The sequence below is a fragment of the Actinacidiphila acididurans genome (assembly GCF_016918855.1).
Lineage (GTDB): Bacteria > Actinomycetota > Actinomycetes > Streptomycetales > Streptomycetaceae > Actinacidiphila > Actinacidiphila acididurans.
This window is the reverse complement of the sequence record NZ_JADKYB010000035.1, coordinates 1-57,671: the sequence shown is the minus strand read 5'-3', so window position 1 is coordinate 57,671 and position 57,671 is coordinate 1. Positions and strand designations below refer to the sequence as shown.

Genomic DNA, 57,671 nt, shown 5'->3' with positions numbered 1-57,671 from the left:
ACGGCGCCGCCGCCCGCATCCTGACCGACCTCGGGGTGCGTTCGCTGCGCCTGATGACCAACAACCCCGCCAAGACCCGCGCCCTGATCCGGCACGGCCTCGACGTCCTGGGCCGCGAGCCGATGCCGGTCGCCGCCGGCGAGCACAACCTGCGCTACCTGCGCACCAAGCGGGACCGGATGGGCCACGACCTGCCCTGGCTGGACGCGGCCGGGCAATGACGGCCGTACGACCGTACGACGACACGAACATCCGGCGGCCCGACCGTACGACCGGACCACGCATCGTCCACGTATCGAAACCCGAACCGAGACACGCACAGCACACGCACCGAGGAGAGAAGTGAGCGGTAAAGGCGCCCCCGAGCTGACCGTGAAGAACTGCGGCGACCTGCGGGTCGCGGTCATCGCGGCACAGTGGCACACCCAGGTGATGGACGGCCTGCTGGAAGGCGCCGCGCGCGCCCTGAAGGAGGCCGGCATCGAGGAGCCGACCGTGCTGCGGGTCCCGGGCAGCTTCGAACTGCCCGTCGTCGCCAAGGCGCTGGCCGGCCGCGGCTACGACGCGATCGTCGCCCTCGGGGTGATCATCCGCGGCGGCACGCCCCATTTCGAGTACGTTTCGCAGGGCGTCACCGCCGGGCTGACCCAGGTCGCCGTGGAGAGCGGGGTGCCGGTCGGCTTCGGCATCCTCACCTGCGACACCGAGGAGCAGGCGCTGGACCGGGCCGGGCTGCCGGGCTCCCGCGAGGACAAGGGCCACGAGGCGGTGACGGCCGCGGTGATAACCGCCGCCACCCTGCGCTCGGTATCCGAACCGTGGCGGTGAGCGGCGCGCGGTTCCCCGTACCCTAGGACCACCATGGCCAACAAGACATTCGAGGAGCTCTTCACCGAGCTCCAGCACAAGGCTGCCACCGGCGACCCCAGCACCTCGCGCACCGCCGAACTCGTCGGCAAGGGCGTCCACGCGATCGGCAAGAAGGTGGTGGAGGAGGCCGCCGAGGTGTGGATGGCCGCCGAGTACGAGGGCGCCGCCGCCACCGCCGAGGAGATCTCCCAGCTCCTGTACCACGTCCAGGTGATGATGGTGGCCCGCGGCATCTCGCTGGCCGACGTCTACGCCCACCTGTAATCCGCCCGACCCGACCCGTTCCCGCGACCCCGGTACCGTCCGTACCCGTGCTGCCCCGGCACCACCAGCTCCCGAGAGAAGGAAGCCGTTCCATGCTGCGCATCGCCGTCCCCAACAAGGGCTCCCTGTCCGCACCGGCGGCGGCCATGCTGCATGAGGCCGGCTACCGGCAGCGCAAGGAGTCCAAGGAACTGGTGATGGTGGACAGCGACAACGGCGTGGAGTTCTTCTACCTGCGCCCCCGCGACATCGCCATCTACGTCAGCTCCGGCCGGCTGGACATCGGCATCACCGGGCGCGACCTGCTGCTGGACTCCGGGGCCGGTGCCGAGGAGATCATGCAGCTCGGCTTCGCCCGCTCCACCTTCCGCTACGCCGGCCGGCCCGGAGTCGCGCTGACCGTCGGCGACCTGGCCGGGATGACGGTGGCCACCTCGTACGAGGGCGTGGTCGAGAAGCACCTGGCCGACCACGGCGTGGACGCCTCGGTGGTGCACTTGGACGGCGCGGTGGAGACCGCGGTCAAGCTCGGCGTCGCCCAGGTGATCGCCGACGTGGTGGAGACCGGCACCTCGCTGCGCAACGCCGGCCTGGAGACCTTCGGCGAGCCGATCATGGAGTCCGAGGCCGTGGTGATCCGCCGCACCGGCGCCGACCCCGAGGAGCCCAAGGTCCAGCAGTTCCTGCGCCGCCTTCAGGGCGTCCTGGTCGCCCGGCGGTACGTGATGATGGACTACGACATCCGCGCCGAGCACGTCGAGAAGGCCGTCGCCCTGACCCCCGGCCTGGAGTCGCCCACCGTCTCCCCACTGCACCACGAGGGCTGGGTCGCGGTACGCGCCATGGTCCCCACCAGCGACGCCCAGCGGATCATGGACGAGCTGTACGACCTGGGCGCGCGCGCCATCCTGACCACCGGCATCCACGCCGCCCGCCTGTGATGCCGGACACCGGCGAGGCCCGGCCGCCGGCCGGGCCGCTGCCCGTGACCTTCCGCCCGGCGGTCACCCGCGCGGTGCTGCTCACCATGGCCACCGCGCTGTTCGTTACGCTCACCACGGTCGCCGTCCTCATGCCCGAGGACGGCGCGGCGCCGTGGAGCACCGGCGACCGGGCCACCGTCTCGGTCACCGCCGCGCTGATCTCCGCGGTGCTGGTGCTGCTGGCCCGCCCCAAGGCGGTCGCCGACGCCGACGGCCTCACCGTGGTCAACCTCACCGTCAAGCGGCGGCTGTCCTGGGCACAAGTGGTCCGGGTGAACCTGCGGGTGGGCGACGCCTGGGTGCACCTGGACCTGGCCGACGGCTCCACCCTGGCGGTCATGGCGATCCAGCCGGGCATCGCCCGCCACCGGGCGCTGCGGGACGCCCGACGCCTGCGTGACCTGGCCCAGACCCTGGGCGAGGCACGTGATCCTTCGCCGCTGCGGCCGGAATGACTACCCTGGACCGGAGCGGCGCTCACCGCGCCCGCCCCGCACCAGTTCGGCCGCACGCACCACGCGGCAACCGGAACGCCGCGGGGCCCCGACCGACCGAGGAGTGACACCGACACCCCGATGGGCGAATCGTCCGGTAGTACCTGCGCCGCCCCTCCCCGACATCCGGGAGAGGCGGCATCGTGAGAACCTCCCTGCTGCTCCTCGCAGCCGCCTTCGTACTGATCCTCGCCAACGGCTTCTTCGTCGCCGCCGAATTCGGCCTGGTGACCGTGGAACGCCCCGCCGCCGAACGCGCCGCCGCCGAGGGCGACAAACGCGCCCGCACCGTGGTGGCCGCCCTGCGCAGGCTCTCCTTCCAGCTCTCCGGCACCCAGCTCGGCATCACCATCACCTCGCTGGTGGTGGGCATGCTCGCCGAGCCCGCGCTCGGCAAGGTGCTCACCGGGCCGCTGCGGTCGGCCGGCGTGCCGCACGGCGCCGCCCCCGGCATCGCGGTGGTCGTCGGCATGATGGTGGCCTCCGGCGTGCAGATGGTCGTCGGCGAGCTGGTCCCCAAGAACTGGGCCGTCTCCCGGCCGCTGGCCGTCGCCAAGGTCGTCGCCGGCCCGCAGCACACCTTCTCCCGCGCCTTCGGCCCGGTGATCGACCTGCTCAACCGGACCGCCAACCGGCTGGTCCGGCTGCTGGGCGTGGAGCCCGCCGACGAACTGGCCTCCGCCCGCACCCCCACCGAGCTGGTCTCGCTGGCCCGCCACTCGGCGATGGCCGGCGCCCTGGAACAGGACACCGCCGATCTGTTCGTCCGTACGCTCTCGCTGGGCGACCTCACCGCGGAGAACGTGATGACCCCCCGGGTCCGGGTCAGCGCGCTGGAGGACACCGCCACCGCCGCCGACGTCCTGAACCTCACCCGCGCCACCGGGCTGTCCCGTTTCCCCGTCTACCGGGAGCGGCTGGACGACATCACCGGCATGGTGCACCTCAAGGACGCCCTCGCCGTCCCCGCCGACCAGCGCGACCGCACCCCGGCCGGCCGGATCGCGGTGCCGCCGCTGCTGGTCCCCGAGACACTGCCCGGCCGCCGGCTGCTGGAACTGCTGCGCAGCCAGCAGCCCATAGCCGTCGTGGTCGACGAGTACGGCGGCACGGCCGGCGTGGTCACCCTCGAGGACATCGTCGAGGAACTGGTCGGCGAGGTCCGCGACGAGCACGACGCCGTCGACCTGCCCGAACTGGCCGCCGCCCCGGCCGAGAACGGCCACCCGGCCTGGGACGCCGACGGCGGCAGCCGCGTCGACACCCTGTCCCGGATCGGCCTGATCGTGCCCGAGGGCCCGTACGAGACGGTGGCCGGCCTGGTCGCCGACCTGCTGGCCCGCATCCCCGAGACCGGCGACACCACCGAACTGCCCGGCTGGCTGCTGCGGGTCGAGGAGGTCGGCCACCACCGCGCCGAACGGGTACGGATCGTGCGTACCGGACCGGCGGCGGGGGAGGAGACCCCGCGATGAGCGCACTCCAACTGCTGTTCGCGATCCTGCTGGTGTTCGGCAACGGCTTCTTCGTCGGCGCCGAGTTCGCCCTGGTCTCGGTGCGCCGCAGCCAGATCGAACCGCTCGCCGAAAGCCAGCGCCGGGCCCGTACCGTCCTCCACGGCCTCGAAAACCTGCCGCAGATGATGGCCGCCGCCCAGTTCGGCGTCACCGTCTGCTCACTGACCCTGGGCGCCGTGGCCGAGCCGACCGTGGCGCACCTGCTGGAACCGGTGTTCTCCGCCGCGCACGTCCCCGACGGCCTGGTGCACCCCATCGGGTACGTCATCGCGCTCGCGCTGGTGGTGTCCCTGCACCTGGTGGTCGGCGAGCTGGTGCCGAAGAACCTGGCGATGGCCGACCCGGAGAAGACCGCGCTGTGGCTCAGCCCCGGCCTGGTCGGCTTCGCCCGCATCTTCCGGCCGGTGATCGTGGTGCTGGGCGCCGCCGCCCGGCTGATCCTGCGGGCCTTCCGGGTCGAGCCCAAGGACGAGGTGGACGCGGTGTTCACCAGCGCCGAACTGACCGTCCTGGTCGAGGACGCCCGGCAGGCGGGCCTTCTGGACCTCGACGAGCAGGAACGCCTGGAGGACGCCCTCGAGCTGGGCACCCGCCCGGTCACCGAGGTCCTCCTCACCCCCGGCGAACTCGTCACCCTCGACCCCGGCGCCACCCCGCGCGAGGTCGAGGAGCTCACGGTACGCACCGGCTACTCCCGCTTCCCCGTCGCAGCCCCCGCCCCCGACGGGCCCGGCTACCTCGGCTACCTCCACGTCAAGGACGTCCTCGACGTGGAGGACCTCGACCGCCCGGTGCCCCAGCGCCTGTGGCGGCCCATCACCACCCTGCGGGCCGACCTCCCCCTCGACGACGCCCTCACGGCGATGCGCCGCACCGCCTCCCACCTCGCCGCCGTCGCCGACCCCTCCGGCCGCGTCCTCGGCCTGGTCGCCCTCGAAGACGTCCTCGAAATGCTCGTCGGCGAGGTCAGGGACCCCGCCCACCGGGACCCGGAAGTCCCCGCCCCCGCCTCCGAGGTCGACCCGGGAGAGCTTGTGCGGTGACCTCGCAGGGGCGCGGGGAACTGCGCGCTCAGCCTCATTCCGTGGCGCGGGTCGCCACCGGCCCGAAGGGGCAGTTGCTGTCGCATCCGGACCACCGGCAGTGGGTGGTTGCTCGCGCCCACGCGGCGCCAGCCGCATATCAACTACAGCCCCGCGCCCCTGAGGGGAGCCGTACTTCCTCAAGTCCAAGTCATTCAGAGGGGTCCGGGGCCTGCGGCCCCGGCCCGCGCCCGGAAAGAACCTCTCCGTACGCCTGCATGAGGTCGGGCAACCTCAAGGTCGAGAGTTCGCCGCGGCTCGGAGCGGCGGGGTACTCCGAGAGGCGAAGGTCACGGTAGGCGCAGCTCTTTTCGTAGAGGGTGCGCAGGAGGCGACCGTTGCCGAGCTCGTCGATCCAGCCCTGCTCGACGACGTGACCGCTGATGGCGTGAAGCTCTTCCAGGGCCTCGTCGTCCCAGTGATCACCGTTCTCGGCGGCGAGGACCTGGCCGATGGCGGCGAGTTCGGCCGGGCGGTAGCTGGGGAAGTCGACGCGGGTGGTGAAGCGGGAGCTGAGCCCGGGGTTGGCGGCGAGGAGGCGGTCCATGCCCTCGGGGTAACCCGCGAGGATGACCACGAGGCGGTCCCGGTTGTCCTCGGCCCGCTTCAGGAGGACCTGGAGCGCCTCGTCGCCGTAGGCGTCGCCCTTGCTGTAGCCGGAGTTGGACAGCGCGTACGCCTCGTCCACGAAGAGGACGCCGCCCAGGGCGGAGTCGATCAGTTCGTTGGCCTTGACCGCGGTCTGGCCCAGGAACTCGCCGACCAGGTCGGAGCGCTGGGCCTCCACGAGGTGGTCGCCGCCGAGCAGGCCGAGCGCGTAGAAGACCCGGCCGAGGATGCGGGCCACGGTGGTCTTGCCGGTGCCGGAGGGGCCGGAGAAGACGAAGTGCCGCTTGGGCGGCTGCACCGGAAGGCCCTGGCCGGCGCGCAGCCGGGCCATCCGCAGCTGCGCCGACAGGGCCCGTACCTGCCGCTTGACCGGCTCCAGGCCGACCATCCGGTCGAGTTCGGCCAGTGCCTGGGAGAGCAGGAGCGGGTCGGCGCCGCCCATCGGGAAACGGTCGGCCTGCCCGGCGGACGGCACCGACCGGTCGCGTATGCCGTCGTCCGGCGGACCGCCGGTCAGCAGCGGCTCGTCCGGGTCGGGGCCGCCGGGGCCGGTGACGGGACCGGGGTCGGGCAGCAGTTCGAGGTCGGCGCCGCCCTCGGGGACGGCCAGCCCGGTGCCGGCCATCGGTACGGCCGCCAGGCTCACGCCCTCGTCCAGGCCGTCGTCGGTCTCGTGGATCGCGGCGAGCCGGGCCGCGGTGTCCATGAACGCCGGGTCCACCCGGTGCACCGCGCGGTACAGCGGCACCGCGGCGGCGGTGCGGCCGGTGCCCTCGTACGCGCGGGCCAGCCAGTAGCGCAGCTCCTTGCGCTGCGGCTGCTCGCTGCGACAGCGCATCAGGGCGGCGGCCAGCAGCGGTTCGGCCTGGCCGAACATCTCCAGCCGGACCCGGGCCATGCCGCCGAACAGGCCGGCCTCGATGCCGAGCACGGTGTCGCCCAGCAGCGGCTCGGTGTGCCGGACCAACTGCTCCCAGTCCTTGACCAGATACGCGCGACAGGCGTGCAGGAAACGCACCTGCGGGTCGGTGTCTATGGGCGGGCAGTCGGCCAGCGCCCGGTCCAGCTCGGCGACATGGCGGCCGTCCAGCCAGTGCGAGGCATGCGCCAACAGCAGGTCGCGGGTGGTCTCCAGCACCGGCTGCACCCACCAGCCCAGCCAGTACCAGGAGTTGAGGGTACGGCGGTGGCTGGCACGCTGTTCGCCGAAGCGGTCGCGGTGCCGGTACATCTGGAGCAGCGCGGTGGCGGTGTCCGCGCGCAGCGCGTGCAGGCCCAGCCACGCGTCGGCCATCCCGGGGTCCATCCGCACCGCGGACCGGAACTCCTCCTCGGCCTGCGCGTAGGCGCCCACGGTGTAGGCGTCCACCCCGCGCATCCAGGCGAGATCGGCCGGGGAGCCCGGGCGGTCGGTGCCGAAGTCCATCAAGTCCCCACCCATCCGTCCCCGCCGCACCTGCTCACTCGCTCCAACCCGGTTGTGCCGGGCAGGAGTTGGGACGGCCGGAGGTTTCCCCAGGCCCGCACCGCGCCGCCCTTTCGCATCGTACCCGTGATGTTGGGATCACCGTAGGGTGCCGTGAGATGCGCGATGCCGCAGCGCCTCGGTACGCGCGGGCGGCGTACGCCGGGAGCGCGGGAACGTACGGGCGCGAGCCTGTGACGGTGGGTGATCGCCGGAGTGGTCCTGATCGGGGCATTCCGGTCACCCGGACAGGACGGAGCCCCCGGTCACGGGGGAACAACCGGGGGCTCCGTGTCTGTGCGGCGGCCAGAGCGACCGCTTGGTTGAAAACGTAATTGCTGGATACCCGGCCGGTCAAGCGGTGTTGGCGCACACGGATCGGCCCGGGCGCCCCGACCGCGCCCCGCCGCCGGGCCGTCACTGAGGGTGCTCGAACCGGGCCTTCGCGGTGCGGGCCGCGGGCCCGGGGCCGGCCCGGTAGCCGAGCGGCGTCTGGTGCACCAGCAGATCCGCGTACGGCCGGCTGGGATCCGCGGCGAAGTGCGCGTCCTCGGCGCGGGTCCAGCCGGTCCAGAAGTGCGCCAGCTCCTCCCCGTCCCGGGCCAGCCCCCGGCGGTGCGCGATGGCCGGCTCGACCTCCAGCCACAGCAGCAGCGACAGGTGCGGGCGCACCGCCGCCCGGCCGGTGCCCACCCCCTCCAGCAGGACCACCGGAGCCGGCCGGATCTCCCGGGTGCCGCGGAAACGGCGCTCGGTCCAGTCGTACGTCGCATGCACCGCCGGCTCGCCGCGCGCCAGCGGCGCGAGCACCTGCTCCGCCAGCCGGGTGGTCCAGCCGAACGGCTCCCGGTGCGTGGCCAGGTCGTCCATGTGCACCACCGGCGCGCCCCCCAGCTCCGTGGCCAGACTCGCGGCCAGCGTTGTCTTGCCCGCCCCCGCGTGCCCGTCCACCGCCACCAGCCGCACGCCCCCGCACGTCGGCTCCAGCCCCGGCAGCAGCTCCGCGAGCCGGCTCAGCGTGATCTCGTCCATGCCGGCGAGCGTACGGCGACGAATGGGGGCTCGCCCGGAGCGCCCCCGTAGGGGCGGTGCCCTCGGGGAGCGGGGCGACCCGGGAATACCAAGGGGCGCGGGGAACTGCGCGAGGACCACCCACGACCGTTGATCCGGAGCCGACAGCAACCACTCCTTCGAGTCGGCACCAACCCGTACCCGGGCAGACCCCCAGGCAACGTCAGGTGCGACACCACGGCCGGCCCATTACCGTAAGCGAGGTGACCCACATCAAAGAGCCCGCCGCAGGCGACCTGTTCCCGCCCGAGCGTGTGGAAACGGCCCGGAACGCCGTCGAGGCGGCCGGCCTCGACGCCCTGCTGGTGACCCCGGGCGCGGACCTGCGCTACCTGACGGGCTACCAGGCCATGCCCCTGGAGCGGCTGACCTGCCTGGTCGTGCCGGCAAGGGGCGAACCGTTCCTCGTGGTCCCGGCCCTGGAGAAACCGGCCGCCGAGGCCTCCCCGGCCGGCGCCCTCGGCATCGAGATCACCGCCTTCGCCGAGACCGACGACGCGTACGAGCTGATCGCGCGCCGGCTGCCGCCCGGCACCCGGCGCTTCGCGGTGGACAACCACATGTGGGCCGAGAAGCTGCTGGCCTTCCAGGACGCGCTGCCCGGCGCCCAGGCCGGGCTGGCCGGTGACGTGCTGTCCGTGCTGCGGATGCGCAAGAGCGCGGCGGAGGTGGCCGCGCTGCGCCGGGCGGGCGAGGCCATCGACCGGGTGCACCGCAGGATGGGGGAGTGGCTGCGGCCCGGCCGCACCGAGCGCGAGGTCGCCAGGGACATCGCCGACGCCATCGTCGAGGCCGGCCACGCGCAGGTCGACTTCGTCATCGTCGGCTCCGGCCCGAACGGCGCGAGCCCGCACCACGAGGTGTCCGACCGGGTGATCCGGACCGGCGACCCGGTGGTGGTCGACATCGGCGGCACCACCGCGGAGGGCTACTGCTCGGACTCCACCCGCGTGTACGCGGTGGGCGAGCCGCCGGCCGCCTTCCGCGAGCTGTACGAGGTGCTGCTGCACGCCCAGACCGCGCAGACGGACGCGATCCGGCCCGGGATCACCGCCGAGGAACTGGACGCGGTCGGCCGGGACGTCATCGCGGCCGCCGGCTACGGCGAGCACTTCATCCACCGCACCGGCCACGGCATCGGCCTGGAGTCGCACGAGGAGCCGTACATCGTGGCCGGGAGCAAGCGGGCCCTGGAACCGGGCATGGCGTTCTCGGTGGAGCCGGGGATCTATCTGCCCGGCAGCTTCGGCGCCCGCATCGAGGACATCGCGGTCTGCACCGAAGACGGCGGCGAGCGGCTCAACCTGACAGGGCGTGACCTGGTGGTTCTCCCGGGTTGACCGCCAGTGGACCAGACCAATATTGGTCCGCGGCACGAGCCCGGAAACCCTGGTGGAAACGCCCGGTGAACTGCGATCGTGGTGCGCACCCGCCCGGCCTCACGAGGGCGCGGGCGGGGCTCGACCTGTCCGCGCCCCGTGGCCACGTCCCGTGTTCACATCGAGGGAAAACGAGGGTGACAGCCATGACCAACAACGCGCCCCGGCGTGCCGTGCTCGCCGCCGCGCTCGCCGCGGCGGCAGCCACCGCGACCGCGACGACCGCTTCCGCCCCCGCGTCCGCCGCGGACCGGGCCGCGGCCCCGAACGCCGCGCCGGGCGCCGCCGGTTCCGCCGCCGCCGCGGACGATGCGCCGGTGGACTACCACGCCTGGACGTCGTACCCCGACTGGCTGTTCGGCGAGCACCGCGGCACGGTCCCGGTGCCCGGGCAGCGCCCCGGGCTGCGGATCGCCCGCGCCACCGGCACGCTGGACTACACCGACCCGCACACCGGCATCACCGCCACCTGGGAGTCGGCCTCCTGGACGTCGCCGGAGCACACCCTGCCGCAGCCGGCCACCGAACTGGTGTCGTCCTGGAACGCGCACGCCCCGGCCGGCACCTGGCTCCAGGTGGAACTGCTCGGCACCTACACCGACGGCACCGCCACCCCGGCGTACGTGATGGGCCGCTGGACCGCCGGCGACGGTACGCAGGACATCCGGCGCACCTCGGTGGACGGCCAGAGCGACGGCGTCAGCAGCATCTGGACCGACACCTTCGCCATCGACGACGCCACCGCCGGCCGGCTGCTGGCCTCGTACCGGCTGCGGCTGACCCTCTTCCGGCAGCCGGGCAGCACGCTCACGCCCACCGTGTGGCGGCTGGGCGCGATGGCCTCGCACATCCCGGACCGGTTCACTGTGCCCACCTCGGCGCCGAGCCTGGCCGCGGCGGTCGAACTGCCGGTGCCGCGCTACTCGCAGGACATCCACAAGGGCCAGTACCCGCAGTACGACAACGGCGGCGAGGCGTGGTGCAGCCCCACCTCCTCCACCATGGTCATCGAGTACTGGGGCCGCGGCCCGTCCGCCGCCGACATGGCCTGGGTGGACCCGTCCTACGCCGACCCGCAGGTCGACCAGGGCGCCCGGTACACGTACGACTACCAGTACGAGGGCTGCGGCAACTGGCCCTTCAACGCCGCCTACGCGGCGACCTACCCGGACCTGCAGGGCGTGATCACCCGGCTGCACTCGCTCAACGACGTCGAGCGGCTGATCAAGGCCGGCATCCCGGTGATAACGTCCCAGTCCTTCCTCGCCTCGGAACTCGACGGCGCCGGCTACAGCACCTCCGGGCACCTGATGTGCCTGATCGGCTTCACCGCGGCGGGTGATGTGGTGGCCAACGACCCCGCGAGCCCGACCGACGACGCGGTCCACCACGTCTATTCCCGGGCCCAGTTCGAGACGATCTGGCTGCGCACGAAGCGGATCAACGCCTCCGGCAAGGTCAGCAGCGGTACGGGTGGGGTGTGCTACCTGTACTTCCCGGCCAAGCCGAGCCCCGCTCAGCGGCGCGCCCTCGCCTCGGTCGGCGTGACCGCCTGACCCCTTCGGGGGGCGGTTCGCCGGGGTACCCAAGGGGCGCGGGGCTGTAGTCAATATGCGGCCGGCGCTGCGTGGGCGCGAGCAACCCTCCCCCAGAGCCTTCGGCCTGGGGGTACACCCAGCCGGTTGGTGGTTCTCGCGCAGTTCCCCGCGCCCCTGAGTGCTCCCGGCGAACCGCACGCCGTCGGCGGTACCTCCAAGCACAGCGGTTGACGCAGACGCGGAACGCCCTGCCTGACGGCCCGCCCGGAACCGGTCTGGCGCGGCGTCACATCTGCGGTTCGGCGGGCGGCGGCCGGCGCGACATGCCGAATTCAAAGGGCAGACACCCCAAGGATTGTTGTAGTGGCCATTTATCTGTCACTTGACAGGTGTCGAATGGGCGGCGCACATGCACCATTCAGTGCGCAAATGTAAGGAACTGCACCAATGACAACACGCGGAATGAGAGTCGCGGGGGCCGGCGCACGCCGGACCACCGTGGCCACCGCACTGGCGCTGGCGGTCATCGGCACCATCGGCGGCGGCGGCGCCTGGGCAGCCGCCGCAGGCCAGTCGTCCCCGGGAGATGCCTCGGCCGCCGGGGCCACCAGCCAGACCGGCAACGCCGACTGGCTGCCGCAGACGCCCGCCGACTGGCCGCTGGTGGTGGACCGGACCACCACCACGAAGGAGATCGTCACCAGCGGTCTGCAGCACTACAGCGAGACCCTCGACACCGTCGGCGGCCGCCAGCACATCCAGGTGCTCAACGCCGACCTGGGCAACCCGAACCTGCGGGTCGGCATGGTCGAGGCCGGTGACACCCTCACCAACCCGGCAGACGAGACCACGTCGTCGATGGCCCAGCGCACGAACGCGGTGGCCGGTGTCAACGGCGGCTACTTCGCCATCAACGGCAGCGGCGTGCCCGACGGCGGCATCATGGCCGACGGCAAGCTGCTCAAGAGCCCCCAGCCGGGCTACGCCTCCCAGCTGGGGGTCAAGCCCGACGGCACCATGGTGATGGGCCCGGAGACCTTCTCCGGCACGATCACCGACGGCACCGCCACCCACCCGCTCACGTCGCTGAACACCGTGGGCGACGTGGCTTCCGGCGGCATCACCGAGATCACCCCCGACCTCGGCTCGACCTCGGCCGCGGCGTCCACCCTGGTACTCGGCCACACCGCCGACGGCGGCTTCGTCGTCGACAGCGTGCAGGCGAACGTCACGACCGTGCCGAAGCTGCCCGCGGGCCGGCTCGGCCTGCTCGGCGCCGGCGCCGGCGGCCAGTGGCTGACCGCCGACGTCCACACCGGCGACACGGTGGGCATCGCCTCCAAGCTGTCGCCCGACAACGACCTGACCCAGATGATCAGCGGTGTCGACATCCTGGTGAAGGACGGCAAGGCGTACAAGGACCCGACCGGCACCCCGCCGACCGGCGCCCACCCGGAGACCGCCGTCGGCATCACCAAGGACGGCAAGCACGCCATCGTCGTCACCATCGACGGCGAGCAGGGCGCCACCGTGGCCTTCGGCGTGACGCCCGACCAGGTCGCCGGCTACCTGCTCGCCCACGGCGCCTACACCGCCGAGCTGTTCGACGGCGGCGGCTCCACCACCATGGCCACCCGCGCGCCCGGCGCCGCTCAGGCCAAGGTCGTCAACACGCCCTCCGACCTGCCCGGCAACACCGAGCGCAAGGTCGCCAACGGCATCTTCTTCTACAGCGCCGCCAAGCAGGCCGGACCCGCCACCAAGGTCGTGGTGAACGGCGGCAAGACGGTCACGACCGTCTCCGGCGGCTCCATCCCGCTGCCGGTCTACGCCACCGACACATTCGCCAACCCGGCGGCGGGCCAGGTCAAGGTACGCATCGAGCCCTCGAACCTCGCCACGTACGCGAACGGCCGGCTCACGCCGAAGCGGACCGGTGTCGGCCGGATCATCGCCACCGACGGCCGGGTCACCACCTCGGAGAAGCTCGACGTCGTCAGCAAGCTGGCGAGCCTGAGCGTCTCCCCGGACCAGGCCGACCTCGACAACGGCGCCACCCAGCAGCTCACCCTGACCGGCACGGTCAAGGGCGGCGGCCCGGTGGAGATCCCCGCCGAGGCGGCCACGTGGACGGTCCCGGACGGCCTGGGCACCGTCGACGCGCACGGCCTGTTCGCCGCGAGCACCGACAAGGGCGGTCTGGCCGACGTCACCGCGAAGGTCGGGGGCGCCACGGCGACCACGTCGATCGCCGTCGGAAGGGTCTCCAAGACCATCGACCCGATGGACGACGCCAACGCCTGGCACCTGTCCAACAACACCACGGGCTACGCGGCCACGGTGTCCGACGACCCGGGCGTCGTCCCGCCGGGCTCGACCGACTCCGGCTCGCTGAAGCTCACCTACACGATGCCGGCCGGTTCCGGGGTCAAGCAGCTGGTCATCGCGCCCAGGACCACCATCAGGACCGACACCGACAACGGCCAGGTGCCGACCGGTATCGGCCTGTGGGTCAAGGACGGCGGCCCCGGCAGCCTGGAGCTCGCCGAGTCGTACATCAACATCGACGGCACGGTCAACACGCCGATCTACCTGACCGGCGTCACCTCCAACGGCTGGCGCCTGGCGGTCACCCAGCTGCCGGCGGGCATGAAGTTCCCGCTGACCGTCAACTGGATCGACTTCCTCGGCATCAACTCCAGCAGCTCCTACACCGGCACGCTCAACTTCGCGGGCCTGCAGGCGCTCTACTCGCCGCGACCGGTCACCACGCCCACGTACCAGGCCATCCCGCAGAACCCGGGCTGGCTGTCGTACGAGGAGGACTCGGCCGACTTCGCCCAGCACGGCAGCACCCTCCTTACCGGTGACGACGCGCACATGCTCGCCGGCGACCCGGGCTCGGTCAGCAGCAACGTGATGGACTCCATCGCCAAGCGGCTGCCCACCCTCACCCCGCAGGCCAAGCCGGACGCCGCCCAGTTCCTCGGTGACATGTCCGACGACGGAGCGCCGGCGGACCTGCAGTACGCCCGGTCCAAGATGGACGAACTCGGCATCCCCGAGCGCGACATCGTCGGCAACCACGAGATCACCCAGGGTTCGGACCCGGAGAACGGCAACTACTCCGACACCTTCGGTGCCACCCACTACTCCTACGCCGAGGGCGCCGCGAACGTCATCGTCACCGACAACTCGCACGGCAGCCTGCAGTCCTCCGACCCGTACCAGGACCCGACGGGCGAGCAGTATCCGTGGCTCGTCCAGCAGCTGACGCACACCACCGCCAAGGACGTCCTGGTCACCACCCACATGCCGGCGTACGACCCGCACCCGGCCGCGAACAGCCAGTTCACGGACCGCTGGGAGGCGCAGATGTACATGCGCCTGATCCAGCGCTTCCAGCAGACGCACCCGAAGCAGCACGTGGTCATGGTCTACGGCCACGCCCGCGGCTTCTCCGAGCAGATCCTCGACCCCGAGGGCCGGAGCGTGACCACTGCCCAGGGCGGCATCCCGCAGCTGACCTTCGCCGACCTCGGCATGCCGGCGTACGCCCCGGCCGACCAGGGCGGCTTCTACCACTACGGGCTGCTCCGCATCGGCGACGACGGCAACCTGCAGTTCTCCGTCGAGGCCGCTCTCGCCTCGATCACGGTCCAGGCCCCCGCGGCACCGCTCTCCGCCGGTGACAAGGTGACCATGACCGCGACCGGCGACCAGATCGCCGGCGACAACATCGCACCGCTCACGATCCCGATCCAGGACCCCGCGTCCCATGTCTGGACCTCGAGCAACCCCAAGGTCGCATCGGTGGACCGCTCCACCGGCGTCCTGACCGCCCACAGCTCCGGTACGGTCACCGTCTCGGTGACCGCCGGCGGCGTCACGGGCACCACCCGGATCACCGTCAAGTGACCTGAACCCGTGGAGGGGTGCCCGGATCCGTCCGGGCACCCCTCCTGCGCATGCGGCACCGGCGCCGGCGGTCAGCCCGTCGCCGGGTGGGGGTTGCCCAGGTAGGGGAATTCGGTCAGGACGTCGGTGTGGGGCGACAGTCCGGTGGGCGGGATGTCGCCCTTGGACAGGAACGCCAGGCGGTGGTTGATGACGTCGTCGGTGAAGTTCCGCCCGTTCGGATACCGGGCCGGCTTCGAGGGGTCGAACGTCAGCATGTCCGGCAGCAGGCCGTCGGCGTCGATGGCCGCGATCGCCTCCTCCCGCGAGTAGTCGCCGGTGTGGCCCATGAGATGGACGAACTGGTCGGTCCACCGCTCGCGGTCGTTCACCGGCTCGCCGGCGTTGTACTCCTCCTTCGTCTCGTCGGTGTTGAAGAAGCTGCTGACCGACGGGTGTCCGGCGCGGTCGACGTGCTCCAGCCGGCCGTCCCTGCGCACACTGCACCGGCCCCAGACGCGGATGTCGGGGGCGGCGCCGAGTTCGGCGGTCGGCAGTTCCATGACCGTCGAGAAGACGTTGGCCGACGCGTTGGAGTCCACGCCGGTCCACGGCGACCTGCCCCCGAGGTGCGGGGCGGTGAAGTTCCGGCCGCCGCTGGTGTCGAAGAGCTTCTGGATGCCGTCGAAGTCGAAGAAGAAGGCGTCGCTGCGGCTCCCGGCGAAGAAGGTGCTGGAGCCCGCGCGTACGGCTTTGGCCTGCGTGCCGAACGAGACCTCCGCGTCGGAGACGACCTTCTCGCCGACCGCCTCGGGTGAACGGGCCTCCTGACCCCTGGCGACGAAGACGCTGAAGGTCTGCCGGCCGTCCTGCGGCGGCGCGAAGACGTAGCTGACCGCGATGTCGGTGAGGCCGTCCCCGTCGTTGTCGATGTTCACCCGGTAGATCGCGTCGGGGTGCAAGGCGTCGGCGTTCGGGTTCGCGTTGAGGATGATCACTGTCCGTGCCGGATCGGCGGGAGCCTGGAACGCGTACAGATCGCAGAGGTCGAGTCTCTGGTCCCCGAGCGGCGGACCGAGGCTCAGACCGGTGAAGTGGTTCGACATCCCGCATGTCCTTTCGCTTGTCATCCCCGCTGGACACTGAACCACAAACAGGGGCAAAAAGGCACGAGGCGCGGCGTGATGACGGTCCGTGGGCTGCCTTGACGCGCGCGCCGCCGGCCGCTCCCGATACGGGCGGGCGGGCCCGCGGGGGCCCGCGGGCGTCGCGCTGAGCGAGGACACGACGCCCGCGGGTTCCGGTGGTTGCGTGGGATCTGTCGGCTCGGCGCCCTGGTCCCCGACATTGATCGTGCGCGACGCCGTGACCGGCGCGAGCAACCACCACCGTGGCGCGGGTCGTCACCGGCCGAAGGGGGCTGTTGCTGTCGTGTCCGGACCTCCCCCAGAGCCTTCGGCCTGGGGGTACCCCCGGCCGGCGGCCGGTTGCGCGCGCAGTTCCCCGCGCCCCTAAGCACTTCCGGCGAACCGCACGCCGTCGGCGGTGGCCCGGTCCCGGGGGGTACTCCCGGCGAACCGCCCGCCACCGGGCGGGTGCAGGGGTACTTCGGGCGAACCGGCCCGCCGCCGGGCGGGCCATGTGCCGGGTTCACCTAAAGGTCTGGACCAGCTCCTTGACGGGTCCGCGTCAGCAGCAGCATTCTGCTGCCACGTTCCCCCACAGGAGGTCCGCCGTGAAACGTCTCAAAGCCGTCGGCACCGGCCTGGCCGCCGCAGCCCTGGCCGTTGCCGGACTCGGCACCGCGACGGCGCTGGGCGCCGGGCAGGCCAGCGGCGCCACCGCGTCGGCCGCAGCCCTCAGCAGCCAGTGGTACGCCGCCGCCCCCTATTTGATGCCGCTCGACAACAACCCGCCGAGCGCCACCGACATCATGGACGCCACCGGACTCAAGGCGTTCCAGCTCGCCTTCATCCTCGCCCCCAACGGCGGTGGGTGCAGCCCGACCTGGGGCGGCACCAGCGCGGTGTCCTCGGACACGGCGGTGGGCAACATCATCTCCGCCATCCGTGCCAAGGGCGGAGACGTGTCGGTGTCGATCGGCGGTTACGGCGGCACCAAGCTCGGCCAGGCGTGCTCCGACGCGGCCTCGACCGCCGCCGCGTACCAGCAGGTCATCACCAAGTACCAGCTCAAGGCGATCGACTTCGACCTGGAGGAGCCGGAGTACGAGAACACCACCGCGGTCGCGCACGAAATCGGCGCCGCCAAGATCCTCCAGCAGAACAACCCCGGCATCTACGTCTCGGTGACCACCGCGGGCACCGCGGCCGGCACCGGCTGGTTCGGCCAGCAGATGCTCAACGAGGCCAAGTCGCAGGGCTTCACGCCCAACAACTTCTCCATCATGCCCTTCGACGGCGGCTTCAGCGGCGCGGCCTCGCAGACCAGCGCGCTCACCGCGTTCAACGGCATCCTGCAGTCCACCTTCGGCTGGAACGCGGCCACCGCGTACGCCCACGAGGGCTTCTCCGGGATGAACGGCCGCAGCGACTCGGGCGAGTACTTCTACCAGTCCGACTTCCAGACGGTGCTGGACTACGCGACCAGCCACGGCATGGGCCGGTTCACCTTCTGGTCGCTGAACCGGGACCGCCAGTGCACGCCGCCGGACAACAACGGCACGACCTCCGGCGTGTGCAGCAGCGTGCCGCAGGCCGCCTGGGACTTCGCGAAGTACTCGGTGAAGTTCGCCGGGGCCACCCCGCCCGTCACCACCCCGCCGACCACGCCGCCGCCCACCCAGCCTGGCGGCAACTGCGCGGGCCTGCCGACCTGGACCTCCTCCGCGGTCTACGTCGGTGGCAACGAGGTCCAGTACAACGGCGAGAAGTGGAAGGCCAAGTGGTGGACCACCAATGAGGTCCCCGGAACCACCGGCGAGTGGGGCGTCTGGCAGGACGAGGGAGCCTGCTGACCCACCCTGCTCGAGCTGTGAACCACCCTGCTTCGACCTGTGAACCACCCTGCTCGACCTGTAACGCCTGTGACACCTGAGAAACGGCGGGCCCGTGGCAGATTCACGCCACGGGCCCGCTTTTCACTGCGTCTGCGCACCTTCGCACGTGCGCGTTTTCGCACGTGCACATGCCGGTGGTTGTTGTCCGAAAACGGACTTTCGATCTCCGGTTCGGTGTTTCACTCCGAACACGTGATCAGTAGCCTCGACTTGAGCGAACCTGTTACGTACACCCACCCAACCGCCGCCCCTGACACGTCCGTTGACCCACGGCGTCGAGCACCACGACCTGGAGACACCGACCGTGACCGACCGACCCTCCTGGGCCCCGCCGGGGATCGACCCGACCGTGCCCAGCGTTTCCCGGATCTACGACTACTTCCTCGGCGGATCGCACAACTTCGAGGCGGACCGGGAAGCGGCACGGGTGGCGATCCAGGCGTTCCCGGGCATCCCCAAGATCGGGCAGGCCAACCGGGCGGTGATGCGCCGCGCGGTGCGGTTCGCGGTGGACCGCGGGATCACCCAGTTCCTCGACATCGGCTCGGGCATCCCCACCTTCGGCAACGTCCACGAGGTCGCCCAGGCGGCCAGCCCCGGCGCCAAGGTGGTCTACGTCGACAACGACCCGGTCGCGGTCGCGCACAGCCGGGCGGTGCTGGAGGGCAACGACGAGGCCACCGTCGTCATGGCCGACCTGCGCGACCCGCGGTCCATCCTGGAGGCCCCAGAGACGCGGGCGATGCTCGACCTGCGCCGGCCGATGGCCCTGATGCTGGTCGCGGTGGTGCACTTCCTGTCCGACGAGGAGCGCCCGGCCGAGATCATCGCCACCCTGCGCGACGCGCTCGCGCCCGGCAGCGTCATGGTCGTCACCCACGCCACCATGGACGGCCCGACCCCGCAGGGCCAGCGCGGCGCCCAGCAGGTCTACCAGCGCACCACGACCCCGCTGATCATGCGCACCCGCGAGCAGCTGGAACCTTTCTTCGACGGGTTCGAGCTGGTCGAGCCCGGGGTGGTGCCGCTGCCGTACTGGCGCCCGGACACCCCGCCCGCCGATGACGACGACCCGGCCGTCCTGCACGGACTGGCCGGTGTGGGACTGAAGCGGTGACCCCCGGGCCGGCCACGGCCGGGGACGGGGCGGGAAAGGCGCCGGCGGGGGCGCCGGAGGACAGTCTGCGGCGGTTCGCCGCCATCTGGAGCCGGGCGATCTACCCGCTCACCGCGACGTCGATGACCCGTACCGAGTTCGAGGACCACCTGGTGCCGCTGGCCCGTCTCCTCGACCGGGCGCTGCAGGCCAGTCCGTTCGACCCGCGCGCCGCCGTGCCCGTGGGCACCGCCCTGGTCGCCGCCCACTGCACCGACCCCGAGGCGCTGCCGAGCATCCTCGGCGTCATCGACGCCTATCTCGTGCTGTACTGCGCCCCCGACCTGACCGTGGACGAGGCCCGGGCCCGCTGCGCCCGGCTCCAGCACGCCGTCGCCGTCGGCTTCGCGCAGGCGATGCGTGAGCGCACCCTGCAGGAGCAGGAGGCCATCCTCCACGCCGCCATCAGCGCCCGGGCCGACGCCGAGGCCGCGCTGGCCGGCAGCGAGGCCCGGTTCCGCGCGGTCTTCGAGAGCGCCGCCATCGGCATCGGCATCGCCGACATGGACGGCCGGGTGCTGGAGATCAACGACGCCGTGACCCGCATGTTCGGCAGCGAGGCGCACGTCATGCGGCGCAACGTCGGCGAATGGGTGCACCCCGACAACGGCCCGGAGGTCCGCGGCCTCAACGGCGAGATGCTGCGCGGCGAGCGCGAGGGCTACCACGTCGAGAAGGCGTACCCGCGGGCCGACGGCTCGGTGCTGTGGGCCAACCTGAAGGTGTCGCTGCTGCGCGACGCCGAGGGCCGGCCGCAGTACCAGCTCGCCCTGCTGGAGGACATCACCGAGCGGCGCGGGCTGCTGCGCCGGCTGCGTCACCAGGCCACTCACGACGCGCTCACCGGGCTGCCCAACCGCACGCACTTCTTCGAGAGCCTGGACCGGGCGCTGTCCGCCGGGCCCGGCGGCCGGCTCGGGGTCTGCTACCTCGACCTGGACGGCTTCAAGGCGGTCAACGACAGCCTCGGGCACGCGGTCGGCGACCGGCTGCTGGTGGCCGTCGCCGAGCGGCTGCGCAGCTGCCTGACCTCCCCGGACCAGCTCGTGGCCCGGATCGGCGGCGACGAGTTCGTCGCCCTCTACACCGACCCGCCGGACGCCGCCGAGGTCGTCGCGCTCGCCCAGCGGATCCTGGACGCGCTGTCCACCCCGGTCTCGCTGGACGGCCGCGAGCTGCCCGTGCACGGCAGCATCGGCATCGTGCACGGCCCCACCCGCGGCCGCGCCGCCGCCGACGTGCTGCGCAGCGCCGACATCACCATGTACCGGGCCAAGGAGCTGGGCGGCAACCGGTACGAGGTGGCCGACCCGGAGGCCGACGCCCGCGCCATCACCCGGCACGGGCTGACCAACCGGCTGCCGCTGGCCCTGGAGCGCGGCGAGTTCTTCATCGAGTACCAGCCGCTGATCGCGCTGGAGGACGGCAGCATCCGCGGCGCGGAGGCGCTGGTGCGCTGGTGCCACCCGGTGCACGGCGTCCTCGGCCCCGACCGGTTCATCCCGCTGGCCGAGAGCACCGGGCAGATCGTGCCGCTGGGCCGCTGGGTGCTCCAGGCGGCCGCCCGGCAGGCCCGCTCCTGGCAGTCCCCGGACGGCGGCTGCGCCCCGCACGTCAACGTCAACCTCTCGCCGATGCAGCTGCACCACCCCGATCTGGTCGCCGAGGTGGCCCGGGCGCTGGACGAGTCCGGCCTGCCGCCCGCCTCGCTGTGCCTGGAGGTCACCGAGAGCGCGCTGATCGGCGCCGACGAGGACGCCCTCAAGCCGCTGCGCCGGATCGCCGACCTGGGCGTGGAGATCGCCCTGGACGACTTCGGCACCGGCTACTCCAACCTCTCCTCGCTGCGCTGGCTGCCGGTCAGCGTCCTCAAGCTCGACCGCGCCTTCACCCGCGGCCTGCGGCACAGCCCGCCCGACCCGGTCGACTCCAAGATCGTGGAGGGCATCGTCTCGCTCGCCCACGGCCTCGGCCTGACCGTCACCGTCGAGGGCGTGGAGACCCGGGCGCAGGCCGAGCAGCTGCGCGCGCTCGGTTGCGACACCGGCCAGGGCTGGTACTACGGCCGCCCCGGGCCGCCCGAGGCGCTGCACAAGCTGGCCATGGCCGACGCCTGAACCACCCCCGGAGCCGGGCGCGTCGGCCCTGGCCGACCAGCGGCCACCGGGAGTGACGCGACGGCGCCGATCGGGCATACTCCAAGGCCCGGACCCGTTGATCACAGCACGCCGAGACCCGGCGCAGGACGATGGAATCCGGGCAGTGCCCCATGGACGGCCCCGCCTCACCCGGCGGACGCCGCCGCCACCCCCGACAGGGAGGAGTGCGCAGCCATGTCAACGCAAGCCCCGCCCGGCCCGCAGCCGGTGGTTCGTCAGTTGCCCACCCAGGAGGCCCGGGACCTGCTGGAGCTGACCCGGGACCTGGCCCGGCGGGAGATCGCGCCCGCCGCCGCGGCCGAGGAGGACGCCGGCCGCTTCCCACGGGAGATCTTCACCCTGATCGGCCGGGCCGGCCTGCTGGGACTGCCCTACGACGAGGAGTACGGCGGCGGCGGTCAGCCGTACGAGGTCTACCTCCAGGTGCTGGAGGAGCTCGCCGCGGCCCGGCTCACCGTGGGCCTGGGCGTCAGCGTGCACACCCTGGCCAGCCACGCGCTCGCCGAGTTCGGCAGCAAGCAGCAGCGCGCCGACCACCTGCCGCACATGCTCGGCGGCGAGCAGCTGGGCGCCTACTGCCTGTCCGAGCCCACCGCCGGATCCGACGCGGCCGCGTTGCGCACCCGCGCCGTGCGCGAAGACGAGAACTGGGTGCTCACCGGCACCAAGGCCTGGATCACGCACGGCGGCGTCGCCGACTTCTACACCGTGCTGGCCCGCAGCGGCGGCGAGGGACCGCGCGGCATCACCGCGTACCTCGTACCCGGCGACGCGCCGGGCCTGAGCGCCGCGCCGCCCGAGCGCAAGATGGGCCTGAAGGCGTCACCGACCGCCCAGGTCCACCTCGACGGCGTCACCGTGTCCGACGCCCGCCGGATCGGCGACGAGGGGCAGGGCCTGACCATAGCGCTGGCCGCACTGGACTGCGGCCGGATGGGCATCGCGGCCTGCGCCACCGGGGTCGCCCAGGCGGCACTGGACGCGGCGATCGCCTACATGGGGGAGCGGCGGCAGTTCCACCGCCGGCTCTCCGACTTCCAGGGACTGCGGTTCATGCTGGCCGACATGGCCACCCGGATCGAGGCCGGCCGGGCGCTGTACCTGGCCGCGGCCCGGCTGAAGGACACCGGGCAGCCCTACTCGGCGCAGGCCGCGATGGCCAAGCTGTTCTGCACGGACACCGCGATGCAGGTGACCACCGACGCGGTGCAGCTCCTCGGCGGGTACGGCTACACCGCGGACTTCCCGGTGGAACGCTACATGCGCGAGGCGAAGGTGCTGCAGATCGTCGAGGGCACCAACCAGATCCAGCGGATGGTCATCGCCCGGCACCTCGCCGGCCCCGAAGAACGGGACTGAACAGCGGGACCGCATCCGGGTCCGGCGGGACCCGGCCGGACGGGCTCTAGGCCGCCAGCTTGCGGGCGGGGGCGGGCAGCGGGCGCGAGCCCGGCCCGCCCACGTGCGAGAACGGCTGGGTGCGCCAGTCCAGCCCGGCCGGGAGGGCGAGCAGCACGCCGAACTCCTGCTCCGCGCCCGGCTCGGCGCCGTCCAGCGGCGGGGCCTCGGTCACCGCACGGCCGGAGCCGGCGCAGACCGTCAGGCCGAAGGGGTTCCAGGGCGTGGGGCACAGGGCGTGCTCCGGAAGGTGCTCCTCGCCCTCCAGGACGGCGATCGGCTGCCGGCAGTCCGGGCAGGTCAGCCGCACCACGTCGGTGAATTCCTCGTCGAGGAGTTCGTCCGGGTCGTCGGTCTCCTCGGCCTCGTCCAGCAGCGGGGCGAACGCGTCGCGTTCGTCACCCTCCTCGAAAGCGGGCTGAGTCCGCTCGCTGCGGCTGTTGCGCACATGTTGACGCATGATGCGACTCCCCCTCGGGTGGATTGCCCTTCATCGGGCCGGCCCGGCGTCACGCTCGCGGCCATAGCGAGCACTTCCCGCCGTGCTACGCGTGTAATCGCGCCACCTGAAGCGCTACCGGCGCGTTCGGTGTGGCCTTCGTCACACCGCGTGCGGTGCGCGGCATGTGCGCCCCCGATATGCGCCCGCGCACCCCCCGCGCCCCCCATGAAAGGGCTTGCCACCACGGCGGATACAGTTCCAGAGTGCGCGGCCAGGGCGGCACGCGACAAGGGCGGAGGCACCCACGATGCGTACCAACTGGGCGGGCAACCTCACTTTCTCCGCCGAGCGGGTGGACCGCCCGGCGACCCTGGACGAGCTGCGTGCCGCGGTCGCCGGCGCGACCCGGGCCAAGGTCCTCGGCAGCGGCCACTCCTTCAACGACATCGCGGACACCGACGGCGTCCTGCTGGACCTGACCGCACTGCCCGCCGACATCGAGGTCGACACCGCGGCCGGGACCGTACGCGTCGCCGCCGGAGTGCGGTACGCCGAACTCGCCGCGGCCCTGCACGCCAAGGGCCTGGCACTGCCCAACACCGCCTCCCTGCCGCACATCTCGGTGGCCGGCTCGGTCGCCACCGGCACCCACGGTTCGGGCAACGCCAACGGCGCCCTGGGTACCTCGGTACGTGCCCTCGACCTGGTCGCTTCCGACGGCGAGGTGCGCACCTTCACCCGCGGCGAGCCCGGCTTCGACGGCGCGGTGGTCTCGCTCGGCGCGCTCGGCGCCGTCACCCACCTCGTCCTGGACACCGTCCCCACGTACGACATCGCCCAGCACGTCTTCACCGGCCTCGCCCTCGACGACGCCCTCGCCCACCTCGACGAGATCACCGCGGCCGCCTACAGCGTCAGCCTGTTCACCGACTGGCGCGCCCCCCGCTTCACCCAGGCCTGGTTCAAGCAGCTCGCCGGCCGGCCCGCCCCCGAACTGCCCTGGGCCGAACCCGCCCGCACCCCCCAGCACCCCGTGCCCGGCATGGACCCCGTGCACTGCACCGTCCAGGGCGGCGTACCCGGCCCCTGGCACGAGCGGCTGCCGCACTTCCGGCCCGGCTTCATGCCCAGCAGCGGCGACGAACTCCAGGCCGAATACCTGCTGCCGCGCGCCCACGCGGTGCCCGCGCTGGAAGCGCTTGCCGCCCTCCACGAGACCGTCGCGCCCGTGCTGCGGATCTGCGAGGTGCGCACCGTCGCCGCGGACGACCTGTGGCTGAGTCCCGCCCACGGCCGCGACACCGTCGCCCTGCACTTCACCTGGATCAAGGACCCGGCGGCGGTCCTGCCGGTGCTCACCCGGATCGAGCAGGCCCTCGCCCCCTACGAGGCGCGCCCGCACTGGGGCAAGCTCTACACCACCGCCCCCGAGCAGGTCCGCGCAGCCTACCCGCGGATGCCCGACTTCCTGCGCCTGGTCGCCGACACCGACCCCAGCGGCACCTTCCGCAACGCCCACCTGAGCGCCCTGCTCGACTTCTAGCCGGGACCGGCCGGCTCGAGTCGTCGTCCAGTCATAACAGACATGACAGAAACGCCCCCGCTGCCGGTAAGGTCATCGGCTGTGGAGGAGCTGGACCGGCAGATCGTGGAACTGCTCGTCGCCGACGGGCGGATGAGCTACACCGACCTGGGCAAGGCCACGGGCCTGTCCACCTCGGCGGTGCACCAGCGGGTGCGCAGGCTGGAGCAGCGCGGCGTGATCCGCGGCTACGCGGCCGTGATCGACCCCGAGGCGGTCGGCCTGTCGCTGACCGCCTTCATCTCGGTCAAGCCGTTCGACCCCAGCGCCCCCGACGACATCGCCGACCGCCTCGCCGAGGTCCCCGAGATCGAGGCGTGCCACAGCGTGGCCGGCGACGAGAACTACATCCTCAAGGTCCGGGTCGCCACCCCCATCGAGCTGGAACACCTGCTCGGCCGCATCCGCAGCCTGGCCGGGGTGTCCACCCGCACCACCGTCGTGCTGTCCACGGCGTACGAGTCCAGGGCGCCGCGGCTGTGACCGCCCTCTGACCGTGCCGCCGGCCATCTGACGCCCGCCCGCGGCCGTACGTCCGACCGCGGGCGTACGTGTCCTGCGCGCGCAGGCGCACGTACGCCCCCGCGCGCCCCCACCACCGGCCGAGCGGGAGACTGGTCACCATGCACCGCATCTCCGGGCCCCGCCCCCTCGACACCCTGGACGAATCCGCCGCCGGACCCGCCGGGGGTCCCGCCACCGACGGCACCGTGCTGCTGCGCGGCGGCTTCGTCTACAGCCCCGCCGACCCGTTCGCCACCGCCATGGTGGTGGACGGCACCACCGTCGCCTGGGTCGGCTCGGAGGGCGCCGCGGACTCCTTCGCCGAGGGCGTGGACACCGTCGTGGACCTCGACGGCGCCCTGGTCACCCCCGCCTTCACCGACGCCCACGTGCACACCACCGCCACCGGCCTGGCGCTCACCGGCCTGGACCTGACCGGCGCCGGCTCGCTCGCCGAGGTGCTGGCCCGCGTCGCCGCCCACGTCGCCGCCCGGCCCGGCGACCGGGTGCTGCTCGGCCACGGCTGGGACGAGACACGCTGGCCCGAGCACCGCCCGCCGACCCGCGCGGAGCTGGACCGGGCCGCCGGCGGCCGACCCCTCTACCTGACCCGTACCGACGTGCACTCCGCCGCCGTCACCACCGCCCTGCTCGACCTCGTGCCCGGCGTCACCGGCCTGCCCGGCTACGACCCGCAGGCCCCGCTCACCACGGACGCCCACCACGCGGTACGCGAGGCCGCGCACGGCTCGATCACCGCGCAGCAGCGCGCCGAGGCCCAGCGCGCCGCCCTCGCGCACGCCGCCTCCCGCGGCATCGCCCTCCTGCACGAATGCGCCGGCCCCGACATCTCCTCCGAGCAGGACCTGACCGCGCTGCTGGCGCTGGCCGCCGAGGAGGCCGGCCCGCGCGTGCTGGCGTACTGGGCGCAGGCCGTCGAGACCGCCGCCGACCTGGACCGGCTGCGGGACCTCGGGGCGATCGGGGCCGGCGGCGACCTGTTCGTCGACGGCTCCTTCGGCTCGCACACCGCCCGCCTGCACGCCCCCTACGCCGACGCCCCGCACACCGGCCTCGCCCACCTCGACGCCGCCACCGTCGCCCGCCACCTGATCGTGTGCACGCAGGCCGGCGTCCAGGCCGGCTTCCACGCCATCGGCGACGCCGCGATCTCGACGGTCGTCGAGGGCGTACGCGCCGCCGCCGAGCAGACCGGGACCGACCGGGTCCGGTCCCTGCGGCACCGGGTCGAGCACGCCGAGATGATGACCGCCGAAACCATCGCCGCCTTCGCCGAGCACGGCCTCGTCGCCTCCGTGCAGCCCGCCTTCGACGCGGCCTGGGGCGGCGCGGAGGGCATGTACGCGCGGCGGCTGGGCGCCGACCGGGCCCGTACCCTCAACCCCTTCGCCGCCATGACCCGCGCCGGAGTGCCGCTGGCCCTGGGCTCGGACAGCCCGGTCACCCCGCTCGACCCGTGGGGCGCGGTCCGGGCCGCCGCCTTCCACCGCACGCCCGAGCACCGCATCTCCGCCCGGGCCGCCTTCAACGCCCACACCCGCGGCGGCCGCCGGGCCGTCGGCCGCGACGACGCCGGGGTGCTGGTGCCCGGCGCGCCCGCCGACTACGCGATCTGGCAGGTGGGCGACCTCGTGGTGCAGGCCCCCGACGAACGCGTCGCCAACTGGTCCACCGACCCCCGCTCCGGCACCCCCGGCCTGCCCGACCTCACCCCGGGCCACGACCTGCCGGTGGCACTGCGCACCGTCGTCGCCGGCCGTACGGTCTTCGCGCGGCCGAACGGGTGAGAGGGGGTTGCGGCATGCGGCTGAACCGTGTGCCCCCGGCTTGTCGCGGCGCCCGCGAGTGCCCCGCACTGACCTGCTGATTTGGTGAAACCCCGCAGGTCAAAGGGGTGTTGACAGTTGCTGGTCGAAGGCGAGTAGGTTCGGCCACGTCCACCACAGGACGTCGGACCGGGGGCTCTCCGCGCCCGCGTCGTCAGCGCTGGGCCATGGGGCGTCGCGCCGTACGAGCACGCCGCCACTGGCAGCCAGGTCCAGCTCCGCGACGCGCAACGCGGCTCGCCAGTGGGCCTCTCCGCCCGTGAGGGTACGGAGGGCGAGGGCCGCCCGATCGGCAGGTGTGACCCGGGAAGGGCCCGGACGCCCAGTAGACAACGGCCTTGGTGCCGACCCGAAGCCATCGGGTCCCAGGTCGGCCCGAAGGGCTCCGGGCCCGTTCCGTGGGCCACGTATGTGCTGCGGCTCGCCCGGATTACCCAGGGGCGCGGGGAACTGCGCGAGCAACCACCCACTGCCGGTGGTCCGGATGCGACAGCAACTGCCCCTTGGGCCGGTGGCGACCTGCGCCACGGTGGGGGTACCTCCCAGGCCGAAGGCTCTGGGGGAGGGCTTGTCGCGCAGTTCCCCGCGCCCCTTCGGGGCGCTCCCGGCGAACCGCCCTGTTGCGCCGCCGGGCTCCCCGGCACAAGCTGAGCGGGTGAGCCTCGCACAGGGCTTGCCCGTACTTTGCCGACCCGCGACCCATTCCACGGCCATCACAAGGTACGGTCGCCTTCACCACCTCTCCACCTGCAGGAAGGCCGCGACTGTGCGCCTGCACCCCGACACCGCCGAGCCCTCCCGGGCTGCCGGAGCCGTCGAGACCACGCCTGTCGAGCAGCCGCAGGCCGATGTCGAGGCGCCGCAGGCGCAGGCGGAAATCCTCGCGGAAGGCGTACCCGCACCCGTCCAGGAGGCACCCGAAAAGCGGCTGAGCCGCCGCAAACGGTTCGCGGCGACCGCGCGCAAGGCCGCGCCCAGCAGTGCGGTGGCCGCGGCAGCCGGCTTGGCGCTGGCCGCGGCGTTCCCGCCGTACGGGGTGTGGCCGCTGTCCCTGGTCGCGGTGGCCGTGCTGTCGCTGGTGGTGCGCGGCCGGACCGTCAAGCAGGGCGCATGGCTGGGGTACGCCTTCGGGCTGCCCTTCTTCGTGTGGCTGCTGGACTGGCTGCGCACGGTGGGCTGGGACGCCGTGGTGGGCCTGTCGGTCATCGAGGCGGCGTTCCTGGCCGCGCTCGGCGCGCTGCTCGTGCTGGCCCAGCGGCTGCCGCTGTGGCCGGTGTGGGCCGCCTGCCTGTGGGTCACCGAGGAGCTGGCCCGCGACCGGCTGCCCTTCGGCGGCTTCCCCTGGGGCCGGCTGGCGTTCGCCAACACCGGCTCGCCGTACACCCCGCTGGCGGCCCTGGGCGGCGCGCCCCTGGTGACCTTCGGCGTGGCGCTCAGCGGCACCCTGCTGGCCGCCGCGCTGCTCGCCGCGTGGCGGCTGCGTACCCGGCCCCGCCCGCTGCGTACCGCCCTGGTCGGTGGCGGCGCCCTGGCGGTGTCGGCCGCCGTGCTGCTGTCCGGACTGCTGGTGCCGGTGCCGACCGGCGCCAAGGACCACGTACGGATAGCCGTCGTCCAGGGCAACGTCCAGCAGCCGGGCCTGCACTTCCTGGGCCGGCCGATGATGATCCTGAACAACCACGTCAACGCCACGCTCAAGCTCGCGGCCGACATCAAGGCGGGCCGCACGCCCAAGCCCGACATCGTGCTGTGGCCGGAGAACTCCTCCGACCTGGACCCGTTCTCCAATCCCGCGGCCTACGACAAGATCACCGAGGCCGTGCAGGCGGTGGGCGTGCCCATCCTGGTCGGCGCCCTGGTGGACGGCCCGGACAAGAACCACGTGCAGAACGAGGGCATCGTGTGGGACCCGGTCCGCGGCCCGGGCGCCCACTACACCAAGCAGCATCCGGTGCCCTTCGGCGAGTACGTCCCGTTCCGCAAGGAACTCACCAAGGTCATCAAGCAGCTCAACCAGATCCCGCGGGACTTCTACCCCGGAAAGACCAACGGCGTGATGCAGATCGGGCCCGCGCGGCTCGGCGACGTCATCTGCTTCGAGGTCGCCTACGACGGTATCGTGCGGGACACCGTCAACGCCGGGGCGCGGGCCATCGTCGTCCAGACGAACAACGCCACGTATGGCCTCACCGGCCAGCCCGAACAGCAGCTCGCGATGTCCAGGTTGCGCGCCATCGAGCACGGCCGGGCCGTCGTCACCGCCGCGACCAGCGGAATCAGCGCGATCGTGGCACCCAATGGCAAGATCGAACAGCGCAGCAAGGAATTCACCCAGACGGTGCTCAGCGCCGACCTGCCGCTGCGCGATCAGATCACCGTCGCCGATCGCGTCGGAGCGGTTCCGGAGTGGACTCTCGCTATGGTGGGGCTCCTGTCCTGTGCGGCCGCCATCGCTCTCGGCAGGCGCGACCTCGTACGCATGGCGAAAGGGCAACAGCAGCAGTGAACGACGGCGAGCAGCGGAGCTTCGGCCCGCTCGGCAAGGTCCTGGTCATCATTCCGACCTACAACGAGGCCGAGAACATCCAGCCGATCGTCAAGCGCGTCAGAGCCTCCGTGCCCGACGCCCACGTCCTGATCGCCGACGACAACAGCCCGGACGGCACGGGCAAGCTCGCCGACGAACTCGCCATCTCCGACGATCACATCCATGTGATGCACCGCAAGGGCAAGGAGGGCCTGGGCGCCGCCTACCTCGCGGGGTTCCGGTACGGCCTGGACGAGGGCTACGGGGTACTGGTCGAGATGGACGCCGACGGATCGCACCAGCCGGAGGAACTGCCCCGGCTGCTGACCGCGCTGAAGAGCGCCGACCTGGTGCTCGGCTCGCGCTGGATCCCCGGCGGCCGGGTGGTCAACTGGCCCACCTCGCGGCGGCTGCTCTCCCGCGGCGGCAGCACGTACTCCCGGCTCATGCTCAGCGTGCCGATCCGTGACGTCACCGGCGGCTACCGGGCCTTCCGGCGCGAGACGCTCGAGGGCATCGGCATGGAGGAGGTGGCCTCGGCCGGTTACTGCTTCCAGGTCGACCTGGCCTGGCGCGCGGTGAAGGCCGGCTTCCACGTGATCGAGGTGCCCATCACCTTCGTCGAGCGGGAGCTCGGCAACAGCAAGATGAGCCGCGCCATCGTGGGCGAGGCGCTGCTGCGGGTCACCGTCTGGGGTGTGGGTTCGCGCGCCGACCGGATTCTCGGCCGCGGCAAGTGAGGCCCGGCGGGCGGGCCGTCAGGCGAGGATGTTGACGGCCCGTGCCACCACCAGGACCACGGTGACCAGCGACACCGCGGACTGCGCCAGCATCAGCATCTTCGCCCACCGGGTGATCGGCATCACGTCGGTGGGGCTGAAGGCGGTGGAGTTGGTGAACGACAGGTAGAAGTAGTCCAGGAAGGCCGGCTCCCAGTGCGGGGGCGCGAGTTCCGGCGACTGCATCTGCACGAACAGGAAGTCGGGTACGTCGTGTTCGCCGGCGGCGCGGGCGACCGGGCCGCCGCGGTCGTACTCCCAGTACCACAGGGCGAAGGCGATCATGTTGGCCAGCCAGATCGCCCCGCCGGTGGTCAGCAGCGGCCCGGCATGCTTGCCCTCGGTGCCGCGGACCAGGCCGTGCACCAAGTTCCACAGCGCCACCACGTTGGTGGTGGTCAGCAGGGCGGTCAGGCCGACGGCCGTCCAGCGGTAGGGCCGGGAGCGGTGCTCGATGCGGTGCGGGTTGATCGCCACCAGGACGGCCAGCAGCACCAGCTCGACGGTCGGCAGCACCCACTGCGGCCGCAGCACCAGCCGGTCCGGCAGGGCCAGCTGAATGCCCACTGCGGCCAGTACGGCCACGGTGGCGGCCCAGCGCGGCTCGCCCCGGGTCGCCCGCCGCCAGGCCGGCACCAGCCGCCGCCCGGCCCGGTCGAACTCGCCGCGGGCCGGTGCGAGCAGCGCCTCGATCCGGGCCAGCCGCTCGGCCAGCACGTCCGGCCGCCCGGCGCCCTGGGGCTCGGACCCCTCCTCCGGCTCCGGCCCGCCGCCGCTGTCGCTCTGCGTCACGCCGGACATCCTCGCGTCCGGCCCGGCACACGTCCACCGGACCGGGCCGCGGGGTGCGCCGCCTCACATCGGCGGCGCGTCCAGGCGGATCAGGACCGGCTTCCTGCGGGCCGCGGCCACGACAGGTCGTCCCGGGTACGGTCCCCGGCTTTACCTGGTCTTTGGCACACTTGACGGTATGACGACGAGTTCACCGCCGCCCGTCCGTCCGCACCCTCAGGGGCAGCGGCCGAGGCGGTCGCGGGTCCGTACCGTCCTGCCCCTGGTGATAGCGGCCTGGGCGGTGCTGGAGATCTGGCTGATGACGGTGGTGGCGGACGCGACCAACGGGTTCGTGGTCCTGCTGGCCATCCTGGCCGGGTTCGTGCTGGGGGCGGCGGCGGTCAAACGGGCCGGACGCAGTGCCTGGCAGAACCTCGCGGCGTCCGTGCAGCAGCAGAACGCGCAGGGCGCGCCCGAAGGGGCCGGGGCCGGCCCCGGGACCAGGCTGGCCGGTGGCGGCCGGACCGGGCTCCAGATGCTCGGCGGCATCCTGCTGATCATCCCCGGGTTCCTGTCCGACGCGGTCGCCCTGCTGCTGCTCTTTCCGCCGACCCGCAAGCTCGTGGGTGCGGTGGCGGACCGCGCCGCCGCGCGTGCGCTGCGGAACCAGCCCGCGCCCGAGCCGGGCAGCCTCGGCGACCTCTTCCAGCAGGCCCGCCAAGCGGAAGACCAGGCCCGTATGCGCAGGCCCGACGGCAAGGTCATCCAGGGCGAGGTCGTCGACAAGGACCACCGTTCCTGACCCCCGCCTGACGGCGGCCGGCCGGCCGGGGGTACGTAGGGGCGCGGGGAACTGCGCGCTCAGCCACCACCGTGGCGCGGGTCGTCACCGGCCCGAAGGGGCAGTTGCTGTCGTGTCCGGGCCACCGGCCGGTTGCTCGCGCAGTTCCCCGCGCCCCTGCGGGGCGCTCCCGGCGAGCCCCCCCGCCGCCAGGCGGGCCCTCAGCCACTCCGGGCGAACCCGAAAAGCGAACCCGGACACACAACACCCGGCGCGGGAGCGTATCGCTCCGCGCCGGGCGGAAGGTCAAGGGCTCGCTCGCTCGGTGCGGCGAGCCCAGCGGCTCAAGCGTTATGCGGATTTACGGTTGTCCCGCGGATGCACCGCGATGTTCATGGCTCCGGAGCGGAGTACGGCCAGCCGCTCGGCCAGCACCTCCTCCAGCTCCTCCAGCGTGCGCCGCTCCATGAGCATGTCCCAGTGCGTGCGCGCCGGCTTGCTGGTCTTCTCCTCCGGACCCTCTCCGTCCACCAGCTGAGCGGTCTGGCCGCAGGCGCGGCACTCCCACTCCGGCGGAATCTCGGCCTCGACCGAGAACGGCATCTCGAAGCGATGGCCGTTCCGGCATGCGTACTCAACGGTCTGGCGCGGGGCCAGATCGATACCGCGGTCCGTCTCGTAGCTGGTGGCCCCGAGTCGCGTGCCGCGGAGAGCTCGCTCACTCATGAATCGTGCCTCCCGGGCTTGGTCGCCCACAGGACAGGTGTCGCTGTCGTCGTCATCCGGTCAACGTCCGGTCGGCGGTGAAGATTCCCGTTTCGGGACATGCGTCGCCCGTCGTGTCGCCCCTTTTTGTACCCACCACCGCCCGCTTTGTCACGTCCAGGGCTTTTTGTCACCCACCGTTGTCGTATCTTTTGCGTGCAGTAACGGTCAGGCAGTCGGGCCAACCGCGTACACTACCCGGCCACACTCGTGCAGGCTAAACGGATTTCATCCGAGCCGATTCGGGCGTGTCCGGACGTATTGTGCCGGAACGGTCGGAACCGGCGACGATTCGGCCATGGCCGGATCCATGGGGAGATGTTCCCGCTGCCTCGGGCAGGGTCAGCAGGCGCAGGAAGAACTGTGCCAGCGGGCCGATGGTGACCGCGTAAAGGACCGTGCCCACGCCCACCTGGCCGCCCAGGACGAAGCCGGCCGCCAGTACGGACACCTCGATGCCGGTACGGATCAGCCGCAGCGAGCGGCCCGTGCGGCGGTGCAGCCCGGTCATCAGGCCGTCCCGGGGGCCCGCGCCGAACCGGGCGGTGATGTAGAGGCCGGTGGCCGCACCGTTGAGGAACACGCCGGTCACCAGCAGCGGGATCCGCCAGGCGAGGGCGGAGTGCGCGGGCAGCACGGCCATGGTGGCGTCGATCGTGGCCCCGACGACCACCACATTGGACACGGTCCCCAGCCCGGGCCGCTGCCGCAGCGGCCACCACAGCAGCAGGACGGCCGCGCCGACGACAATGGAGACGGTGCCTATGCCGATCCCGGTGTGCCGGGCCAGGCCCTGGTGGAACACGTCCCACGGGTCCAGGCCCAGCCCCGCGCGGATCACCAGGGCGTCCGTCGCGCCGTACAGCACCAGGCCCGCGTACAACCGGGCCGGCCTGCCGTACGGAAGGCGCTGCGGGCGGTGGTGCGTGCCGCGGTGGTACGGGACCGGCCGGCGCCGGAAGGTGCGCCGGGCCGGCCGCAGGATCGCCCGGACGGGTGAGCGGAAGGACGGGCGGAGCGGCGCGCGGCGGAACGGGAACACGGGACCCCCTGGCGGTCGGTGGAGCGCGCATGACACTCTGTGGCCTGCATCCGGATCCGTGCAACGGCCAATCAAGGGAAGGTGGACCGATTTTTATGGCCCAGTGGACCGCGTCGGTGAGTGCGGCGCATCTGGCCCGGCTCCTCGAACCGCGCCCGCACGGCGGCGGCCGCCGCAAGCTGCCCGCCTACCGCGGGCTCGCCGACGGGGTACGGCTGCTGGTGCTCGAAGGCCGGGTCCAGGTGGCCGCCCGGCTGCCGGCCGAACGTGAACTCGCGCTCGCCCTCGGGGTGAGCCGGACCACGGTCGCGGCGGCGTACGAGGCCCTGCGCGCCGAGGGGTTCGCCCGCTCCCGGCGCGGCTCGGGAAGCTGGACCGCGATCCCCGAGGGCCACGTGCTGCCCTCGCGCAGCCTGGAGCCGCTGCCGCCGGACGCCGCCGGCACCGTGATCGACCTCGGCACCGCCTCCCTGCCCGCCCCCGAGCCGTGGCTGACCCGCGCCATGGAGAGCGCGCTGGCCGACCTGCCCGCCTACGCCGCCACCCACGGCGACTTCCCGGCCGGGCTGCCGGTGCTGCGCGAGGCCATCGCCGACCGCTACACCGCGCGCGGGGTGCCCACCATGCCCGAGCAGATCATGGTGACCACCGGCGCGATGGGCGCGATCGGCGCCGCGGCCCGGCGCACGGTCGGCTACGGCGAGCGGGTCGCGGTGGAGGCCCCCTCGTACGCCAACGTCCTGGAACTGTTCCGGGAGACCGGCGCCCGGCTGGTCCCGGTCGCGCTGCGGGAGAACCTGGCCGGCTGGGACATGGACGCCTGGCGCCGGGTGCTGCGGGACGCCGCGCCCCGGATGGCGTACGTCATGCCCGACTTCCACAACCCGACCGGCACCCTGGTCGGCGACGACCAGCGGCGCGAGCTCGTCGAGGCCGCACGGGTGGCCGGCACCGTGCTGGTCGCCGACGAGACCATGGCCGAACTCGTCCTGGACGGTCCCGAGGCGGGGGTGCGGCCGATGGCCGCCTTCGACCGCGGCGGCACCGTGATGACGGTCGGCTCGGCCAGCAAGACGGTGTGGGCGGGACTGCGCATCGGCTGGGTGCGCAGCACCCCCGACGTGGTGCGCCGCCTGGTCTCCGCCCGCGCCTACCTCGACCTCGGCTCGCCCGTGGTGGACCAGCTCGCCGTCGCCTGGCTGCTGCGCGGTGAGGTCTTCGAACAGGCCCTGGCCGCGCGCCGCCTGCGGGCCCGCGAGTGCCGCGACGACCTGGCCGCGGCCCTGCGCGCACACACCCCCGGCTGGGAGTTCACCGTGCCGCGCGGCGGCATGACCATGTGGGTGCGCACCGGCGACGTCTCCGGCTCCCGCCTGGCCGTGGCCGGCGAACGCCTCGGCGTCCGTGTCCCCTCCGGCCCCCGCTTCGGCGTGGACGGCGCCTTCGAGTCCTTCATCCGCGTCCCGTTCACCGTCAGCGGCCAGGTCGCCAAGGAGGCGGGTGCCCGGCTCGCCGAGGCCGCCGACGTCGTCCGCTCCGGCGGCGGCGCGGACGGCGAGGGGTCGGGGCTGTTCGTGGCGTAGGAATCCGGCGCCGGTTGCGGCTGGGGTGTCCCCGGCCCGCGGCCTTGTACGTACTGGTCCCACGGCTTCGGGCGGCCCTGGCTGCGCTGTCGGTCGTGGAAAGTCACCCCGGGCCGACGCGATGCCCGGGGGAACACCGGACGCCGCGGGGCCGTCCCGGCGGGCGAACGGCACTCTCCGTCAGACCCGTCCGCGCGACCGCCGCGTCGCGGACGACCGGCCTCAGCCCAGTTCCAGGTCGGCCACCGGGCGCAGGACCGCGTCGTTGCCCAGCGCGACAGGGCCCAGAGCGACGGGGCCCAGCGCCATGGGCCCGGCAAGCGGCTCAGGCGCCTCGGCGAGCCCGTCCATGCCGAGGTGCTTGACCAGGCTGACCGGGGGAGTGCCGGGGAGCAGGGCGAGGACGGCCTCGCGTTCGGCCGCCGGGGTCTCCTCGTCGTAGGGGTCGGGGGTGGCCGGGACCTGGAGCCGCAGTACCGGTCCGGTGCCCAGGCGGGCGTAGCCGCGGCCCGGCGGCACTTCCGCGGCGGGGGTGGTGCGCTGCGGGGCGCCGAGGACCGCGGCCACGTGTTCAGGGGCGAGCGCGCCGAGGACCACCCGGGCCCGGGTCTGCGCGATGACCACCGGCGCCAGCGTCTCGGTGACGTCGAGTTGGTCGGCGACCGCCACGGCCACTCCGGCGGTCCGCCCGTGCCGCAGCGGCACGTCCAGCAGCGCCTGCGGATCCGGCCGGCCCTCCGCCGCCGCGAGCTGGGTCAGCGCGGTCGGCCGGTCCACCACGATGCACAGCGGGCGGCGTACGTCCTCGGCCACCGGATGACCGGACTGCCGGGCCCGGTTGACCGCGATCAGCCGTCGCTCGGTCTCGTGCGCCGCCCACTCCAGGGTGGCCGAGGCGCCGAGCAGGCCGTCCTCGACCGCGAGCACCCCGGGCCGGCCCGCGAGGCACGCGTACTCGCCGCTGCCGCCGCCGTCCACGACCACCACGTCGCCGTGCTCCAGCGCCTGGAGCGCGATCGACCGCAGCAGGGTGGTGGTGCCGGTGCCGGGCTGGCCGAGCGCCAGCAGGTGCGGCTCGGTGGAGCGCGGGCCGGTGCGCCATACGACCGGGGGAGCGTCCCTGATCCGCGGCCCCTCGCCGAAACCCGGGCCGGCGACCGTGGCCGCGCCCGCCGCCACCGGCATCGTCCGTCCGACCGCGTCCTCGTCGGTGAATCCCAGCACGGTCTCGCCCGGAGCGGTGACGAAGCGCTGCGCGGCGACGTCGGTGGGCAGCGGCGCCAGTGCGGTGAGGGTGAGGTGGTTCTCCTCCTCGTTCCAGTCGAAGCGGTACTCCCGGCCGCGCCCGGCCTTCGCGTGCAGCAACTGCTCGACCCGGGTCCGCGAGTCGGCCTCGCCGTCGGTGAAGTACGCCGGATAGCGCAGCCGCAGCCGGGTCAGCCGGCCGTCCCGGAAGGCGTACGAGCCGAAGGCCCGCTCCCAGCTTCCGTCGTGGGCGTACAGCGGCGCCGGGTCGCCCGGGTCGGACAGGTACGGCACCAGCGCCTCGTACAGCGACTGCAGCCGCACCCCCTCGGCCTCGGTCGGGCCGCAGGTCGCCGGGCCGCGGCGCTCCCGGCCCGTCCAGGCCGCCGAGACCACCAGCGCGATCACCGCGAGGACCGGCCCGTACGGCATCACCAGCACCGCGACCAGCGCCGCCGCGGCCAGCAGCAGGGCCGGCCCGCGCCGGTCGCTCGGGGTGCGGGCCCACCACTCGGCGGCCCACGCGACCTGCCGGCGCATGCCCCTGACGACGGTGACCACCGGGTGCAGCACGTCGGAGGCGCCGTCGGCGGCGGTACGCGCGAGCTCGCGGCCGCGGACCAGCGCCGGGCGGCGCTCGAGAACGGGGGGAAGGGGACGCCTGGCCACGGATGCTCCACGGGTCGTTCGGGCGGGGTCTCGTGCGTACGTGGGGGAGGGGCGCGCGGCGGTACGGGACCGGGCCCGGCGCGGGCGGACGGCGCCGGGCCCGTGACGCCCCCCGCGCCGGCGCTAGATCCGCAGCCCGCCGATCAGGTTGGCCAGGCTCGCGCCGCCCGCCCGGATGCTCGGGGCGATGGCGGACCCGGCGAGGTAGAAGCCGAAGAGGGCGCAGACCAGGCCGTGGGACGCCTTCAGGCCGTCCTTGCGGAAGAACAGGAACACGATGACGCCGAGCAGCACGACGCCGGAGATGGACAGGATCATGGGCTCTTCTCCTGGGTGATGGGGACGGTCACCATGAGTTCTTCCAGGGTCACAAAAAGTAAAAGGCCGCGCTCGGTGGCAAATGGGTGATTCATCACGAAGTTGCACCAAGGGGGTGAGGTGGCGGGCGCTGCCGTACGGCCCGGCGCCGCGCCACGGCCGGACCGCCGCCCCTGCCGCGGCTTTACGCCCAGCCACACGCCGCCACCGGCCGAACGGGTGAGGGGCCCGATGCGGTGTTGACGGGCCGCCGGGGTGACCCGGGGCGCCCGGTGGGCGGTGGGGGAGGATGGCCGGGTGCAGTTGACCCCGATCACCTGGCCCAAGCTGGCCGAGGCGCTCGCCGAGCGGGTGGCCACGACCGATCCGCCCGGACCCTGGTGGCGCCTCGCCGTGGACGGCGCCCCCGCCGCCGGCACCGCCGACCTCGCCGACGCGGTGGCCGCGGCCCTGCCGGCCCTCGGCCGGCCCGCACTGCGCGTGCGCGCCGCCGACTTCTGGCGCCCCGCCTCCATCCGGCTGGAGTACGGCCACGAGGACGTCGACGCGTATTACCAGTTGTGGCTGGACACGGGTTCGCTGCGCCGCGAAGTCCTCGACCCGCTCGGCCCCGGCGGCACCGGCAGCGCCCTTCCCTCCCTGCGCGACCCGGTGACCGACCGCTCCGTCCGCGCCTACCGCGTCCAACTTCCCCCCGGCGGCGTCCTCGTCCTCGACGGCCCCCTCCTCCTCGGCCAGGGCCTCCCCCTCGACCTCACGGTCCACCTGCGTCTGTCGCGCCCCGCCCTGACCCGCCGCACCGCCCCCGCCGATCACTGGACCCTCCCCGCGTACGACCGCTACGCCCGCGAGGTCCTTCCGGAGGAGACCGCGGATGTGCTGGTCCACGCGGATGATGCGCGGCATCCGGCGTGGACGGGGTGACCCTTCCCCCACGTGGCGCGGGTCGCCACCGGTCCAACGGGGCAGTTGCTGTCGCATCCGGGCCACCGGCCGTATGTGGTTGCTCGCGCCCACGCGGCGCCGGCCGCATATCAAACACAGCCCCGCGCCCCTGCGGGGCGCTCCCGGCGAACCGCCCGCCGCCAGGCGGGCCTTGGGGGCACTTCCGGCGAACCGATCACCCGTCACCGTGCCCCCGGTAGGGGGCGGTAGAGGGTCACCTTGCCCTGGAGGAGGGGGCCCCGCTAGCGTCCGGGAATACCATGACTGTCGCCATCGCGCCGCTGACTGCCGAACACATACCTCTGGCCGTACAGCGGTACGACCGCTGGTTCGCCCGGGCCCGTCGGCCGCCTTCGCAGCGGTCCTGGTTGGCGGACGGGCCGGTGCGGGGCGAGGAGTTGCTCGGCAAGCTGCATTCGGTGCCCGGGCTGGAGGCGTGCCGGGCGATGGACGCCGACGGGGTGATGATCGGGCACTTGGCCGCGGTGCCGGTGGATCTGGGGCCCGGGGACCCCGCGGCACTGCGCACGCACCCGCGTTCGGCCCTGATCCCGCACGGCGGGCACGCGCTGCCGTCGGGCCGGGAGAGCGAAGTGCTGCGCTCGCTGTACGCACGGGTCGCGGAGCGGTTGGTCGCCGACCGGCGCCTGGTGCACTACGTGGACGTGCCGGCCGGAGAGGGCGCCACCACGCCCTGGTCGGACCTGGGGTTCGGCCGGGAGCTGGTGTACGGCCTGATGGCGGTCAAGGCCCGCGGCCGGCAGCCGCGCGGCGTGGAGGGCCTGGGCATCCGCCGGGCCGGCCCCGGCGACCTGCCGCAGATCGGCAGGATGGCCGCCGACTCCGCCCGCCGCCAGCGCGGCGCGGCGATGTTCCAGCCGCAGCCCGAGGAAGCGCTCGCCGCCCTGCGGCTGCACTACACCGACGCCCTCGCCGACCCGCGCTGCGGAGCCTGGATCGCCTCCCGCCGCGGCGAGGAGATCGGCATGGTCGTCGTGGTCCCGGCCACCGCCGACCCGGTGGTCCCGGACTCCTGCGTGGAACTGGCCGAGGCGTACGTCGAGCCCGCCGCGCGCGGCGAGGGCATCAGCCGGGTGCTGCTGGCCACCGCGCTGGCCTGGGCGTACGACAACGGGCACCGCTACATCTCCGCGCGCTGGCACTCCGCCTCGCCGCTGGCCGCCGGGCACTGGCCGGCCGTCGGCTTCCGGCCGGTCGCCTACCGGCTCAGCCGCACGCTGGACGCCCGTATCGGCGGCCGGCCCGGGACCTGGTGACCCGCTGTCCGACAGCGTTCCGGCAAATCCCCAAGTAGGGGCTTAATTCGGACATTTGATGGTGATGCCGCTCACGTTCCGTTCGGCGCGTGAGCGGCATCACGGGGTCGAAGCGGTGTGTCCCCGCGCCCTCGCCCGCTGTGACGGCAAAGGGCCGTTTCTCACCCGGCGCCCACCGGTCGTATGCGCACGGTGAGGACACCGGCCACGCAAAGGATCCCGTGGTACGACGGCCGGTCACGACGAGGCAGCCGGAAAAAACGGGTCATGTCCCGATTGGTTGCCCCCCGATCAGGCATTCGTCTAGCTTCCTGTGCGGCGGGCCGGATGCCCGCTCTCCCTCTGCCGGGCGGATCGCCGAATCCTGCCGCCGTCCGGGCACGGATCAACGGATCATTCGACCAACCGCACGGCAGGAGCGGGGGACCCAGGTAAGCCGCCGTCCCGGGACATCACCGGACGGCTCGGGGTGAAGCCATGGCCGGCGCGCGCCGCGCACGGCCACCGGACCGCCGGTACCGCCGGACCACCGACCATGGCCGGGCATCTCCTGCCCGAATCCGACAGCTCACCTCGCAGGCGCAGGAGAGGACACATCCATGCCCGCAAAGGGACAGCATCGCAAGCCCCGCAGCCTGAGCAGCCGCCTCACCCGTATCTTCCTGGTCGCCGGCACCGGCGCCGCCGCGATAGCCGTGCCGCTGACCGTCACCGGCCACGCCTCCGCCGCCGAACCCGCCGCGGCCCGCGCCACGGCCCCGGCCGCCGCCACCGCGAAGCCCGCCGCCGAGTACGTCGCCAACCCGGCCGTACTTCAGACCACCGCCGGCGCCGCCGCCAAGCCCGTCGTCAAGCCGGTCGCGGCCACCACCGACACCGGCTGGACCAAGCCGGTCGACAGCGCCGCCATCGGCACCCCCTACCACCAGGCCGGCAGCCACTGGTCCAGCGGCTACCACACCGGCGTGGACTTCCTGGTGTGGACCGGCACCCCGGTGCACTCGGTCGCCGCCGGCACCGTGATCCACGCCGGCTGGGACGGCGCGTACGGCAACGACGTGATCGTCCAGCACGCCGACGGCAAGTACACCCTGTACGGCCACCTGTCCCAGGCGGAGGTGTCGGCCGGCCAGACCGTCACCGAGGGCCAGCAGATCGGCGTGTCCGGCGCCACCGGCAACGTGACCGGCCCGCACCTGCACTTCGAGGTCCGCACCACGCCGTACTACGGCTCGGACGTCGACCCGGTCGCCTACCTGGCCTCGCACGGCGTCACCGTCTGACCCGTCGGTCCGCTACGGATCCCCGCACCCCGCCGCCCCCTCACTGCCAGGAGGGGGCGGCGGCCGTGCGCCTGCTACCCGAACAGCGCGGCCAGCTCGCCCCGGGAGACCACGCCCAGCTTCGGATACGCCTTGTACAGGTGGTAGCCGACGGTCCGCGGGCTGAGGAAGAGCTGCGCCGCGATGTCCCGGTTGGACAGGCCCCGCGCGGCCAGCCGTACGATCCGGTACTCCTGCGGGGTCAGCCCGGCCTCCTCCGCGACCGGCCGCGACGCCTGATGTTCCGTCACCGGGCCTCCGGCCGCGGCCAGTTCGGTTCGGGCCCGGTCCGCCCACGGCGGCGCGCCCAGCCGTTCGAAGACCTCCAGGGCGCCGCGCAGCTGCTCGCGTGCCTCGCTCTTGCGCCGCGCCCGGCGCAGCCACTCGCCGTACAGCAGCGCGGTGCGCGCCGTCTCCATCGCCCGGCCGTGCGGGTCGTGCGCCGCCAGCGCCTCGGTGAAGTACGCCTCCGCGTCCGCCTCGCCGGCCAGCAGCGCCCGGCAGCGCGCCAGCAACGCCCGGGCCCAGCCCTGCCCGCACCACGTCGTCCACCGTTCGAACCGGGCGAACGCCTCGCCCGCCCGCTCCGGCGCACCGAGCCGCACCGCGGCCTCCACCAGGTCCGGTACACCGCGGGTGGCCGAGACGTGGTGGCGTACCGACGGCTCGGACAGCACGGCCAGCCGGTCCAGCGCGGCCTGGGCGCGGCCCAGGCCCAGGTCCAGCAGCGCCTGCGACCAGTGCGCCCAGGGCGCGCCCGGCGCCATCGCGCCGCCGGCCCCGGCCGACAGCGCCAGGTCCACGTACCGGCGGCACTCCTCCTGCTCGCCGCGGACGGCCGCCACGTACGCCAGCGCCCCGGCGAGCTGGCTCACCCACTGCCCCTGCCCGGTGTCCCGGGAGATCCGCAGCCCCTCGCCGGCCGTCGCGCGCGCGTCGTCGAAGCGTGCCTGGAAGATCTCCGCCTCGGCGTGGAAGAACAGCAGCGTGGCCAGCCGCCCGATGCCGCCGCTGTCCCGGCTCTCCGCGATCAGCGCGGTGGTCAGTTCGTACGCCGGGACGTCCTGGCCGAGCGCCAGGCCCACCCCGCACAGCATCATCAGGTCCCGCGGGGCCGGCCGCCGGTCCGGTACGGCCACCGCGCCCAGCTCCGGCGGCGGCTTCGCGGCGGCCCCGGGCCCGAGCGCGCCCACCAGGAACTCCGCGACCGGCCGGATCGGCGCGTCGCCCGGCAGCCGCAGCGCCGCCAGCCGGCCCACCGTCCCGGCCACCTCCTCGGCCCCCACGTACCAGGCCGTGTGCGTCGCCTGCACCAGCATCCGCGCGGCCCGCTGCGGATCCGCTTCCGCCGCCAGGCCGGCGCCCTCCGTCAGCAGCCGGTGCGCGGCCGGGAACGCCCCTTCCCAGAAGTCCGCGAGCCCGCGCACCTGGAGGGCACGGGCCCGCTGCACGTCCCGCCACGCGGGGCCTTCGCCGGGTACCGACCCGGCCGCGGCGGACAGCGCGTCGGCCGCCTGGCCGGCGAAGCCGCGGGCGCGCGGGAGCTGGCCGGCCTCGGAGGCGGACTCGGCGGCCAGCAGCAGGCGTTCGACGCGGGCGGCGGGATCGGTGCTCAGGCGGGCGGCCCGTTCGTACGCGGCCATCGCCGCCGCCTGTCCGCTCCGGAGCCGGGCGCGTTCGGCGGTGTGCTGGAGGGCGGCGGCCACCGCCTCGTCGGGGCCGGTGGCCGCCGCCGCGAAGTGCCAGGCGCGATGGTCCGGGTCGGTGGCCGGGTCGGCCGCCTCGGCCAGGGCCCGGTGGGCGGCGAGCCGTGCGGGCAGCGGGGCGCGCTGGTAGATCGCGGCCCGCATCAGCGGATGCCGGAACCGCAGCCGGTCCTCCTCGTCCACGAACACCAGCCCCGCCTCCTCGGCCGGCGGCAGGTCCGCCACCTCCACCCCGAGGGAGCCCGCGGCCCGGACCAGGATGTCCGGGTCCCCGGTGTGATCGGCCGCGGCGATCAGCAGCAGCGTCCGCGTGGCCGGCGGCAACGTGCCGGCCCGGCCGTGGAAGGCGTCCCGCAGCGTGCTGGTCAGCGGCAGCGCTCCCGGCCCGGCGAGCGTGTCCGGGGTGCCCTCCGGCCCGGTACCCAGCACCCGCGGCAGCTCCAGCAGGGCCAGCGGATTGCCCTGCGCCTCGGCGAGCACCCGGCTCCGTACGGCATCGGGCAGCGCGCCGCCGTGCTCGGTGAGCAGGGCCGCGGCGTCGGGGTCCGCCAGCGGCCCGAGGCGCAGCTCCGGCAGGCCCGGGGCCGGGAAGGCGCCCGGCTCGTCGCGGGCGGCGACCAGCAGCGCGATGCCCTCCGCGTCCAGCCGGCGGGCCGCGAAGACCAGCGCGTCCGCGGAGGCCCGGTCCAGCCATTGCGCGTCGTCCACCACGCACAGCAGCGGGCCGTCGCCCGCGTGGTCCGCCAGCAGCGACAGCACCGCCAGCCCCACGAACATCGGCTCCCCCGCGGCACTTGGGCCCAGCCCGAACGCCCCCTCCAGCGCCCGCCGCTGCGGCTCCGGCAGCGCGGGAAGCGAGCCCATCGCCCTGCGCAGCAGCAACTGCAACCCCGCGTAAGGGAGTTCCGCCTCGAACTCCACCCCCGAGCCGCGCAGCACCCGCACTTCTTCGGCGGCCGCCGCCACGGCCTGCTCGAGCAGGGCGCTCTTGCCGATCCCGGCGTCGCCGCGCACCACCAGCACGCCGCTCCGCCCTTCCCGGGCGCCGGTCAGCAGCGCGGTGATCTTTTGGGTTGCCGCCTCGCGTCCGTACAACATGCTCATCGTTTTACCGGGCTCGCCTTGCGGGGGTTGAGCTTGAGGGCGGGTATGGGGCGTGCGGGGCTTCCCGCGCCCCTGGGTATTCCGGGCGTGACCTGCTTCCGATACGGCTGACGCCGCGTCGGCGCGCCCGGCCGGGTGGGCCCGACGGGCAGCACGCATACGGAGCGGGCCGTGCCCGGAGTACCCAAGGGGCGCGGGGAACTGCGCGACAAGCCCACCACCACCTGCAGATCGCCACCCACCGACAGGGGCAGACGCTGCCGCCCCGGCCCCACACACCTGCCCCGACCCTGCCAAGGGTCAGGACTGGCCCAACCCGAGCCGGATCGCGGCCTCCACCGAGGAATACGCGCCGTCAGGGCGGTCCAAGGACAGGGGCGCGGCCGGGTACAGGGGAGGCTGGGCGAGAAAGCGGGGGCGGGTGCCGTGGTGGGGTTGGGCGGCGTGGACCAGGAAGGGATGGCAGAGATAGACATCGCCGGGGTGGCCGGTGGCGAGAGCGAGGGGGCGGTGGGCGGAGGCCGCCGTGAGCGCGGGGGCCAGGGCGAGGCCGGAGACGCCGTCCTCGCCGTAGGGGGCGAGCAGGGGCGGGATGTCCAGGTGGGAGCCGACCCGGATGCGGGTCGGGGCGTCGTCCTCGGTCACCTCGGTGAACAGGAACAGCATGAGCAGCGCCCGGCCGCGTGAGTGCAGATTGGTGAAGTACCAGGTGGCACCCTCGGGAAGATAGCTGCCCTCGACGTGCCAGCCCGCGTCGTCCGGCTCCACCGGGTGCGGGAAACGCAGCGGGAAGGAGCCCAGCGACGGTCTCGGCACCCACCGGCCCGGACCCACCAGAAGGTCGAACGCGGCATGCAGCGCAGGAGTGTTGGCGGCGGCCACGAACGGCGGCTGCGCCATGTCGAAAACCCACCGCACCGGTTCGGTCCAGGTGCCCGGATCCTCCGGGTCGCACCCAATCTCCCGCCACAGCAACTCCGCGCACTCCCGCGCGATCTCCGCCGGAAAGGCCCCCGCCACCTTCACGAACCCGTCCCGCAGGAAGGCATCCACCATCGCCCGCTCGTCCGCAGTCGTCACCGGGGGATCATGACCCGCCACAGTGGCGGAGGCGAACGAATTTCCGTCCGCGGCCCGGCCGTAGGCGGCAAGGCGGCCCCGAAGCTCAGCTCTCGCCCGGGAGGGTGCCGTGCACCGTGCGGAGGAAGGTGGCGTTGTCCGGGGTGTGGCGGAGGCGGTCCAGGAGGACGTCGGCGGCGGAGTGGGGGTCGCGGGCGGCGAGGGCTCGGCGCAGGCCGCGGGTGACGGTCAGTTCGGGGGCGGGGAGGAGAAGTTCTTCGCGGCGGGTGCCGGAGCGGGTGAGGTCGGCGGCGGGGAAGACGCGGCGTTGGGCGAGGGCACGGTCGAGGTGGAGTTCCATGTTGCCGGTGCTCTTGAGCTCTTCGTAGTAGTAGTCGTCGGCCCGGGAGCCGGTGTCGATCAGGGCGGTGGCGAGGATGGTGAGGGAGCCGCCCTCCTCGGCGGCTCGGGCCGCGCCGAAGAACCGCTTGGGGCCGAGCAGCGCGGCCGCGTCGACGCCGCCGCTGAGGGTACGGCCGCTGCCGCCCGCGGTGTTGTGGGCCCGGCACAGGCGGGTGAGGGAGTCGAGCAGGATCACCACGTCCTGGCCCCGCTCCACCAGCCGCTTGGCGCGTTCCACGGCGAGTTCGGCGAGCGCGATGTGCTGCTTGGCCGGCCGGTCGAAGGTGGAGGCGATCACCTCGCCGCGCACCCCGCGACTCATGTCGGTGACCTCCTCGGGGCGTTCGTCGAGCAGCAGCACCATCAGGTGGACCTCGGGATGGTTGGCGGCGATCGCCGCGGCGATGTGCTGCAGCAGGACGGTCTTGCCGGCCTTGGGCGGTGCCACGATCAGCCCGCGCTGGCCCTTGCCGACCGGCGTCATCAGGTCGATCAGCCGGCCGGCCAGTGCGCCGGAGCCGGTCAGCGCCGGGCTCTCCAGCCGGAGCCGGCGGGTGGGGTGCAGCGGTGTCAGGTCCGCGAAGTGCGGGCGGCGCTCGCCGGGCGGCCGGCCGCCCACCGCGAGGACGTCCCCGAGGGCGCCGGATGCGGTGACCAGGCCGGTCACTTCGTCGCCCGGGCGCAGCCCGTGCGCCCGGATCCGCGCCTGCGGTACGGCGACGTCGTCGGGCGCGGGCAGCAGCCCGGGGCCCCGCAGCCGGCCCTGGCCGCCGGTGATGTCCAGCACGCCGCTCACCTGCCGGGCGGGCGCGCCGTCCCGGCCGGCGGAACGCGTCGGACGGTCGAGTGTTTCGGTCATGAACGAGTCCTTTCCCGGCGGGGTGTCCCGAGGGGGAGTCCGGCCGGAAGGGGAGAGGCGCGGCAGAGGGCCGCGCGGGAGAACGCGCCCGGACACAGCGCCCGGGAACACGGGGAAGGGATGTGCGGCGCGAGCGGAAGAGTCACGCTCCGCGTACCGCGGACAGCACCGCCAACCGCGGTGCGGGTGAATCCGGCGGTCCCGGTGGCCGACAGAGCCGGACCGGACGCCGGTGACGAGGGTGCTTTCGTACGACACCACGGCCCGTGCCGCCGACAGGACGTACCCATCCGTCAACGGCAGGACATACGGAAAGCCGGGCGGAATTCAGCCGATTCGAGCCGTACGAGAAAGGCCCGCAGACAGGGACTCAGGTGCCGAGTAGAGGCACAGACTTATGCGTCCCTGACTTTAGTGTAGCACACCCGGCCCGGACAGTCGGGCCGACAAGGGCGCACACCCCGCCCACCGCGGGTCCGCCCGGTGCGAACCCGCGGCAAACGGGCTCGCTCATTCCACCTCGATGCCGTGCTCCTGCACGAGTTCCACCAGGCCGCCCGGGCCCTGGTAGCCCTTCCCACCGGGCACGAAGTTCCAGTCGCCGCCAGGGCGTTTGCGGAACGAACCGAGGATCAGGGCGGTCTCGCCGGGCCGGCCGTCGGAGACCTCCAGCCGGTCGATCTCGGCGCCGGAGGGGTCGGTGAGCCGGATCCGGGCGCCGGTGAAGCCGGACAGGTCGGCGTCCGGGTTCACCGCCGGGTCGATCGCGGCAAGGAGCACCAGCCGGTCCGCCCGGTCCGGCAGCCGCTCGAAGTCCACCCAGAGCGCGGCCTTGTCCTCGCCGAGCGCCGGCATCATCCGTACGCTCCCGTCGGGCGTGCGCGGATTGTTGAAGAACACGAAGTGGTCGTCGCCCAGCGCCCGGCCGCCGCGGCACACCAGCGCGCACACGTCCAGCCGTACCGGCCCCTGCCACCACAGGCCCAGCACGCTCGCGTCGGGCTCGTCGTCCGGGCTTGCGGTGGCGGGCCGCGCCGCCGCGTCCGCGCCGGCCGGGGCCGGCCCCAGCCGTCCGGCCAGCCCGTGCTGGTGCAGGAGTTCCACCAGTTCGGTGCCGGACACCAGGGTCAGCGGCTTGCCGTTGGCGAAGGCGTAGGAGGTCGGGCCGAAGCCGGAGGTGGTGATCAGCACGCCTTTGTTGGCGCCGGTGCTCTGCACGGTCCCGAACAGGTCCCTTACGTATCCGGGATTCACCGTATTTCGGTAACGCTTGACCTGCACCGCTATCTTCCCGCCCCGGATCGGGTCGGGGTCGAGCGCGTCCACGTCCACCCCGCCGTCGCCGGACCGCACGGTGGTGACCGCCTGCATCCCCATCGCCCGGAACAGCTCGGCGACCAGCTCCTCGAACTCCAGCGGGTCCATGGCCAGCAGGTCCGGTTCCTCGCCGCCGCCGTGCGAGACCGCCGTCCGCCCGCTCTCGCCGGGCAGCCGCACCGGGGCGACCCCCACCCGCTTGTCCGGCCGCGCCGACAGCTCGCCGCCCAGCCCCTCGACCAGGCAGTCCACCGGATTGACCCGGGACAGGTTCACCGCGGTGAAGACCTCCCGCGAGGTCAGCACCGAGGCGAGGAAGACCGGGCTGCGGTGGCCGGTGGCCGGGTCGGTGTCGTTCACGAAGCCGCTGAGCAGCACCGAGTCCAGCAGCTCGAAGTGGTCGGCGGCGAACAGGTCGCGCAGCACCAGCAGCATGCACTGGGCCACCAGGTCGCGGTAGGCGGTACGGCGCTCGGCGGCCGGCCGCGGCACCTCCTTGTCCCGGTCGGCGGTCGGCATGTAGCGCACCTCGGCCGCCTCCGGCACCGCCGCGTACGCCGGCAGCTCCCAGGTGAGCACCAGCCGCCGCTCCGGCGGCTCGAAGGACGCCGACACCTGCCGGGGCAGGCCCTCCGGCCAGGCCGGCGATGCGTAGAGCGCCGCCGTCAGGTACTCCTCCACCGCCTCCGGGTCCCGCCGCTCCAGCGCGGCCAGCGTCTGCCGAACCCCCGCGTTGTGCCGGCGTATGTCGGCCAGCCGCTGCTCGGCCCAGCGCCGGTATTCCTCACGGTAGGCGGCGAGCTGTTCCTGGCGCCGGCGCTCGGCCGCGCCGGCCGCGGCCAGATCGCGCTCGTACGCGGCCCGGGCCTGGCGCTCCTCGGGCCGGCCCCAGCCGGACTGCCGGCCGAGCCCGTACATCTCCGGTCGCGGCATGACGACCGGCTCGGCGAGCCGGCCCGGTGCGAAGGGCGCCAGTTCCTCGGACGCGTACATCGCCTCCGGCGCGAACGCCGGCGCCCGCACCCCGGCCCGCAGCAGCCCGGTCAACTCGCTGAAGCGCTCGTCCAGTTCGGCGGTGCGCCGACGGGCGTCCTCCTCCCGGCGGGCCCGGTAGGCGGCCTTCTCCTCCTGCCGGCTGCGGGCCTGCGCCCGTTCGGCGGCCCGCCGCTGCCGCTGCTGCTCCCGCTCGGCCTGCGCCCTGGCCCTGCGCTGCGCCTCCGTCTGCCGTTGCTGCTGGCGCTGGATCTCGGCCCAGGTGGACACAAGTCCGGGAGGACGACGGCTCATGCGGGAACGGCTTCCTTTCGGCGAGGCCTCGGCGCACGGCCGGCGTCAACTGCCGGACGGCCGAGGGTACTGCCGACAATACGGCCACGTCACCGCCTGTGTCCCGGCGCATCCGCAGCCCGCTCCCGCCGGCGGCTCAACCGGCCTTCGCCGAGTGCCTGCGCCGCAGCACCACCACCGACACCACCGCCGCCAGCACCAGGGCGCCGCCCACGTACCAGGCGGTCGGCGACGTGCCGCTCGCCGACCCGGTCGGCGCGGGGGCCGGCGCCGGTGAGGACGGCGCCCGTCGCGGCGCGGCCGGCGCATGCCGCGGCGCGGGCGGCAGCTGCACGGCGGCCGGCACCGCGTTCAGCGTGCCGACCGGCTCGGTGCTGCCCGCCGCGTCGAACCCCCAGTCCAGCAACGCGCTCGCCTCCCGGTACACCGCCTGCCTGATCCCCGACTGCGGGTTCATCACCGTCACGATCAGCGTCCGCCCGCCCCGCCGCGCCGCCGCGATCAGCGTGTTGCCCGCGTTCGTGGTGTAACCGTTCTTCACCCCGATGAGCCCCGGATACGGCGTCACCCCCTGCGCCCCGGTGAGCAGCCGGTTGGTGTTCTGGATGTTGTACGACGGCACGCACGTCCCCTGCCCGTCGCACCCCCCGGGGAAGTCCGCCGTCGCCGTCGACACGTACCGCGCGAAGTCCGGGTTCGCCAGCCCCGCCCGCGCGAACAGCGCCAGGTCGTACGCCGAGGTCACCTGCCCCGGCATGTCGTACCCGTCCGGCGAGACCACATGCGTGTCCAACGCGCCCAGCGTCCGCGCCTTGGCCTGCATCTGCTCGACCGTCTTCGCCACCGAACCGTTCATGTGCGCCAGCACATGCACCGCGTCGTTCCCCGAGCTCAGAAAGACCCCGCGCCACAGGTCGGCCACCGTATAGCTCTGCCCGGGCTGCACCCCCACCATGCTGCTCCCCTCGCCGACCCCCACCAGGTCCGCGTCGGTCACCACATGTCTCGTCCCCCCGGGAAACCGCGGCAGCACCGTGTCCGCGAACAGCGTCTTCAGCGTCGACGCCGGCGGCAGCGCCCGATGCGCGTCCTTCGCTGCCAGCACCTCACCCGTCCGCGCGTCCGAGACCAGCCACGACAACGCCGACAACCCGTCGGGCAACTCCGGCGTCCCGTCCCGCGGCAACACCTGCACCCCTTCCTCGCCCAGCAACTCCCCCCCGACCGCCCCCTGCGCCACCGCCGGGGCCGCACCCCCACCCTGCCCCGACCCGCTGTCCCCGTCCGCCGCCACCGCGACCACGGGCAGCGCGGCCAGACAGCACCCTGCCGCCACCACGGCAACACCACTCACACGACCACGTTTCCGCGAGGAAGTCATGCGGCCCACGCTAAGAACGCCACCGGCACCCGGCACGAGATCCCCACCCATCCCGGTGACGGCCCCATTTCCGGGGCTGGAGCAAGGATCTGACCCGGCATTCGCAAGTGCCGACCGGACAGAGACAGACACCGTTCGGACGGAGCGACCCGGCGGGACCGGCACCGTTCGGATGAAGTCACCTGGCAGGGACCCGGCACGTCCGGATGAAGTCACCTGGCAGGGACGGCCACCGTTCGGATGGCAGGAGGGGCCGGAGGGGTGGGGGTCCGAAATGGTGACTTATATTTGTGGGCCGCCAGGCCCGTAAATATGAGATTTCGGACCCCCACCCCGCAGGCCCCGACCCTGGCCCCGGCACCCCCGGGCACCACACGGAAGACCCGAACCTACCCCCCGCCCGGCAAGTGCAGCACAAACTCGTCGTGGGCATGCTCCCCGCCCACCCCGTCCGCCTCGCTCAACGCCTTCCGCAGCGCCCGCAAGTGCCCCACGTTCATCTCCAGCGGCACCTCGTCCGGCTGATACGTCGCCCCCGCCGGGTACGCCACACCCTCCACCGCGCTCATCTCGACGTGACAGCCCAGCAGGTGCGTGACCGGATGCCGCTCGCAGAACGCCAGCAACCGGTCCACCGTCGCCGTATAGGAAGGCAGATCCCGTACGTAGAGGTGCCCCGGATAAAGGGTGTCGCCGGTGAACAGCAACCCGGTCCGCCGGTCGTGGAAGACCGCCGCCGCGTCCTCGTGCCCGGGCCCGGGAATGACGTCCACCACCCGCCGCCCCAGATCCAGCGCGGCGCCGCCCTCGGGCCAGTCCGGCAGCCCGAAGAAGTCCGCCACCGCGTCCGGCCCGGCCCCGACCACGACCGTGCCGGGCCGCCCGGTGAACTGCCCGTCGGCCGCCACATGATCCCCGTGACCGTGCGTGTGCGCGACGACCAGGCCGTACGAGGGATGCGGATGCAGGTCCAGCCAGTCGGCCACGGCCCGGTCCACCACCTGCCGCAGCGGGAAGTACGCCGGGTCCGCGGTGGCCCCGGTGTCCAGCAGCAGCGCCCGTTCGGCCCCGAGCAGCAGGAACATGAAGGGCGCCTCGAAGTGCACCGACATGTTCTGCCGCAGGATCAGCGTGCTCTCGTCGTACGCGTGCACCTGGATCGGCGGCGCCGGATCGTGCCGGGCCGACGGCCACCCGGCGTGCCAGCGCACCCCCAGCCGCCCGCGCCCCGGCCACCCCTTGGTCCCGTCCATCCCCGCACACTACGCCGCGCGCCCGCGTCGCGACCGCACCGCCTCCGCGGGGGTCACCGCCCTGTCGCCGGGCCCGCGCTCACCCCGCGTGCGGCTCCCCGAACCCGGCCACCGAGGCGAGCAGCCGGTAGGACTCCAGCAGCTCCTCGCGGTCGTACGTACTGGTCGTCACCAGGTATTCGTCCGCCGCGCTGCGGGTCAGCAGCGACTCCAGCGTCTTGGCCACGTCCTCCGGGGCGCCGTGCACGTGCCCGGTCAGCGCCTCCTCGTACCGCTGCCGTTCCGGGCCGGTCATGGCGCGGGCCGCGATGGCCGGGTAGGGGGCCAGCGGCGGGAAGGCGCCGTGGGTGCGGGAGTACGCGAGGGACCAGGCCTCGCCCGCGAGCAGCCGCCGGGCCCGCTCGCCGTCGGCGGCCACCGCGACCGTGCCGGAAAGCACGACGTACGGCTGGGCCGCCCAGGGGGAGGGGCGGAAGGCGGCGCGGTAGCGGTCGACCGCCCGAAGCATCGCGTCCTCGCCGCGCACCGCGCCGACCACCAGCGGCAGCCCGAGCCGCGCGGCGAGGTCCGCGCCGCTGCCGGTGGCCAGCAGGAAGGGCGCCGGGCGCAGCCCCTCGGCGGGCCAGGCGTGCACCTGGAGGTGGACCCGCTGGCTGCCGGTGAACCAGCCGAGCAGCTCCGCGACCTGGTCGCCGAATTCGCCGGCCGCGTCCTTGCCGCGGCCCAGCGCCTTGCGGATGCCGTCGGTGAAGCCCACCGAGCGGCCCAGTCCCATGTCGATCCGCCCGGGGAACAGCGACTCCAGCACCCCGAACTGCTCGGCCACCACGAGTGGCTGATGGTTGGGCAGCATCACCCCGCCGGTGCCGACCCGGATCCGCGAGGTGGCCGCGGCGACGGCGGCGGCCAGCACGGTCGGGGCGGAGCCGGCCACCCCGGGCACGCTGTGGTGCTCAGAGACCCAGAACCGGTGGTAGCCCAGCGCCTCGATGCGGCGGGCGAAGTCCACGGTGTCCCGCAGCGCCTCCGGCCCGTCCCGCCCCTCCCGGGTCCGGGACCGGTCGAGCACGGAGAACGGCGTGTCGCGCAGTACGGAACTCACCTTCGTTCCAACACCGGCCCGCCGCCCTGATTCCCGGCTGCGCACGGTGACCGCTCGGGCACTCTTGTGGTACGGGTTGCCGCGGGCCTACGCTTTGGCCCGCCCGGGCAATCGGGCGGCAGGCAGGCCCCGCGCGGCCCGGCAGGGCGGCGGGCGGTCCCGGAGAGGACTCTTGTCATGGCCTTACGCGGACGCCACCGCCGATACCGCCCGAGCCGTGTCTCGCAGGCTTCGCTGACCGTCACCGCGTCGGGCGCCGGGCTGGCGCTGCCGCTGGTCGGCCTGAGCACCGCCCACGCGGCCGGCGCCGGGGTCTGGGACAAGGTCGCCAAGTGCGAGTCCTCCGGCAACTGGAGCACCAACACCGGCAACGGCTACTACGGCGGGCTCCAGTTCACCTCCAGCACCTGGAAGTCCTTCGGCGGCACGGCCTACGCGGTGCGCGCCGATCTGGCCAGCAAGAACCAGCAGATCGCGGTGGCCGCGAAGGTGCTGCGCAGCCAGGGCCCGGGCGCCTGGCCGGTGTGCTCGGTGCGCGCCGGGCTCACCCGGGAGGCGGCGAGCGCCTCGCACATCGTGGCCGTCCCCGCCGAGAAGCTACGCCCGGCCGCCCACCGCACCGCCGCGAAGACCACCACGCACACGGCGCACCCCGCCGCCCACCACACCGCGCACCCCGCGCCCGCCCACCCCGGCTCCGGGCACGCGCCGGTGGGGGAGCGGTACACGGTCGCCAAGGGAGACACGCTCTCCGGCATCGCCGCCGACCACAAGGTGCACGGCGGCTGGCCCCGGCTCTACGCCGACAATCGCGCCGTGGTCGGTGACGACCCCGACCTGATCATGCCCGGCGAGCGGCTCGCGCTCGCCGCCCCGAAGGCACCGGCCAAGCCCGGCACCGCCGGGGCCGAGACCGCCGTGCGGACCGCGCCCAGGACCAGGCCCGCCGCCCGGCCCGCGGCGAAGCCCGCCGCGAAACCGTCGGGCGGCACCCGCACCCTGGAGAAGCACACCGCGCACACCGCCGCCCCGGTGCGCACCGGATACTCACTGCCCGTCGAGCACGCGCCCATAGGGACGCCGTACCGCGAGGCCGGCAGTAGCTGGGCCAGCGGCTACCACACCGGGGTGGACTTCCTGGTCTCCACCGGCACCGCCGTCCACGCGGTCGCCGACGGCACAGTGGTCACCGCCGGCTGGGGCGGCAGCTACGGCTACCAGGTGGTGATCCGGCACGCCGACGGGCACTTCAGCCAGTACGGGCACCTGTCGCAGATCTCGGTGAAGGCCGGCCAGCGGGTCAACGAGGGCCAGCGGATAGGGCGTTCCGGCGCGACCGGCAACGCGACCGGGCCGCACCTGCACTTCGAGATCCGTACCGGGCCGGTCTACGGCGACGACATCGACCCGCTGCGGTACCTGCGGGCTCACGGCGTGTCGGTCTGATCCGACCCCTCGGGCCGCTCTTTTCGGGCCGGCCGGGCTGTTCGTTCGGGCCGGCCTGTCCGTTCCGGCCGGGCTTCGTCGCCGGACGGTCCGGGTCCGGCGGGCGCCGACGCGTCCGGGGCGCCGTCCGTGCGCCGGCGGCCGTTTTCCCGGCGGGCCGCCACGTACGCCATGAACGGCAGGGTCGCGCTCAGCCAGAAGCCGGCGAACAGCCAGCCGCCGAGCACGTCGGTCGGCCAGTGCACGCCCAGGTACACGCGGGTGCAGGCGACGGCGAGCGCGACCAGCCACCACGCCCCGGCCAGCAGCCGCCCGCGCCGGCCGGGCAGGAACCGCAGCAGACCCCAGGTCAGCAGCCCGGCGGCGATCGCGCTGGAGGAGGTGTGGCCGGAGGGGAAGGCGTGGCCCGAGGCCTGCGCCGCCCAGTCCGCCATCGGCGGCCTGGACCGGTGCAAAGCCGTCATCAACCCGGTGCGCACCAACTGCCCGACGAGCAGCACGACGACGGCCAGCAGGGCGAGCGGGACACCGCGCCGGAACCGGGCGCCCGCGCCGCCACCGCTCCCGGCCGCCGCGTCGCCCGTACGCCCGCGGTCCGTGCCGTACGTGCTCGCGCCCGGCCTGCCGATCGCAGCCGCCCCCGCGAGCCAGCCGCCGAGCACGGCCACGATCGGGGGGAACACGCCGGTGCCCAGGTGGGTGATCACCCGGGCGGCGGTCGCGGCGGCGTGCGGACGGTGGGCGACCGACCAGTGGTGCGGGCCGGTGTCGATGCCGTACGGGGAGCCGTGCCGGGCCAGCACGATCCAGGCCAGCACCGCGAAGGCCACGGCGAAACCGGCCGGGAGCAGCAGTCGCGGCCAGGGCGCGCGGACGGTCATCCGGCCACCTTCCCCCGGGGGACGCGGGTCCGCCCGGCACATGATCTGTCTACAACTCTGTAGTCAGACTACGCCGGACGGACCCTTCGCCGTGGGACGCCGTTGCGGCGGCGCCGCTGGTGCGGTGTTACGGGCGGGGTGTTACGGGCGCTGCACCGGCACGTTGTCGTGCACGCGCTTGGGGTCGGTCACCGCGAACGGCGCGAGCACCTCCTCGATCCGGGCGAGCAGGCCGGCGTCGAGCTTGACGCCGGACGCCTTGACGTTCTCCGCGACCTGCTCGGGCCGGGAGGCGCCCACGATCGCCGCGGACACGTTGGGGTTCTGCAGCACCCAGGCGACGGCGAGCTGCGCCATGCTCAGTCCCGCCTCGGCGGCGAGCGGCTGGAGGGACTGCACGCCCGCCAGCAGGTCGTCGCGCATCCAGCGGCTGATCATGTTGGCGCCGCCCTTGTCGTCGGTGGCGCGCGAGCCGGCCGGCGGCTGCTGGCCCGGCAGGTACTTGCCGGTCAGCACGCCCTGCGCGATCGGCGAGAACACGATCTGGCCCAGGCCCAGTTCCTCGCTGGTGGGGACGACCTCGCCCTCGATGATCCGCCACAGCGCGGAGTACTGCGGCTGGTTGGACACCAGCGGGATGTGCAGTTCGCGGGCGAGCGCGTGGGCCCGGCGGATCTGGTCGGCGGTCCACTCCGAGACGCCGATGTAGTGCGCCTTGCCCGAGTGCACGACGTCGGCGAACGCCTCCATCGTCTCCTCGAGCGGGGTGAACCGGTCGTAGCGGTGGGCCTGGTACAGGTCGACGTAGTCCGTCTGCAGCCGGCGCAGCGAGTTGTCGATGGACTCCCTGATGTGCTTGCGGGACAGGCCGCGGTCGTTGTGCCCGGGGCCGGTGGGCCAGAACACCTTGGTGAAGATCTCCAGGCCCTCGCGGCGCTCGCCCTTCAGGGCGTTGCCGAGCACCGACTCGGCCCGGGTCTGGGCGTAGACGTCGGCCGTGTCGAAGGTGGTGATGCCCGCGTCGAGGGCGGCGCGCACGCAGGCGGTCGCGGCGTCCTCCTCGACCTGGGAGCCGTGGGTGAGCCAGTTGCCGTAAGCGATTTCGCTGATGATCAGGCCGCTGCGGCCGAGGTGACGGTATTCCATGGTGATCGACTCTAATCGCGGCCCGTGCCGCTGCCGAGAGCAGGTGCGAGGTGGGTACGGGGCAAGTGCGGGCAGGTCAGCGGCGCGGGCTGATCAGGAGGAAGGGCTCGCCGTCGCGGGTGCGGTGGTCGGTGGCCTGCCAGCCGCGGTCGGCCAGCAGGGCGGCCATCCGCAGCAGCGGGCCGGTGCCGTCCGGCCCGGTCCAGCCGGCCCGGGCCGTGTCCGGTTCCGGCCCCTCGGTGACCGTGTAGCCGGCCCGCTCCGGCCGGGCCGGCGGGCACCCGGTGGCCTCCAGCGCCAGGCACACCGCGTGCACGCAGCGGTCCTTCTCCCAGGGCGCCGGGCGGTCGGCCGCGCCGTCCATCAGCACCCGCCGGATCTGCAGCAGCCCTTCCCAGGCCGCGGCCACCTCGGCCGCCCGGCGCGGCGAGGGCGCGACCTTCCCGCTCCCGTCGTCCGCGACGAACCCCCCGCCCTGCTCCCGCACCGGCTCCTGCGCCGGCTCCCGGTCCTTCCCGGCCCCCTTCGCCGCGAGCTCGGCCCTGACCCGCCGCCCCTCCGACGTCAAGTAATACGCATGGTGCCCCCCGCGCCCGTGCGGCACCGCCAGCCCCGCCGCCACCAGCCGCAGACACACCTCCACCCGAGCCCCCAATCGCCCGGTCCCCTCATCCGCCCCCACCACCGCGGCCCGCTGCGCCCCCGTCAACCCCTTCCCCATACCCGCACCCTACCTATCCCCTCCGACAGCCCCGCCCTGATGCCCCGCCCGCGAGGCCCGGGCGAACAGGTCGATGGTGACCGCAAGCGGATGAGGTGGCCGGTGTCTACGGGGGGCAAGCCGTCGGCAGTGCGAAGCCCGCCCCGGCCTCCGCCTTGCCCGCCCCGACGCAAGCACGCACCCCCTGCCCCGCAGCCAGCCGTGCCGATTTCCCGGGCCTGCCCCCTGGGCCCACGGCGCCGTAGGCCAAGGGCAAGGGCACCCCGTCCCCCAACTCAAGCTCCAGCCTCCCCGCGCGCCGCAGGCAAAGCGCTCGCCGCGACCTCCCCCGGCCCACTCGCCCGAGCTTGACCCCTTCCCCAGCCGCGCCGCAGGCGAAGGGCACACTCCCCGGCTAACCGCCGGATGCCCTGCCCGTGCCGCAGGCAAAGCCTCCCTGTCCCCCTGGCCCACCCCCTCGGGCCCGAGCTCTTCCCCAGCCGCGCCGCAGGCGAAGGGCACACTCCCCGGCGTACCGCCGGATGCCCCGTCCGCGCCGCAGGCAAAGCCTCCCTGTCCCCCCCGCTCACCCGCTCGAGCCCAAGCTCTTGCAGGGCGGCGCCGCAGGCGAAGGGCACACTCCCCGGCTAACCGCCGGAGGCAGGAGTCTGGGAAAAGGCGGGGAGTGGGGCGGGCGGAGGCGGGGGGAGGGGGAGGGGGCCTTT

Annotated in this window: 44 protein-coding genes (1 of these 44 running past the window's edge); 25 read left to right on the top strand and 19 right to left on the bottom strand. The window is 73.5% G+C overall.

The genetic code is table 11. The features are described 5' to 3' along the window. The 7 genes from ITX44_RS38550 to ITX44_RS38520 form a co-directional block, all read left to right on the top strand. On the top strand, positions 1-221 hold the final stretch of the coding sequence (locus ITX44_RS38550; protein ID WP_372441097.1) for a bifunctional 3,4-dihydroxy-2-butanone-4-phosphate synthase/GTP cyclohydrolase II. 1,054 nt of this gene lie to the left of the window's left edge; the window shows 221 of its 1,275 coding nt (coding positions 1,055-1,275); the start codon falls outside the window, past its left edge; the stop codon is at positions 219-221. A gap of 121 nt (positions 222-342) precedes the next feature. Continuing rightward, a complete protein-coding gene (gene ribH, locus ITX44_RS38545; RefSeq protein WP_205364261.1) occupies positions 343-828 on the top strand; it encodes a 6,7-dimethyl-8-ribityllumazine synthase in 486 nt (161 codons plus the stop codon). A 33-nt stretch (positions 829-861) separates the two neighbouring features. After that, the gene (locus ITX44_RS38540; RefSeq protein ID WP_205364259.1) at positions 862-1,134 is read left to right on the top strand and encodes a phosphoribosyl-ATP diphosphatase; all 273 of its coding nucleotides are present in this window, start codon (positions 862-864) and stop codon (positions 1,132-1,134) included. A gap of 92 nt (positions 1,135-1,226) precedes the next feature. Continuing rightward, complete coding sequence (gene hisG / locus ITX44_RS38535; RefSeq protein WP_205364257.1) at positions 1,227-2,075, top strand: ATP phosphoribosyltransferase; 849 nt, start codon at positions 1,227-1,229, stop codon at positions 2,073-2,075. Then, positions 2,075-2,572: a PH domain-containing protein gene (locus ITX44_RS38530; protein ID WP_205364256.1), complete on the top strand. Its 498-nt coding sequence runs from the start codon at positions 2,075-2,077 to the stop codon at positions 2,570-2,572. The genes hisG and ITX44_RS38530 overlap by 1 nt, the downstream gene beginning before the upstream one ends. 182 nt (positions 2,573-2,754) lie before the next feature. After that, positions 2,755-4,086: a hemolysin family protein gene (locus tag ITX44_RS38525; RefSeq protein ID WP_205364254.1), complete on the top strand. Its 1,332-nt coding sequence runs from the start codon at positions 2,755-2,757 to the stop codon at positions 4,084-4,086. After that, positions 4,083-5,171 carry a hemolysin family protein gene (locus ITX44_RS38520; RefSeq protein WP_205364251.1) on the top strand — a complete coding sequence of 363 codons (1,089 nt, stop codon included), beginning with the start codon at positions 4,083-4,085 and terminating at the stop codon, positions 5,169-5,171. The genes ITX44_RS38525 and ITX44_RS38520 overlap by 4 nt, the downstream gene beginning before the upstream one ends. Before the next feature lie 190 nt (positions 5,172-5,361). Here the strand turns inward: ITX44_RS38520 and ITX44_RS38515 are convergent, their stop codons facing one another. Beyond that, entirely contained in the window at positions 5,362-7,245 is a 1,884-nt protein-coding gene (locus tag ITX44_RS38515) for an AAA family ATPase (protein ID WP_205364284.1), read from the bottom strand. 456 nt (positions 7,246-7,701) lie between these two features. After that, positions 7,702-8,316, bottom strand: a complete 615-nt coding sequence (locus tag ITX44_RS38510) for a uridine kinase family protein (RefSeq protein WP_205364249.1) — start codon at positions 8,314-8,316, stop codon at positions 7,702-7,704. A gap of 242 nt (positions 8,317-8,558) precedes the next feature. On the opposite strand from ITX44_RS38510, the gene ITX44_RS38505 reads away from it, so the two are divergent. From ITX44_RS38505 to ITX44_RS38495, 3 genes are all read left to right on the top strand, one after another. Continuing rightward, positions 8,559-9,695 (top strand): M24 family metallopeptidase, encoded by a 1,137-nt coding sequence (locus ITX44_RS38505; RefSeq protein ID WP_205364248.1) that lies wholly within the window; start codon positions 8,559-8,561, stop codon positions 9,693-9,695. Positions 9,696-9,880: 185 nt separating this feature from the next. After that, complete coding sequence (locus tag ITX44_RS38500; protein WP_205364246.1) at positions 9,881-11,290, top strand: C39 family peptidase; 1,410 nt, start codon at positions 9,881-9,883, stop codon at positions 11,288-11,290. Between the two features lie 444 nt (positions 11,291-11,734). Beyond that, positions 11,735-15,190 carry a phosphodiester glycosidase family protein gene (locus ITX44_RS38495; RefSeq protein ID WP_205364244.1) on the top strand — a complete coding sequence of 1,152 codons (3,456 nt, stop codon included), beginning with the start codon at positions 11,735-11,737 and terminating at the stop codon, positions 15,188-15,190. A 71-nt stretch (positions 15,191-15,261) separates the two neighbouring features. On the opposite strand, the gene ITX44_RS38490 is transcribed toward ITX44_RS38495, so the two are convergent. Beyond that, positions 15,262-16,275 carry a DUF4331 family protein gene (locus ITX44_RS38490; protein ID WP_205364235.1) on the bottom strand — a complete coding sequence of 338 codons (1,014 nt, stop codon included), beginning with the start codon at positions 16,273-16,275 and terminating at the stop codon, positions 15,262-15,264. A gap of 629 nt (positions 16,276-16,904) precedes the next feature. Here ITX44_RS38490 and ITX44_RS38485 point away from each other — a divergent pair. The 4 genes from ITX44_RS38485 to ITX44_RS38470 all read left to right on the top strand — a co-directional run bounded on the left by ITX44_RS38485 (position 16,905) and on the right by ITX44_RS38470 (position 22,862). Continuing rightward, entirely contained in the window at positions 16,905-18,146 is a 1,242-nt protein-coding gene (locus tag ITX44_RS38485; protein ID WP_205364233.1) for a carbohydrate-binding protein, read from the top strand. A 346-nt stretch (positions 18,147-18,492) separates the two neighbouring features. Beyond that, positions 18,493-19,305 carry an SAM-dependent methyltransferase gene (locus ITX44_RS38480; protein ID WP_205364230.1) on the top strand — a complete coding sequence of 271 codons (813 nt, stop codon included), beginning with the start codon at positions 18,493-18,495 and terminating at the stop codon, positions 19,303-19,305. Continuing rightward, on the top strand, positions 19,302-21,461 hold the full coding sequence (locus ITX44_RS38475; RefSeq protein ID WP_307795683.1) for a putative bifunctional diguanylate cyclase/phosphodiesterase: 2,160 nt from the start codon (positions 19,302-19,304) through the stop codon (positions 21,459-21,461). The genes ITX44_RS38480 and ITX44_RS38475 overlap by 4 nt, the downstream gene beginning before the upstream one ends. Positions 21,462-21,677: 216 nt before the next feature. Continuing rightward, positions 21,678-22,862, top strand: coding sequence for an acyl-CoA dehydrogenase family protein (locus ITX44_RS38470; RefSeq protein WP_205364228.1), 1,185 nt, complete (start codon positions 21,678-21,680; stop codon positions 22,860-22,862). A gap of 46 nt (positions 22,863-22,908) precedes the next feature. Here ITX44_RS38470 and ITX44_RS38465 read toward each other — a convergent pair whose 3' ends face one another. Beyond that, a complete protein-coding gene (locus ITX44_RS38465; protein ID WP_236062419.1) occupies positions 22,909-23,361 on the bottom strand; it encodes a hypothetical protein in 453 nt (150 codons plus the stop codon). A gap of 289 nt (positions 23,362-23,650) precedes the next feature. On the opposite strand from ITX44_RS38465, the gene ITX44_RS38460 reads away from it, so the two are divergent. The 5 genes from ITX44_RS38460 to ITX44_RS38440 all read left to right on the top strand — a co-directional run bounded on the left by ITX44_RS38460 (position 23,651) and on the right by ITX44_RS38440 (position 30,543). Then, positions 23,651-24,886: an FAD-binding protein gene (locus tag ITX44_RS38460; RefSeq protein ID WP_205364220.1), complete on the top strand. Its 1,236-nt coding sequence runs from the start codon at positions 23,651-23,653 to the stop codon at positions 24,884-24,886. Between the two features lie 81 nt (positions 24,887-24,967). After that, on the top strand, positions 24,968-25,408 hold the full coding sequence (locus ITX44_RS38455; RefSeq protein ID WP_205364211.1) for an Lrp/AsnC family transcriptional regulator: 441 nt from the start codon (positions 24,968-24,970) through the stop codon (positions 25,406-25,408). A gap of 281 nt (positions 25,409-25,689) precedes the next feature. Beyond that, the gene (locus ITX44_RS38450) at positions 25,690-27,237 is read left to right on the top strand and encodes an amidohydrolase (RefSeq protein ID WP_236062427.1); all 1,548 of its coding nucleotides are present in this window, start codon (positions 25,690-25,692) and stop codon (positions 27,235-27,237) included. Positions 27,238-28,048: 811 nt separating this feature from the next. Next, positions 28,049-29,782 (top strand): apolipoprotein N-acyltransferase, encoded by a 1,734-nt coding sequence (gene lnt / locus ITX44_RS38445; RefSeq protein WP_372441096.1) that lies wholly within the window; start codon positions 28,049-28,051, stop codon positions 29,780-29,782. Further along, complete coding sequence (locus ITX44_RS38440) at positions 29,779-30,543, top strand: polyprenol monophosphomannose synthase (protein WP_205364198.1); 765 nt, start codon at positions 29,779-29,781, stop codon at positions 30,541-30,543. Before lnt ends, ITX44_RS38440 begins: the two co-directional genes overlap by 4 nt. An 18-nt stretch (positions 30,544-30,561) precedes the next feature. Here ITX44_RS38440 and ITX44_RS38435 read toward each other — a convergent pair whose 3' ends face one another. Then, positions 30,562-31,374 (bottom strand): hypothetical protein, encoded by an 813-nt coding sequence (locus tag ITX44_RS38435; protein WP_307795682.1) that lies wholly within the window; start codon positions 31,372-31,374, stop codon positions 30,562-30,564. Positions 31,375-31,552: 178 nt separating this feature from the next. On the opposite strand from ITX44_RS38435, the gene fxsA reads away from it, so the two are divergent. Further along, positions 31,553-32,158, top strand: coding sequence for an FxsA family membrane protein (fxsA, locus tag ITX44_RS38430; protein WP_205364194.1), 606 nt, complete (start codon positions 31,553-31,555; stop codon positions 32,156-32,158). Between the two features lie 330 nt (positions 32,159-32,488). Here fxsA and ITX44_RS38425 read toward each other — a convergent pair whose 3' ends face one another. Together ITX44_RS38425 and yczE are read right to left on the bottom strand one after the other, a co-directional pair. Beyond that, positions 32,489-32,863 carry an RNA polymerase-binding protein RbpA gene (locus ITX44_RS38425; protein WP_205364192.1) on the bottom strand — a complete coding sequence of 125 codons (375 nt, stop codon included), beginning with the start codon at positions 32,861-32,863 and terminating at the stop codon, positions 32,489-32,491. A gap of 256 nt (positions 32,864-33,119) precedes the next feature. After that, positions 33,120-33,785, bottom strand: coding sequence for a membrane protein YczE (yczE, locus tag ITX44_RS38420; RefSeq protein WP_236062423.1), 666 nt, complete (start codon positions 33,783-33,785; stop codon positions 33,120-33,122). 254 nt (positions 33,786-34,039) lie between these two features. Here yczE and yczR point away from each other — a divergent pair, with 254 nt between their 5' ends. Beyond that, positions 34,040-35,527, top strand: a complete 1,488-nt coding sequence (yczR, locus tag ITX44_RS38415) for a MocR-like transcription factor YczR (RefSeq protein WP_205364190.1) — start codon at positions 34,040-34,042, stop codon at positions 35,525-35,527. A 222-nt stretch (positions 35,528-35,749) separates the two neighbouring features. On the opposite strand, the gene ITX44_RS38410 is transcribed toward yczR, so the two are convergent. Both ITX44_RS38410 and ITX44_RS38405 read right to left on the bottom strand, forming a co-directional pair. Next, positions 35,750-37,441 (bottom strand): hypothetical protein, encoded by a 1,692-nt coding sequence (locus ITX44_RS38410; RefSeq protein WP_307795681.1) that lies wholly within the window; start codon positions 37,439-37,441, stop codon positions 35,750-35,752. A 123-nt stretch (positions 37,442-37,564) separates the two neighbouring features. Further along, positions 37,565-37,759 carry a hypothetical protein gene (locus tag ITX44_RS38405; protein ID WP_205364188.1) on the bottom strand — a complete coding sequence of 65 codons (195 nt, stop codon included), beginning with the start codon at positions 37,757-37,759 and terminating at the stop codon, positions 37,565-37,567. 297 nt (positions 37,760-38,056) lie between these two features. Here ITX44_RS38405 and ITX44_RS38400 point away from each other — a divergent pair, with 297 nt between their 5' ends. From ITX44_RS38400 to ITX44_RS38390, 3 genes are all read left to right on the top strand, one after another. Next, complete coding sequence (locus ITX44_RS38400) at positions 38,057-38,683, top strand: nucleoside/nucleotide kinase family protein (protein WP_205364186.1); 627 nt, start codon at positions 38,057-38,059, stop codon at positions 38,681-38,683. 281 nt (positions 38,684-38,964) lie between these two features. Continuing rightward, the gene (locus tag ITX44_RS38395; protein WP_205364184.1) at positions 38,965-39,981 is read left to right on the top strand and encodes a GNAT family N-acetyltransferase; all 1,017 of its coding nucleotides are present in this window, start codon (positions 38,965-38,967) and stop codon (positions 39,979-39,981) included. A gap of 599 nt (positions 39,982-40,580) precedes the next feature. Next, on the top strand, positions 40,581-41,264 hold the full coding sequence (locus tag ITX44_RS38390) for a M23 family metallopeptidase (protein WP_205364182.1): 684 nt from the start codon (positions 40,581-40,583) through the stop codon (positions 41,262-41,264). A gap of 74 nt (positions 41,265-41,338) precedes the next feature. Here the strand turns inward: ITX44_RS38390 and ITX44_RS38385 are convergent, their stop codons facing one another. From ITX44_RS38385 to ITX44_RS38355, 7 genes are all read right to left on the bottom strand, one after another. After that, positions 41,339-44,107 carry an ATP-binding protein gene (locus ITX44_RS38385; protein WP_205364181.1) on the bottom strand — a complete coding sequence of 923 codons (2,769 nt, stop codon included), beginning with the start codon at positions 44,105-44,107 and terminating at the stop codon, positions 41,339-41,341. A gap of 306 nt (positions 44,108-44,413) precedes the next feature. Further along, positions 44,414-45,169, bottom strand: coding sequence for a phytanoyl-CoA dioxygenase family protein (locus tag ITX44_RS38380; RefSeq protein WP_205364278.1), 756 nt, complete (start codon positions 45,167-45,169; stop codon positions 44,414-44,416). A 109-nt stretch (positions 45,170-45,278) separates the two neighbouring features. After that, complete coding sequence (gene rho / locus ITX44_RS38375; RefSeq protein WP_236062417.1) at positions 45,279-46,433, bottom strand: transcription termination factor Rho; 1,155 nt, start codon at positions 46,431-46,433, stop codon at positions 45,279-45,281. A 510-nt stretch (positions 46,434-46,943) separates the two neighbouring features. Continuing rightward, on the bottom strand, positions 46,944-49,037 hold the full coding sequence (locus tag ITX44_RS38370; protein ID WP_205364179.1) for a restriction endonuclease: 2,094 nt from the start codon (positions 49,035-49,037) through the stop codon (positions 46,944-46,946). A 136-nt stretch (positions 49,038-49,173) separates the two neighbouring features. Beyond that, a complete protein-coding gene (locus ITX44_RS38365) occupies positions 49,174-50,391 on the bottom strand; it encodes a D-alanyl-D-alanine carboxypeptidase family protein (protein ID WP_307795680.1) in 1,218 nt (405 codons plus the stop codon). Positions 50,392-50,807: 416 nt separating this feature from the next. Further along, complete coding sequence (locus ITX44_RS38360; RefSeq protein ID WP_205364177.1) at positions 50,808-51,671, bottom strand: MBL fold metallo-hydrolase; 864 nt, start codon at positions 51,669-51,671, stop codon at positions 50,808-50,810. Positions 51,672-51,750: 79 nt separating this feature from the next. Then, the gene (locus ITX44_RS38355; protein WP_205364176.1) at positions 51,751-52,773 is read right to left on the bottom strand and encodes an LLM class flavin-dependent oxidoreductase; all 1,023 of its coding nucleotides are present in this window, start codon (positions 52,771-52,773) and stop codon (positions 51,751-51,753) included. A 177-nt stretch (positions 52,774-52,950) separates the two neighbouring features. On the opposite strand from ITX44_RS38355, the gene ITX44_RS38350 reads away from it, so the two are divergent. Then, complete coding sequence (locus ITX44_RS38350; RefSeq protein ID WP_205364175.1) at positions 52,951-54,219, top strand: peptidoglycan DD-metalloendopeptidase family protein; 1,269 nt, start codon at positions 52,951-52,953, stop codon at positions 54,217-54,219. On the opposite strand, the gene ITX44_RS38345 is transcribed toward ITX44_RS38350, so the two are convergent. The 3 genes from ITX44_RS38345 to ITX44_RS38335 all read right to left on the bottom strand — a co-directional run bounded on the left by ITX44_RS38345 (position 54,201) and on the right by ITX44_RS38335 (position 56,814). Continuing rightward, the gene (locus ITX44_RS38345) at positions 54,201-55,100 is read right to left on the bottom strand and encodes a phosphatase PAP2 family protein (protein ID WP_205364173.1); all 900 of its coding nucleotides are present in this window, start codon (positions 55,098-55,100) and stop codon (positions 54,201-54,203) included. The genes ITX44_RS38350 and ITX44_RS38345 overlap by 19 nt on opposite strands. A 141-nt stretch (positions 55,101-55,241) precedes the next feature. Continuing rightward, the gene (locus ITX44_RS38340; protein WP_205364166.1) at positions 55,242-56,246 is read right to left on the bottom strand and encodes an aldo/keto reductase family protein; all 1,005 of its coding nucleotides are present in this window, start codon (positions 56,244-56,246) and stop codon (positions 55,242-55,244) included. 76 nt (positions 56,247-56,322) lie between these two features. Continuing rightward, the gene (locus ITX44_RS38335; protein WP_205364164.1) at positions 56,323-56,814 is read right to left on the bottom strand and encodes a hypothetical protein; all 492 of its coding nucleotides are present in this window, start codon (positions 56,812-56,814) and stop codon (positions 56,323-56,325) included. Positions 56,815-57,671 lie beyond the last annotated feature (857 nt).

What these genes read in the sequence shown, in the direction of transcription:
- ITX44_RS38540 (WP_205364259.1), top strand. Translation starts at nt 862, where the DNA reads ATGGCCAACAAGACATTCGAGGAGCTCTTCACCGAGCTCCAGCACAAG.
- hisG (WP_205364257.1), top strand. Translation starts at nt 1,227, where the DNA reads ATGCTGCGCATCGCCGTCCCCAACAAGGGCTCCCTGTCCGCACCGGCG.
- ITX44_RS38530 (WP_205364256.1), top strand. Translation starts at nt 2,075, where the DNA reads ATGCCGGACACCGGCGAGGCCCGGCCGCCGGCCGGGCCGCTGCCCGTG.
- ITX44_RS38520 (WP_205364251.1), top strand. Translation starts at nt 4,083, where the DNA reads ATGAGCGCACTCCAACTGCTGTTCGCGATCCTGCTGGTGTTCGGCAAC.
- ITX44_RS38515 (WP_205364284.1), bottom strand. Translation starts at nt 7,245, where the DNA reads ATGGACTTCGGCACCGACCGCCCGGGCTCCCCGGCCGATCTCGCCTGG.
- ITX44_RS38510 (WP_205364249.1), bottom strand. Translation starts at nt 8,316, where the DNA reads ATGGACGAGATCACGCTGAGCCGGCTCGCGGAGCTGCTGCCGGGGCTG.
- ITX44_RS38500 (WP_205364246.1), top strand. Translation starts at nt 9,881, where the DNA reads ATGACCAACAACGCGCCCCGGCGTGCCGTGCTCGCCGCCGCGCTCGCC.
- ITX44_RS38495 (WP_205364244.1), top strand. Translation starts at nt 11,735, where the DNA reads ATGAGAGTCGCGGGGGCCGGCGCACGCCGGACCACCGTGGCCACCGCA.
- ITX44_RS38490 (WP_205364235.1), bottom strand. Translation starts at nt 16,275, where the DNA reads ATGTCGAACCACTTCACCGGTCTGAGCCTCGGTCCGCCGCTCGGGGAC.
- ITX44_RS38470 (WP_205364228.1), top strand. Translation starts at nt 21,678, where the DNA reads ATGTCAACGCAAGCCCCGCCCGGCCCGCAGCCGGTGGTTCGTCAGTTG.
- ITX44_RS38465 (WP_236062419.1), bottom strand. Translation starts at nt 23,361, where the DNA reads ATGCGTCAACATGTGCGCAACAGCCGCAGCGAGCGGACTCAGCCCGCT.
- ITX44_RS38460 (WP_205364220.1), top strand. Translation starts at nt 23,651, where the DNA reads ATGCGTACCAACTGGGCGGGCAACCTCACTTTCTCCGCCGAGCGGGTG.
- ITX44_RS38450 (WP_236062427.1), top strand. Translation starts at nt 25,690, where the DNA reads ATGGTGGTGGACGGCACCACCGTCGCCTGGGTCGGCTCGGAGGGCGCC.
- fxsA (WP_205364194.1), top strand. Translation starts at nt 31,553, where the DNA reads ATGACGACGAGTTCACCGCCGCCCGTCCGTCCGCACCCTCAGGGGCAG.
- ITX44_RS38425 (WP_205364192.1), bottom strand. Translation starts at nt 32,863, where the DNA reads ATGAGTGAGCGAGCTCTCCGCGGCACGCGACTCGGGGCCACCAGCTAC.
- yczR (WP_205364190.1), top strand. Translation starts at nt 34,040, where the DNA reads ATGGCCCAGTGGACCGCGTCGGTGAGTGCGGCGCATCTGGCCCGGCTC.
- ITX44_RS38405 (WP_205364188.1), bottom strand. Translation starts at nt 37,759, where the DNA reads ATGATCCTGTCCATCTCCGGCGTCGTGCTGCTCGGCGTCATCGTGTTC.
- ITX44_RS38395 (WP_205364184.1), top strand. Translation starts at nt 38,965, where the DNA reads ATGACTGTCGCCATCGCGCCGCTGACTGCCGAACACATACCTCTGGCC.
- ITX44_RS38390 (WP_205364182.1), top strand. Translation starts at nt 40,581, where the DNA reads ATGCCCGCAAAGGGACAGCATCGCAAGCCCCGCAGCCTGAGCAGCCGC.
- ITX44_RS38385 (WP_205364181.1), bottom strand. Translation starts at nt 44,107, where the DNA reads ATGTTGTACGGACGCGAGGCGGCAACCCAAAAGATCACCGCGCTGCTG.
- ITX44_RS38380 (WP_205364278.1), bottom strand. Translation starts at nt 45,169, where the DNA reads ATGGTGGATGCCTTCCTGCGGGACGGGTTCGTGAAGGTGGCGGGGGCC.
- rho (WP_236062417.1), bottom strand. Translation starts at nt 46,433, where the DNA reads ATGACCGAAACACTCGACCGTCCGACGCGTTCCGCCGGCCGGGACGGC.
- ITX44_RS38370 (WP_205364179.1), bottom strand. Translation starts at nt 49,037, where the DNA reads ATGAGCCGTCGTCCTCCCGGACTTGTGTCCACCTGGGCCGAGATCCAG.
- ITX44_RS38360 (WP_205364177.1), bottom strand. Translation starts at nt 51,671, where the DNA reads ATGGACGGGACCAAGGGGTGGCCGGGGCGCGGGCGGCTGGGGGTGCGC.
- ITX44_RS38350 (WP_205364175.1), top strand. Translation starts at nt 52,951, where the DNA reads ATGGCCTTACGCGGACGCCACCGCCGATACCGCCCGAGCCGTGTCTCG.
- ITX44_RS38345 (WP_205364173.1), bottom strand. Translation starts at nt 55,100, where the DNA reads ATGACCGTCCGCGCGCCCTGGCCGCGACTGCTGCTCCCGGCCGGTTTC.
- ITX44_RS38340 (WP_205364166.1), bottom strand. Translation starts at nt 56,246, where the DNA reads ATGGAATACCGTCACCTCGGCCGCAGCGGCCTGATCATCAGCGAAATC.